Origin of the sequence: Streptomyces sp. NPDC051822 (assembly GCF_044452745.1) — a bacterium.
In the GTDB taxonomy this organism is placed as follows: domain Bacteria; phylum Actinomycetota; class Actinomycetes; order Streptomycetales; family Streptomycetaceae; genus Streptomyces.
The window spans coordinates 926786-982719 of the sequence record NZ_JBITBZ010000003.1; the positions used below are offsets into that span (position 1 = coordinate 926786).

The window sequence follows — 55934 nt, forward strand, 5'->3', positions numbered from 1 at the left end:
GCGAAGCTGACGCCCCTGAGTACTGGCACCGTCTGCACGAGATGGCTCGACTTGTCTCGGATTCCCCACACGTAGCTGCCAAATGAGATGACCTCAAAGGGCTGTCCCGTAAATGATCTCGGGGTCGCCTCGGCCATGGTTGATCACGGTGAAGCCCGTTGGTCTATCCGGCGAGAGCGAGGTTGTGCATCCGGGCGATGCCGAGCGTCGCGTGGTGGACACCGTCTCCCTCGAGGCGGCAGTCGCGGAGGATCTTCCAGGTCTTCATACGGGCAAAGACGTGCTCGACCCGGGCCCGGACCTGCTTGTGGGACTTGTTGTGCTCCTCTTTCCAGGCCGGGAGTTCGGTCTGGCCGCGCTGCCGTCGGTGGGGGATGACGAGTCCGGTGCCGGGGTAGCCACCGTCGGCGACCGTGAGGGTCTTGCCGACGGCGGCCTTGGCGCCGGATTCCTCCCATGCCTTGCAGTCGTTGCGGTTCCCGGCGAGCGGCCGGCCGACCACGACGACCAGGCGGGTGTCGGCGTCGATGACGACCTGGTGGTTGGTGGAGTACCGGTAGTTCTTCGACCGTGCCGCGATGGTGTGATCCCGGGCGGGCACCAGGGTGCCGTCCACGATGAGCACGGTGTCCTTCGCGAACCGCTTGCGGGGCCGGAGGGCGAGCATCGGCCCGAGGTGGTCGATGATCCGGTCAGCCGCCGACTTCGACACCCCGAACAACGGGGCGAGCTGCCGCATGGTCAGGTTCGTACGCCAGTAGGCCGCGACCAGCAGAGCCCAGTCCTCCATCGGAAGACTCCACGGCCGGCCCCTGCGGTCCGCGTCCGCACCTGCGCGCCGCAGCACCGTCACCAGCTTCCCGAACTGCCGCGGGCTCAGCCCCGAGAACGGGGCTATCCAAGACGGCTCCGACGCCGTGATCACACCAGCCACAGCAAGATCATCTCTCACGCGCCCCCATCAGTAGACCCGTGGTTGAATCCCGCCGCTTCTGGTTGAGTACGGCGCATGATTGAAGCGGTGTTGTGGGGACTGCTCGGCGGAGGCGGGGTAGCACTCGTGTTCCAGGCCAAGCTGCGACGCTCCAAAGCCCGGTCAGCGGCTGAAGACCCGGACGTCATCACGATGGCAGTCAAGGGACTGGCGGGAAAGCAGCGCTGGCGACACGGCAGGGTGCGAACGACGACGGGGCATCTGACGTGGCAGCCCTGGTTGCGAGTCGGCTCGGTGCTCCCACTTCCCGCAGACCTGAACCCTGTCGGGCAGCGACGTCCACGAGTCGCCGAGATGTGGACCATGAATCCGCAGGTCGTCATCATCGAGTGCCAGTCCTCGGCCGGCGGCCTATCGCTTGGCGTGATGCCGTGGAACGTGGAGCAGGTGCAGGGACTCTTGCATCGCCACCGAGCCCGGTAGCTCGCCCCGGGTCGTACGGGAAACGGTCGGCCGTCGCGACCGACGCGACTCGGTGATCAACAATGCGGTCGGGTCGTCCGTCTGGGGCGATGGTCACGTAGTGGGATACGCCTTCCTCGGTCGTCATGCGAATCCGGTCGGGAGCCGTCCACGCGGTCTCGCTGAGTGCGTTGTCTTCGGAGTCGCCGTTGAAGCAGCCGGCGGTCCAACGGCGTTCCAGTGGTGGGTTTCCCTGGTGGACATAGACGCACCAAACCGGGTCAAGGGAGCCGCTGCGTGCCATCACAACCAGGTGGCGGTCACTGCGGCGGGGGGCCGACTCGGTCTTCACCGCCTCGTCCGAGCCACCGAGCATTGCCGAGGCCCAGCCTCCGATGAGCAGTGTCGGGACGCCGATGACGAGCAGCATGGCGGCCAGGGGCACGCGCAGCGAAGTCTTCGCCAGCCCCAGGAGGACCGCCCCAGTCAGTGCGGCCAGGGTGAGCCATCCCAGCAGAAGGGCGTACTCGCCGAGCCGGAGAAGCAGGACCAGCGCGCCCTCGTCTCCCGACTCGAGTCCGGCTACGGCCGCAGCGCCGAGGACGACTGCCACCGTCAGCAGCAGGTAGGCCGACGGTCTGCGATATCGCGTGAAGTTCATGATCCCCCGAACGGTGTGGATCACGCAGCCTATGGGGGAAGGCGGGGCAGCGGCCAGGGAGCGCCTCCGCCCGTCGGCCGTGCTCGTGGCCGGTGGCGGGATCACCGCCACGTCCTGAGGGCACTGTGCTCAACTTCCGCACCTGCCCGCCCTGGAGGGACCTGACCGGGCGCCCCAGAACCGGGCGGAGGGGGACTGGCTGGTCCCGATCGACTCCATCAGCACACGGCCGCCGAAGGGGATTTGGAGCGCTCGCCTCGCCTGTGGCGGCGCAGGGTAAATCAGTGGGGTGATGCGGGGGTATCTGCCACGATCACCGGATGGGTGCATTGGACGCGGTGGCGGGCAGGGTTGCCGGAGGTGCCACCGTGGCGTTCCGGCCCAGCGGATCCTCGATGATCCCGCTGATACGCAGTCGGCAGCAAGTGGTCGTTGCTCCCGTCGACCCGGCGAAGTTGGAGGTCGGCGACATCGTCCTCGCCCGTGTCGCCGGGACGGTGTACTTGCATCTGGTGTCGTCCGTGGACCCCGCGAGGAGGCGGGTGCAGATCAGCAACAACCGTGGCCGTGTCAATGGTTGGACCAGCCACGATCGTGTCTTCGGAATCTGTGTGGCCGTCGATGGCGTCACCCGGTCGGGGAGCGAAGGCAAGAAGCTCGCGGTCGACTCCGACGACTCCGCCTGAACCGACGCTCCAGCGGCACCCTGGCGGCCGCCAGACCATGCCTTCGTCGGTACCAGCCGAGGACGGCGAGCCCGAACCGGTCGATCACTGCGGGCCGGTCGCGGCGGCCACGGTCATCGCGCCGGGTGGCCTGGCGGTACAGGGGGCCATCATGGGCGCGGACCCGTCGGAAGAAGATGCAGGGGCAGGGGAGTCATGATCGCGTTTCACGCATCCGCGCTGGACGGCGTCGCCGGCAACCGGGCGTTGCCGGAGGAGCTGTTGCTTAGGCTGCTCGGCTCCGACGGTGGCGGTTTCGGGCCGCCCCGCCATGCCCTCCAGCGGGCCGGGCTTCCCGATTCGGCCATCTCCGTGATCCTGGCCCATCCGATCCTGGGTGCTCGGGCGGAGTTCGCGATGAGCGCCGGGGCCTTGCCCGCGCAGCGGGGCCGGCTCGTGGACGACCCTTCCCCCAGGGTGCGGACGGCTCTCGCGTACGGGCCCGAGGTGTACGACCCGCGTACGGAGGTCGCGCCGCTGTCCGACGCCGTATGCGCCCGTCTGCTGGACGACACCGAGCCTTCCGTACGGGCGGCCCTGCTGGAATCGCCCCATCTGGCACCGTCATTCGCGGTCTCACTCGCCGCACACCACGATCCGGCGGCGCGCCGGAGAGCGGTACACGCAGGGGAGATCCTGCCGCCGGGCGACCGGTCGGCGCTGCTCGCCGACCCCGACCCGGAGGTACGGCGGGAAGCGGCACTGCGGGAGTGCCGGCGCGACGCACGTCTCACCGCCGAACTCCTCCGGGATCCGCGGTCCGCCGCCGAGGCGCAGCGCCGCGGGCTCCTCCACCGCGCCGACGCCGAGCGGTGCGTCGCCGAGCGGACGCACCTGGCTGCCCTTGCCGCGAACCCGTCGCTGCCCGCCGACCTCGTGGAGCAGCTCGCCGTCGACCGTGACGAGGACGTACGGCTCGCGGTGTCCCTCAGGCCGGAGCTGGACGAGACACGGCGCATGGCGATCGCCTTCAAGGCGGGGGCCTTCTCGCGGAGAGACGTGGAGTGGGTCCGGGACGGTCTCGCCGACCCCCAGGTGCTGCGCCTGGCCGTGACCTCCGCCCACCCGCTGCTCCGGCGGGCCGCCGCTCAGAGCCCCCACCTGCCGCCCGACCTCCTGAGCCTGCTCGCGCGCACCGAGGACCCCCTGGTGGACGAGTTCCTGGGCAGGCGCCACCCCGACACCCCGGAGGAGGTCCTGATGCGGGTGTTCGCCCGGTTCGGGGCGACGTTCTCCGCCTGGATCGCGGAGACGCACCCCCGCTTTCCCCGTGAGGGGCTCGCCGCGCTCTACGCGGACCATCCGGACGGGAACTACCGTCGGCTGGCCGTCCGGGACCCGGCCGCCACACCCGAGCTGATCGAACGGCTCAGCCATGACCCCGCCGTGTGGACACGCCAGGCGGCGGCCCGTGACCCGCGCCTTCCCCTCGCCCGCCTCCGCGAGGCGCTGTACATCCCCGAACTGGCCTCCGGCGCAGGCGCCAACCCCGCCCTGCCCGTGGACGAGATGGCCGCCGTCCTGGACCGGGCCGGCGTTCCCGCCTGACCCGAAGCGGGCGGGCGGGTGCTTCTCGCCGTTCTATGTCCAATCTGCGTTGTTCCTAGAATGGCCAGGTGAAGGACATCGACGTGATCGCGGTACTACAGGATCCGGTACGCCGCCGCCTGTACGAGTACGTGGCGGCGCAGGGGCGTGAAGTCGGCCGCAACGAGGCCGCCGAGGCGGCCGGAGTGGCGCGCACGCTCGCCGCGCACCACCTGGACCGGCTGACCGAGGCGGGGCTGCTGGAGAGCGGCAGTCGCCGGCTGACCGGGCGTTCGGGGCCGGGGGCCGGCCGCCCCGCCAAGGTGTACACGCGAGCGCGTGTCGAGCGTTCGGTGTCGCTGCCCGCCCGCGACTACCGCACCGCCGCCGAGCTGTTGGCCGAGGCCGCCGAGCAGGCCGGCCTCGATGCAGGGCTCTGCGCGGCCGCGCGCCGCCGCGGTGAGGCCCTGCGCGGTTCCGGGGCGCCCTGCGGCGGCCTCGAAGAAGCCATGGAGGTGCTGGCCGCCCGAGGTTACGAACCGCACCTGGAGGGTGGCCCGGGTGGTGGCTATGGGGATACAGCTGGGGCGGCCGGGGCCGCCGAGGTGGTCGGGCCGGGAGGGGAGGGCGGCGCCGCGGGGCAGGCGGGTGCGCCCGTCGTCCGTATGCGCAACTGTCCCTTCCATGCCGTCGCCGAACGCTTCCCGCCCCTCGTCTGCGGCATGAACCTCGCCCTCCTCGAAGGGCTGCTCGGCGTGGACGGTCCCGTCCGCGCCCGCATGGACGCACGCCCGGGGGAGTGCTGCGTCGTGATCGAATCTTCTAAAAACAATGCTGTTTGACATAGAAAAGCGGCTCGTGCTGGGATGAGGTCATGACCCCACCCGCGCACGCCGCCCACCTGGCCCAGCTCAACGTCGCCACGCTCCGCCATCCCCTCGACGACCCGCGCATCGCGCCCTTCGTCGAGCTGCTCGATCCGGTCAACGCCGCGGCCGACGGCTCGCCCGGTTTCGTGTGGCGGCTCGTGGAGGACGGGGCGGCCGACGCCACCGGCCTGCGCCCCGCCGGCGAGGACGTCATCGTCAACCTGTCGGTGTGGGAGAGCCAGGAGGCGCTGTGGGACTTCGCCTACCGCAGTGGCCACTTGGAGGCCATGAGGCGGCGCCGCGAGTGGTTCGAACGGCACGTCGAGGCGCACCTCGTGCTCTGGTGGATCCCCGCGGGCCACGTGCCGACCGTCGCCGAGGCCATGGACCGGCTGGCCGATCTGCGCACCCACGGTCCGTCCCCCCGGGCCTTCACCTTCTCCTCCTCCCACACTGCGGCCGAGGCGGCCGGACATCCTGAGGCCATGGCGCGGAACGGGGGCTGAGTGGCCGGACCTCACCGGAGGCTGTCACGCTCCGTGAGTGATCGATGTGCGGATCGTGCGCACAGGTGCCACGGTAGGTGATGTCCAACCCCCTCCGTACTCACGAGGAGTGAGCTGCTGTGGCCAAGAAGACTTCGCCGAAGGACAGGGCCGGCCGACAGGCCGCCAGGACGGCGCCGAAGGGCAAGAAGCGTTCGGGCGTCGAGGAAACCCGTCCGGGTCACGTGTCCGAGCACCAGGCGGAACAGCGCGAAGCCAGGACGACCTTCAGCGAAGGCTGATCGACGCCCGCACTTCACCTCGGAGGCGCACCCGGCACTGTCGGCGGGTGCGCCTCTCGCCGTGTGCCCGGAAGTCCGTCGGGCGGGGAGCCGGGCCGGTCGCACCTTGCCGTGCCTCAAGCTGAGCCGCCCACGGAGCCGACCGTGCCGAGCCGCCGCCGAGCCGCGCTCTCCCGGTCGGCCCCGCGGGCGTTGTCACGGGGCGCCGGGACCGCCCTCCGGGGTGGAGGTGCCGGACGGGCCGCCCTCGGGTTCCCTGCCCGGCCGGCCGGGCGGTGCGCCTCGTACGCGGCTGAGGGCGGTGCGCAGGGTGGCCGCCGTCCCGTCGGGGATACGGTCCGACACGGCGACCCGGGCGAACGCCGCGGACATCGGGCTCAGGTCGACGCTGACCACCCCGCCCTGCCGGGGCCGGAGCGCGACGAAGTCCCTCGCTCCCGCCGCCTTCCGCACACCGAGGCACAGCACGTCCGGGATCCAGACGCCCCGGCCCGGTGTGCCGCGCAGGGCGCGCCACCAGGAGGGGTCGGCCTCCACCGACTCCACGGCTTCCAGGGGAAGGTGTACGTTGCGCCGGCGCGCCAAGATCTTCTCCCACCACGACAGCCGGACGACCAACTCCTCCGCCCTGACCGTCAGACGCGCCATGGCTCATGCACTTCCTCGCCCGGCATACCCATGCACCTCCTCGCCCGGCATACCGCCCCGGTCGGCGCGGCTGACGCCCGCACCGCGCGGCACGCTGCCATCGGCGAGTACCCCTTGTCCTGATCCTCACGCCCCGGCCGGAGGCCGCCGTCCTCCACAGGCTCACGCGCCGAACGGGGCTGACCGCGGGTGTCCGGATCCGGCGGCGGAGGTGCGGGTCACGCGCGCGCGTGGGTGAGTAGATGGATCTCAGGGCCTGCCGCGGGAGGTGAAGCGTCGTGGACCCACTTCCTCCCGACGAGGGGCAGCCCAGGTTCAGCGCGCAGGAGGTGCAGCGCTTCTCGGAGGCGTTCGCCGGCGCCGTGTCCGGTGTGCCGGCGAGCCAGGTGCCGGAAGTGCTGTGCCGGGCATGCGTCGATCTCCTCGACATCACAGGGGCCTCCATCTCCCTCGTGGGGGACGGGGACGCGCGCGCGTTGTGGTGGTCCTCCGACGAGCGGGCCGGGCGGCTGGCCGAGGCGCAGTACACACTCGGCGACGGACCGTGCAGGACCGCCATGGCACTGGCCGCTCCCGTCCTCGCAGCCGACCTGACCCGTGGTCAGGACGCCCGCCGGTGGCCCGTCTTCGCGCAGCAGGCGGTCGCCCTCGGAGTCCGGGCCCTGTTCTCGCTGCCCCTGGGCGGCAGCGGACTCGCCATCGGAAGCCTGGACCTCTACCGCGACAGCCCCGGTCCGCTGTCGGAGCGGGACCAGTCCTTCGCCTTCCCGGCCGCCGACGCGATCACCACCGCAGTGCTCGCCCTGCACGCCCAGGAGGACGAGGAGCGCGGACACACCGCCGGCTGGCTGGCCGCGGCGGAGTCCGATCACGAGGAAGTCCATCACGCGACCGGAATGATCATGGTGCACCTCGGTGTGGGGCCCGACGACGCACTGGCCCGCCTGAGAGCCCACGCCTTCAGCCACGGACAGAGCGTGACCGAGGCGGCTCGCGACGTCATCGGCGGGAGGATCAGGTTCCATGAGTAGGCCCGCCCGGGCGCAGGAACACAGCAGGGAAACGGTGACCGGCATGAGCCGCGAGCAGCAGATCACAGAGGCGTTCGTCAGCCTCAGCGACATCACGGCCGACGACGTCGACCCCTTTGTCCTGCTCCGCCGGCTGACCGTCCACAGCGTCCAGCTCACCGGCATGGACGCCGCCGGGGTCATGCTCGTCAACGCGCGCGGTCGGCTCCGCCCGGTCGCGCGGACCACCGACAGCGTCGAGGTGACCGAGATGTTCCAGGGGCAGATCGAGCAGGGCCCTTGCGTCGACGCGTACTTCACGGGTGACCCCGTCCACGCCGACGACCTCATCGCCCAGGGCGACCGCTGGCCCGATTTCACCCCTCTGGCCGTCGCCGCCGGGTTCCGGGCCGCCCACGCGCTTCCCCTGCGCGTCCGGCACCAGCAGGTCGGAGCCCTCAACCTGCTCGCCCACGAGCCCACGGGCCTCCCTCCCGGTGAGGCGCGCCTCCTGCAGGCGCTGGCGGACACCGCCACCGCCGCCGTCGTCACCTGGCGAGCCGACCCGCTGAGGCCCTCCGACATCGTCACCCGCACTCAGTCGGCCCTCTCCGGCAAGGCCCTTCTGGACACCGCGGCGGGGATGATCGCCGCCACCGCCGGCATCGCCCCCGGGGATGCGGCCGGGCATCTGATCGGCTACGCGGAGACCCGGGGCGAGCGCCCCACGGACGTGGCCGCGCAGATCGTACGGAACGCCCTCGTGCCCCGGGCGGTCCTGCCGCCGGAGAACTGACACCCCCCTGGCGCGGCACGGCGCCGGTGCGGCCGCGCCCCGGCCCGCGCCTGGTCAGCCCGTCGGCCGGTCGGCCCGTCGGTCGGCGGGTCGACCGCCGGGTCCGCCGCTCGGTCGCAGAGCGTGGCGCCCTCGGCACCGCGCGTCGGATAGCAGGGCCGCTATCGTGGGAATACCTTCCCTACGCAAGCCGCCGTCTGTGGCCCGGGCATGAAGGGACTCCGATGCCGACACCCGGAAACCTGCCTCAGTACCCCTCCGTGGCCGTCGAACGCCCGCGCACTCCGCTGTTCGCGCCGTCGGTCTCCGCACTCGCGGTGGGGATGCTGATGGCCGCCACCCCGTGCTCGGCCCGCGACGCGAAACGGATCCTCGCCACCGCGGCGGACCTCGCCGACGTCTCCGTCCAGGACCTGGCGGCAGCCGTGGTCGCGGGAGCGGAGGGGACGCCCCCGCCCGTGATCGTCGAGCGCGCCCTGCGCCGCGCGATCGAGGTCGCCCGTGCGCCCACCGCTCAGGGGCCACGCCCGATCGGGCTCGCACCGAGCCGTGAGCGGACCGAGGAGGTCCTGACCCGCCTGCGCGGCTGCCAGGCCCGCCTTGCCGCCGCGCCCGGCGACCCCGCGGCCATGCGGGCCATGGACGACGCGGCCTACACCCTGTGCGTCCTGATGGGCTTTCCCGCCGTCCACGAGGCCGTCCTCGCGGCGGAGCGCCGTCTCGCCGCCCCGGTGGCCTGACCGCGGAGTCTCTGGCGCCCGACGTCCCTCGATCGACCGGCTCGGAGTGGCTCTTCCGGGCCCGGAGTGTGGAACCGTGGAGGTGATGGACCAGCCTGGTTCCGTCGCTTTGAGGCTTCGGTGACCCGCCGCCCCGCTCTGGGCGGGCCCGGGTGCGAGTTCGTGTACGAGGATTGTGCCTTCGCGGCTTTGAACGCCGGATTCACACACGGCCGCCCGGTCGTGTCCGGACAGATCGGCCACCGGCCGGTGTCGTCCAGGGCTGCCGCCCCGGTATGGGGACGCCCGATGAAGCCGCACCTAGTCCACGTCGAGCTGTACGACACCGTCGCGGTGATGGCCCCGTGCGTGGAAGGCCGCCGGTACGACGGCGGCGAGGTCCGCGCCGCACTCTCGGGGACGCTCGCGGGCCTTCCGCCGAGCGTCGACGCCCTCGTACTGGATCTCGATCACGCGCCCGGCTGCCCGGCGGGGCACGGGCTTGCCGCCGCGCTCCACGACTGGGGAGCCACCCGTGCGGTCTGGATCGTGGCGGTGGCCGGCGGCAGGGCGGAGATCGTCTCGGTGCCGCCGGAGCCTGGTCCCCAGGAGCCTGGTCCCCACGAGCCCGCTACTCCCGGGCTCGTTCCTCCCGCGCGTGAAACTCCGGGGCCCGTTCCTCCCGGCTCTGCTCCTCCTGGCTCGATTCCTTACGGGCCTGGTCCTCCCGGTCCCGTTCCTTCCGGGCTTCTCGCGGTCCGCCACGACATACGGGGGAGGGTGGCGGCGCAGCGGGCCCTCGGCATCAGCCGCGCCCGTCAGGGGACGCCGCCCCGGTGCCCGGGTACGTGAATCCCGCCGGGCACCCCTCTCGCCACTGTCACCGCTGTCACTTCTGCACCGCCGCCGGGCCCGTCGCATGGCCCGGAGAAGCGGGGGCATCCGCGCGGAGAGGCCCGCGGCGGTGCCGTCGGCCGTACAGGATCGGAGGAGTCCCGTGGTTCTGGTGGCAGCGGATGTGATCGGTGCTCCGTGCTGGCTGAGCCTGGCGGCGCGCTCGCGTGAGTCGGCGGAACGTTTCTACGGCGCGGTGCTCGGCTGGACGTTTCGGCAGGGCCGGTTCGGCCGCGCCTATTCGGTCGCGGAGATCGGGGGCGTACCGGTGGCGGGCATCGGGGCGGTGGCCGGAGAGTTCGCCGTGCCGGTGGCGTGGACGCCGTACTTCGCCGTCGACGAGGCCGACGCGGCGGTCGCGCGGGTGCGCGAGCGCGGAGGCACCGTCGGCGTGGGCCCGGTGGCGTTTCCGGCAGGGGGCAGGGCCGCGCTGATGTCCGACCGGGAGGGTGCCGTCTTCGGGGTCTGGGACGGGGACGTCCTGGCCGAATGGAGCGTCGGTGCGGAGCAGTCGCCCGCCTGGCTGGAACTCCATACGGCCAACGCGTTCGACGCGGCGCTCTTCTACGGCGAGGTGCTGGGGTGGGGGCAGGGCGAGAGCGACGGCTGCTGCGACACCTCGTACGAGGAGGACCAGGTCGTGCTGCGGCGGCGCGGGCGCCCGGTCGCCCGGCTGAACAGCGGTCCGATCGAGGAGGCGGCGCCGAAGCCGCAGCTCAGGCCGCGCTGGCTGGTGCACTTCAAGGTTCCCGACCTCGGGACGGCGGTCGCACGCGGCCTGGAGAACGGCGGAAGCACCGTCACCGACCAGGACTGGGGCGGCGGCAGCCGTCAGGTGACGCTCCGCGACCCCGACGGGGGCCTCTTCACCCTCGACCCCGCGCCGGACGCGGGCTGAGGGGTGCGCGGCGGGTGGCGCCGACCGTTGCGCGGAGCGCCCTTTACTGAACGATGGCTGAACTGAACCCGTTTACTAGACAACGTTGTCATAGTCGGTGCAGAGTGCCTCTCAGCCACCGGTCCCGCAGGCCCGAGCCGCTGGCCGGTGGTTCTCGTCGCTGTGGAGGAAAGGCTGAGCAGGATGGTGTACGGAGCACTCGACATCGGAGGTACGAAGATCGCCGGCGCCCTCGTCGACCCCGAGGGGCGCCTGCTGGTCAGACACCAGCGGCCCACCCCGTCCCACGGCTCCGCCGAGGAACTCATGGGGGCCGTCACCGGGGTCCTCGACGACCTGGCCGTCCATCCCGCGTGGGCCTCCCTCGCCTGTCTGGGCATCGGCAGCGCCGGTCCCGTCGACACCGTCGCCGGGACGGTCAGCCCGGTGAACATCCCGGCCTGGCGCTCCTTCCCCCTGGTCGACCGGGTACGCCGGCATCCGGCGGTTCCCCGAGGGACGCGGCCGGTCCTCGTCGGCGACGCGGTGGCGATGACCGCCGCCGAACACTGGCTGGGTGCCGCCCGTGGCGCCACCAACGCGCTGTGCATGGTGGTCTCCACGGGCGTCGGCGGCGGGCTCGTCCTGGGCGGTGCCACCCACCCCGGCACCTCGGGCAACGCCGGCCACATCGGTCACATCACCGTCGACCAGAACGGCCCCCTGTGCCCCTGTGGGGGCCGGGGTTGCGTCGAACGCTTCGCCAGCGGCACGGCGATCGCGGCCCACGCCCTGGAGTCCGGCTGGGTACCGCCCCTCGACGGAGCCGCCACCGCCGCGGAGGTCGCGGCCTCGGCCCGGGCGGGCGACCCCCGGGCCCTCGCCGCCTTCGACCGGGCAGGGCGGGCCCTCGCCGCCGCCATCGCGGCGACGGCCGCGCTCGTCGAACTCGACCTGGTGGTCATCGGCGGCGGCGTCGCGCAGTCCGGTGAGGTCCTCTTCGGTCCCCTCCGACACCACCTGACCTCGTACGCGGTCCTCGACTTCACCCGTGACGTGCCGGTGGTACCCGCGGGTCTCACGCTCGACGCGGGGCTCGTCGGTGCCGCCGCGGCGGGGGCGGCGGCGCTGTCCGGAACGGGCCGGTCCGTGAGCTGATCGACCTCCCTCGCCCTCCCTTCCCCTGCCGCCCCTCAGGACTCCGCCCCTCACGACTCCTCGTGGCCCTCCTCAGGAAGTACTCGTACTCGTGGATCTCCTCCTCAACACCGTCCAGCCCTACGACTGGGGCTCCACCACCGCCCTGCCCCGCCTCATGGGAACCGAGCCCACCGGCGAACCACAGGCCGAACTGTGGATGGGAGCCCACCCCTCCGCGCCCTCCCGCATCGACCGCGGGGACGGTCACGGGGACGGTCACGGAGATGGGGACAAGGACGGGGACGGGGGCGGTCGTGGGGGACGCGGCCCGGTGCCGCTCGACGACGTCATCGCCGGCGACCCGGCGACGGAACTCGGCGCGGCGACCCTGCGCCGGTTCGGGCCACGGCTGCCCTTCCTGCTCAAGCTCCTCGCCGCCGACGCACCCCTCTCCGTCCAGGTCCACCCCGACCTCGCCCAGGCCCGAGCCGGATTCGCACGGGAGGAGGCGCTCGGCGTTCCGCTGGACGCCCCGCACCGCACCTACCGGGACGACCAGCACAAGCCGGAGATGATCGTCGCCCTCACCCCCTTCCAGGGGCTGTGCGGATTCCGGGTACCCCGGGACTGCGCCGACCTGTTGGACGCGCTCGGCGTCCCCGCGCTGCGGCCCTGCGCCGACACCCTGCGCGGTCTCCCCGAGGCCCAGGCCCTCGCCGAGGTCTTCACCGCCTTCCTCAGTCCCCCCGCCGGCCTCGTCGACGACGTCACCGATGCCGTCGTGGCCGCGGCCGGACGGGCGGGCCCGTACCGTGGCGACCTCGCGGCCTACGCGGGGGTCGCCCGGGCCCATCCCGGCGACCCGGGGCTGCTCGCCTCACTGATGCTGCGCCATGTCGAACTGGCGCCTGGCGAGGCGCTGTTCATGGGGGCCGGGATCCCGCACGCGTACCTCTCGGGACTCGGGGTGGAGATCATGGCGAGCTCGGACAACGTCCTGCGGTGCGGGCTGACGTCCAAGCACGTCGACTCCGCCGAGCTGGTGAAGGTGGTCCGCTTCACGGCGATGCCCACCCGCGTCCTCCACCCTCGGGCGGAGGGCGTCGAGGAGACGTATCCGGCACCCGTCGACGACTTCCGGCTGTCGCGGTACCGGCCGCGCGCGGGCGACCCGACGTTCCGGCTCGCCGCCGGCGCCCCGCAGATCCTTCTGTGCACGGAGGGGGAGCTGCGCCTGAGTTCGGCGGGCGCCACCGTGCGCATCGGCCCCGGGGAGTCCGTGTACGTCCCGGCTGTGGCCGAGGTGTCCGTCGCCGGAACCGGAACGCTCTTCCGGGCGACCGTGGGCCTGGACGCCGTCACCCGGGGAGAACCGGCGGGAGCCGGTGGGAGCCATTGAGAAGCGGTGAAGGCCGGTGACAGGCGCGAGGCCGTACCTCCCCGTGGAGGTACGGCCTCGCGGCGCTGCGCGCCCGGCTATGCCCGGCTACGCCCGGCCCGTTCATGCCCGGCGCGGCGGTCCCGTGGAGCCCCGTGGTGTCAGGGCCGGTGTCGGCACCTGGAGGGCTCCCTTGTGCGTGCCCGCGATCACCCCGAACAGCGCCCGCGCGACCTCCTCGCCGAAGTGGTGCACGTCGTGGCTCATGGCCGACAGCGGAGGATGGGTGATCCGGCAGAGCTGGGAGTCGTCCCAGGCCAGCAGCGACACGTCGTCCGGTACCGCGAGCCCCATCTCGGCCGCCACGGCCGCCCCCGCCACGGCCATGATGTCGTTGTCGTACACGATCGCCGTCGGCCGCTCCGGGCCGAGGAGCAGGCTCCGGGTCGCGCGTGCGCCCTCCTCACCGACGAAGCCGGTCGACACCTGGCGGCGCCCGTCGAGGCCGAGTTCGGCCATCGTCGCCTCGAACGCGGCGGCGCGGATGCCGCTGTGGCCGAGACCGGACGGCCCGCCCACCCGCGCGATGCGCCGGTGACCGAGCGCCGCCAGGTACCGCACCGCGTCCGAGGCCGCCGTGGCGTCGTCCGTCCAGACCGAGGGGAGCCCGCCGGTGAGCGACGGGTGCCCCACGGCGACGGCGGGCAGCCCGAGGGCCCGCAGCGGCGCGATCCGGGGGTCCTCGCGGTGGAAGTCCACCAGGATCGCGCCGCCGATCGTCCGGCTCCGCCACCACTCCTCGTAGAGCGCGATCTCCTCGTCGAGGTCCCGCACGAGGCGCAGCAGCAGCGAGCAGGAACGGCCCGCCAGGACGTCCTCGATCCCCGAGATGAACTCCATGTAGAAGGGTTCGAGGCCGAGGAGGCGTGCGGGCCGGCAGATCGCCAGGCCCACGATGCCGACGCGACGGCCGGCCAGGCTCCGCGCGGTCTGGTGCGGGGTCCAGCCCAGCTGCCTGGCCACCTCGAAGATCCGTTCCCGGGTCGCGGCGGACACTCCCGGACGGTTGTTGAACGCCATGGAGACGGCGCCCTTGGAGACGCCGGCCCGGGCGGCGACGTCGTTGATGGTGACGCGGGGAGCGGGGACGTTCACTCCGCTCCCACGCTGAACAGGGCTTCGCGTACGACGGCCACGTCGACGTCCGTCCAGCCCGTGACGGCGATGCGCGCCTCCTCGCCGGGGAGCAGGGTCATCAGACCCCGGTCCGCGCTCGCCGCCGGGTCGAGCCGGTCCGGCTGGAGGAGGAGGTCCCGTACCAGCGTCCGGGCCGTGACCACCACGTCGACGGAACCGCCGCCCGCGCCAGTCTCGATCCGCACGTCGTACCGCGCCGCCGGAAGCGCGAAATCCTTGTCGGGGACGGGGAAGTGCACCGCGCGCAGCCCGTCGGCGTCGGCGACGAGGAACTCGTCCGACGTGCCGGGGGCGGGCAGCAGAGCGGCCGGGAGCACCAGCCGTACGACCGTCCGCGCGGCGGCCTCCAGCGCGAAGACCTCCTCACGCAGGACGGTGCCGTCCGCGCGGAACCGGCGGAGCGTGACCGACGTGCGCCAGGGCGAGCCGGACTGGTTGTCGAGGGCGAGGACGGGGTCCTCGCCGTCGGGTACGAGGCTGAGCAGCCGGTCCGCGTAGACCCTTCGCAGCTCGTGGTGGAGCGGCTTGAGGCGCCCGTCGCCGTCGATGGCGGCCCAGGAGCTGACCGGCCAGCAGTCGTTGAGCTGCCACACCACGGTGCCCGCGCACACCGGCCAGTTGGACCGCCAGTGCTCGATGCCCGCGGCGACGGCGCGCGCCTGGACGACCTGGGCCAGGTAGTGCCAGCGGTCGAAGTCCTTCTCGGGCAGGCCGAAGTGGCGCTCGATGCCCCGGTTCAGCTTGCCGTTGCCGTCCTCGGCCTTCTGGTGGTGCAGCATGCCGGGGGAGTCGGGGGCGAGTTCCTCGCCGGGCAGCGCGCGGCGCAGCGTCGCGAGCGCCGGCGGGGCCTGCCAGCCGAACTCGGCGCAGAACCGGGGGACGTCCGCCCGGTACTCGGCGTAGTCCTGCCGGTTCCACACCTCCCACGAGTGGTGGGTGCCGTGCCGGGGGTCGTTGGGGTGGTGGTCCCAGGAGCCCGACCACGGGCTGCCCGCGGTGTACGGCCGGGTCGGGTCCAGCTCGGCGACGATCCGCGGCAGCACGCCGAGGTAGTACCCCTCGCCCCAGGAGTCGCCGGCCAGCGGCTGCTCCCAGTCCCAGTCGCGGAAGCCCCAGAGGTTCTCGTTGTTGCCGTTCCACAGGACGAGGCTGGCGTGCGGCATCAGGCGGACAACGTTGTCACGCGCCTCTGCCTCGACCTCGCCGCGCAGCGGCTGTTCCTCCGGGTATGCGGCGCAGGCGAAGAGGAAGTCCTGCCAGACCATGAGGCCGAGTTCGTCGCAGACGTCGTAGAAGGCGTCGTCCTCGTAGATGCCGCCGCCCCAGATCCGCACCAGGTCGATGTTGGCCGCGGCCGCCTGGGTGAGGCGGGTCCGGTAGCGCTCGGGCGTGACCCGGGAGGGCAGGACGTCGTCCGGGATCCAGTTGACCCCCCGGGCGAACACGCGCACGCCGTTGACGACGAAGGTGAACCCCGTGCCGTACTCGTCGGCGGAGCGGTCGATCTCGACGGTGCGGAAGCCGATCCGTCGCTGCCAGGTGTCGAGCGGGCTGCCGTCCTCGTCGAGGAGGGTCACGTCGAGCCCGTACAGCGGCTGTTCGCCGTAGCCGCGCGGCCACCACAACTCCGGCTCAGGCACGTCGAGTCGGAGCACGGCCTCGTCACCCTCGAAGGAGACGTCGGCGGTGGCGAGAACCTCTCCGCTCGTGACTTCCGCGCTCGTGACCTCTCCGCGCTTGGCCTCTCCGCTCGTGACGTCTTCGGTGACGGGGGCCGTTGTGGCGCTTCCGGCCGTGGCCCGGAGGGTCAGCGGGCGGCCGGCGCCGTTCCCGGTGCGCTCGACGCGGACCGCGAGCTCGACCCGGCCGGTCGTCCCGTCCACGGTGACGAGGGGACGGACCTGGCCGAGCCGGGCGGTCGACCAGTGCTCCAGGCGGACCGGGCGCCACATGCCCGCCGTCACGACGGTGGGGCCCCAGTCCCAGCCGAACGAGCAGGCCATCTTGCGGATGTACTGGAAGGGCTCCGGGTAGACGTTCGGCCGCTCCCCGGTGAGGGCGCGGACCCGGTCCGCCTCCTCGTACGCGGAGGTGAACCGGACCTCCAGGGCGCCGGTGCGCCCCGTGACGTCGAAGCGGTACCCGCGGTGCATGTTGCGTGTACGGCCGACGGACTCGCCGGCGAGGACGATCTCCGCGGCGGTGTCGAGGCCGTCGAAGACCAGGTCGGTGCGCTCGTGCGCGCTCCGGTGGGCGAGTTCCGTGACGTACGACCACGCCCGCCGGCCCACCCAGGCGACCTCGGTCTCGTTCCGGCCGATGAACGGATCGGGTATGACCCCGGCGGCCAGCAGATCGGTGTGGACACAGCCGGGGACGGTGGCCGGAAGCAGTGCGCCCTCGTGGTGCAGGTTCCAGCCCTCGGTCAGCTGGGTGACGTCCTTCATGGTGTGCGGCTCCATTCGCCTGGCGGCAGGGCGGGTGCGGTGCGTGTACGAGGCCACAAACTAGCCGCACCGTCACGCCCTGTCCATGAACCGGTGAAGTAGCGCGCATCCTCACGGAGAGTGGCTGCGCCTGTGCTCCTGTGGGCTCGATCGTGACTTTTGAGGGCTCGTGGTAACGATTGGGTATCACGCAGGAAATCGGCACTTTACCGGTTCACGTACGGCTGACATAGTGCCGACATCCCACCGAAGACCTGAGCCGTAACCCTGAAGGAGTTGGGCAATGGGGAAGAAGTCGATGGCGCTCACGGGCGTGCTTCTGACTGCCGCGATGCTGACCGTGGCGGGATGTGGAGGGGGAGGCGGCGCCGACGGAGAGACGGCCGCCTCCCCCGCCGACCCGAACGAGGTGTCGGGCGAGATCAAGGTGCTCACGCAGCGAACCGACCTCGTCCAGAAGGGCGTGATGGCGAAGTACGCCGCCGAGTTCAACAAGGTCTACCCCAAGGTGAAGGTGTCCTTCGACGGCATCACCGACTACGAGGGCGAGGTGAAGATCCGGATGAACGCCAAGTCGTACGGCGACGTCCTCTTCATCCCCGGAGCGGTGGCCAAGAACGACTACCCGAAGTTCTTCGCCCCCCTGGGCACGACGGCCGAACTGTCGTCGAAGTACCGCTTCAGCGACAAGACCGAGGTGGACGGAAAGGTCTACGGCGTCGCCCAGTTCGGCACGGCGAACGGCTTCGTCTACAACAAGGCGCTGTGGCGCAAGGCCGGCATCACCGCGTGGCCGAAGACCCCGCAGGAGTTCCTCGCCGGCCTGAAGGCGATCAAGGAGAAGACCTCCGCGACGCCGTACTACACGAACTTCAAGGACGGCTGGCCGCTGGTCCAGTGGACCGCCAACAACGGCTCCGTGGGGTGCGACGCGCAGGCGGGCAACGCGCTCGCCGGTCCGGTCTCGCCGTGGAAGGCCGGCGGCGAACTCCACACCATCGACTCGCTGCTCCACGACATCGTGAAGCAGGGGCTCTCGGAGAAGGACCCCACGACCACCAACTGGGAGACCTCCAAGGCTCTGCTCGCCGAGGGCCGGATCGCGACGATGATGCTGGGCTCCTGGTCGATCACCCAGATGCAGGGCGCGGCGAAGGAGGCGGGCGTCTCTCCCGACGACATCGGCTTCATGCCGTTCCCCGTCCAGAAGGACGGGAAGTTCTGCGCGGCCGTGGTCTCCGACTACCAGCAGGCGGTCAGCGCGTACTCGGAGAACAAGTCCGCGGCGCGCGCCTGGATCGACTGGTTCACCGAGAAGTCCGGCTACTCGGCGACGGAGGGCGTGGTGTCCGCGGTCAAGGCCGCTCCGATGCCCGCTACCCTCAAGGACTTCGTTGACAACGATGTCATATTCTTCGACCGCTCCGAGGCGAAGACGGGGGCCGTCAACGACATCGACGACGCGGCCGAGATCGGTCTGAACAAGCCGGACTACCGCCAGAAGCTGATCGACACCGCGCGGGGCGCCGAGAAGGGCAGCCTCGAGGACTTCTTCGCCGGCCTGAACAAGAGGTGGGACGAGGCGGCGAAGACCGCCGGTTCCTGACGGACCGGCGGAACGGGCCCCGGCCGTACGACACCGGCCGGGGTCCGACCCTCCCTCACGGTCGCGGGCGGGAGCGGAGAACCCGGGCCCGCGAGGGCGGACACACAGCGGGGGCCGGTACGGATCCGGGCCCCCACGGTGCCGGGCACGCGCTGGGGCCTCCGGGCCCCGCAGTCACGAGCACGAGAGCCGGGCGCCGGGCCCCTGGACCCCGCAGTCGCGGACACGAAAGGCCGACATGACCGAGACAACCGACACCGCTCCCCGGGGTGCCGCCGCGACACGGCGGTCCTCCCGGGAGGCGACACACAAGGGACGCGGGCGACGAGGCCCGCGCCGTGGCCCCGGAGGTGGACAGCCACGTTCCTGGCGGCACTCGCCGCTCAGCCGGATCACGCCCTGGCTCTTCCTGGTGGCGCCGCTCGCGCTGCTGATCACGTTCACCTACATCCCCGTGGCGAGCATGATCTCGTACAGCTTCACGGACTGGGACGGGGTGAGTCCCGACCGGGAGGTCGTCGGTCTCGACAACTACGTACAGATCTTCACCCGCCCCGAGCTCTTCCGGGTCTTCTTCGTCAGCGGCTACTACCTGGCCGCGTCCGTGGTGCAGATCGGCGTCGCCCTCTACTTCGCGGTGATCCTGAGCTTCGACCTCAGGTTCCGCAACTTCTTCAAGGGCGTCCTCTTCTTCCCTTACCTCATCAACGGGGTCGCGATCGGTTTCGTCTTCCTCTACTTCTTCCAGGACGGCGGCACCCTCGACTCGGTGCTCGCCTGGCTCGGCGTGACCACCGACCACCCGTGGCTCGGGGACCCGACCTCCGCCAACGTCTCCCTGGCGGGCGTGTCGGTCTGGCGCTTCACGGGACTCAACTTCGTCCTCTTCCTCGGGGCCATCCAGTCCATCCCCGGTGAGCTCTACGAGGCGGCCCAACTCGACGGCGCCGGCCGGTGGAAGCAGTTCCGCCACATCATCGCCCCGAGCATCAAGCCCGTCATCAGCCTCAGCGTCATCCTGGCGATCTCCGGCTCCCTGTCCGTCTTCGAGATCCCCTACATCATGACCGGCGGCGCGACCGGCACGCAGACCTTCGTCATCCAGACGGTCAAGCTCGCCTTCCAGTTCAACAAGACCGGCCTGGCCTCGGCCGCGGCCGTGGTGCTGCTCCTGATCATCCTGCTGATCACCTGGATCCAGCGCCGGCTCGTGCCCGACGACAAGGTGGACCTCGTATGACCCCCGACCGCCCCGCGACCCCGAACTCCTCGCGGACCCCGGCCGCCGAGCGGACCCCGAACTCCTCGCGGACCCCGAACTCCGCGCGGACCGTGAACTCCTCCCGGTGGCGTCCGCCCGTGGGGACCTCGCTGACGTACCTCTCGCTGCTCCTCGCCACCGCCGTGGTCCTGCTGCCGCTGACCGTCGTCTTCCTGACCTCCCTCAAGACGTCGCAGGAGGTCAAGGACGGCGGTGCGCTCTCCCTGCCGGGGAACTGGCTGAACTTCGACAACTACGTCACGGCGTTCACCGACGGCAACATGCTCATGGCCTTCGGGAACACCGCCTTCATCCTGTTCTTCTCCATCGGCGGCACCGTGATCATCGGCTCGATGACGGCCTACGCGGTCGACCGTTTCGACTTCCGGGCGAAGAAGCTCGTCATGGCGCTGTTCCTGATCGCCACCCTCGTCCCCGCCGTCACCACCCAGGTCGCCACCTTCCAGGTCATCAGCGGCTTCGGCCTGGTGGACACCCGTTGGGCGCCGATCCTGCTCTACATGGGGACGGACATCGTCTCCGTCTACATCTTCCTGCAGTTCATCCGCGGCATTCCCGTCTCCCTGGACGAGGCGGCCCGCCTCGACGGCGCCAACGCCTTCACGATCTACCGGAAGATCATCTTCCCGCTGCTCAAGCCCGCCATCGCCACCGTCGTCATCATCAAGGGGATCACCACCTACAACGACTTCTACATCCCCTTCCTCTACATGCACTCCGAGGACCTCGGCACGATCTCCACCGCGCTCTTCCGCTTCAAGGGGCCCTTCGGCGCGCACTGGGAGGCCATCTCGGCCGGAGCGATCCTCGTCATCCTGCCGACGCTGGTCGTCTTCCTGCTGCTCCAGCGCTGGATCTACAACGGCTTCTCCCAGGGAGCCACCAAGTAGCGGCCGGGCGGCCGTCGTCCGCCGCCGGCCGGGGACTCAGACGGGTCGCCGGTCCGGCGGCGGACACGTGCTGCCCCGCGGCACGAAGCGCGCGTACCCCTCGCGGATGTCCGTGACCTCCTCGCCCTCGATGAGGGCGAGGAGGGCTTCGGCGGAACTGGCCCCGTAGGCGGCGATGTCCCGGGTGACGGCCGACAGCATGGGCCGGACGACCTGGGTGAGCGGAGACTCGTCCCAGGCCACGATCGACAGGTCCGCGGGGATGGTGAGGTTCAGTTCCTGGGCCACGGACAGCGCGGCCACGGCCATGATGTCGTTGTCGAACACGATGGCCGTCGGCCGGTCCGGCGCGATCAGCAGCGCGCGGGTCGCGCGGGCGCCGGCGTCCCCCGTGTAGTCGGTGTGCACGACCGTCGCGGGCGCGATGCCCGCCTCCCGGCAGGCCAGGCCCAGCGCCGCGTCGCGGATCCGGGTGTGCGCCAGTTCCGGGGGGCCCGCCACGCGTGCGATGCGCCGGTGGCCGAGCACGGCGAGGTAGCGCACGATCTCGTGGACACTCTCACCGTCGTCGGACCAGATCGCGGGCAGCGGCCCCGACACCTCGGGCGGTCCCACGGCGACGGCGGGCAGACCGAGCGACTGGATCTCCGACGGGCGGACGTCGTCGGCCTGGAGGTCGATCAGGAAGACCCCGTCCACCCTCCGCTCGCCCCACCAGCGCCGGCAGACCTCGATCTCGCTGTCCAGGCTGGTGGCCATCTGCAGCATCAGCGCGTAGGAACGCTCGGAGAGGACGCTCTCCACCCCGCTGATGAACTCCATGAAGAACGGTTCCACGCCGAGCGTCCGCGCGGGGCGGCGCACGATGAGGCCCACCGCCTGTGCGCGCCCTCCGTTGAGAGCGCGGGCCGCGCTGTTGGGGCGCCACCCCAGCTCGTCCGCGATGCTCTTGATCGACGCGCGCGTCGTCTCGGAGACCCCCGGCTGGTCGTTGAGCGCGTACGAGACCGCCACCTTGGACACGCCGGCGCGGCGTGCGATGTCCGCCATGGTCGGCCGCTTCACGCGCCACCTCTGTCTTCCGCTCTGGTCCGATGCCGGTGTGTCGACCCTACCGCTGACGGACACGCCGAAGAGGGGACGGTTCCGGCGGTGCCCCGGGCCCACCGCACGAGGGGCGCCCTTCCGCCGGTGTGGACGGAAGGGCGCCTCGTCCCCGCAGGGGGATGTGTCAGCAGTGATCAGTGATCAGTGATCAGTGATCAGTGATCAGCGGTCATCGGTCGACAGTGGTCAGCGGTCCGCCGCGCTGCCTCGGACGACGCAGGAGCGGTTGTTCTCCCAGCCCCAGCCGTCGCCGTCGGGGTCGGAGGCGCCGCCGCCTGCGCAGTACGGGTACCCGTTGGGCGCCGTGCCGCCGCCGGTTCCGGTGTCCGCCGCGCTGCCGCGGACGACGCAGGAGCGGTTGTTCTCCCAGCCCCAGCCGTCGCCGTCCGGGTCCGAGGCGCCGCCGGCGACGCAGTACGGGTAGCCATTGGGCGCCGTGCCGCCCGTACCGCCGCCGGTGCCGCCGTAGACCGTGGCGGGCTTCGAGGTGGCCGCGATGCCGTTCGCGCCGTGGACGAGGCGGTTGCCCCACGTGGTCAGGGCGTCGGCGTCGAAGCCGTCGACCATGTCGAGGTACTCGACACCGCTTCCGTTGCCGCTCCAGGACCAGCCCAGGTAGCCGACCTTGAGGGACTGCGCGGTCGCCATGATGGCGTTCTCGTCGGGGTTGCCGTCGCTGTGCCGGTCGCCGAACTCGCCGACGACGATGGGGAGGCCGCTGTTCACGAAGTGGCCGAGGTAGCTCTGCACCTCGGCGGCGGTGTCGTACACGCCGTACATGTGGATGGAGAAGACGGTGTTGCGGTCGGGGTCGGCGGCGAAGACGGAAGCGGCGTTGTCCCGCATGGTGTGGGACCAGTCCTGGCCCCAGTTGGGAGCGTCCACCATCAGCGCGTGGCCGAAGCCCGCGCCACGGAGCCTGCCGATGGCGTTCTTGGTGGCATCCGTCCAGGCGGCGTAATTGCTGTTCCCGAAGGGCTCGTTGCCGATGTTGACGACGACGTGGTCCTCCTGGCCCTGCAGCGCGCTCTTCACGCCGATCCAGTAGTCGACGGCCTTGTCGAGCGATGCGGCGGCGCCGTCCTCGCCGTAGCCGGTGGTGTCGTGCACCTCCAGGACGCAGATGACCTTGCTCGCCTTGCACTGGGCGATCAGCGAGGACACCTCGGACGCGCTCGTCCTCGTCCAGCGGTCGCCGCTGGAGAGGACCACGCGCACCGTGTTGGCGCCCGTGGCGGCGATGTCGGCGATCGCGCCGGTCTGTTCCGGGTACCAGGTGTGCGCGTGGTTGACTCCACGCATCACGAACTCGTTCCCATTGGCCTCGTACACACGGCCCTGGGCGACGTGGATGCCCGTGGCCGCGGCTTCGGCCTCACCGGCGGGGCCGAGGACGGGCAGCAGCAGGCCGGCCAGGCCGGCCAGTGCTGCTCCGGCGGCGGTCAGCCAGGTGCTTCGTGGCTTGTTCATGCCTCTCCTCAAAGGGGGCGTTTCCATGGGGTGCCGGCCGCTGGCCGGTGGTTCATGGCGGGGATCGTGGGGATGAAGGACTTCTATGGCAACGTTGTCATCGGGGCTGCGTGGACCCGGGAGCCGAGGGGTGGGGTCGTCGTCCGCGCATGTCGCCCCAGGCGGGGCGGAAAGCTTTGCCGTTGTACGGCGGGAAGACCTCGCGAGCCGTATGACGAGGGCCGGAGGTCTCCACTATGAGGCACTCGCCGTTCCACCCCTGTCAATACTCCGGTCCACGGACATCCCCTTTCGGGGCCGTATGAATGGCCCCGAGAAGGTAAACCCCAACTGAACCGAGGGAATTCGGCGGAGACGGTTGCCCTTCCTTCCTCTCCACCCCTACGGTCGCTCTTCGACCCGCCGTGAGCGGGCACTCTTTCGATATGCGCCGACCCTGCGCGCGGCAGCGGGAATTGACCCATCGCCATGAGAGGAGGAAATACGGCGCGGCGCTCGTCAGGACGCCAGGGGCTCTCCTGCCGTTCCGGAGAGGGGCTGCGCGGGTCCCGGCGCCATCGGCGATGCGGCCCATTGTTTGTGCGCGGCCGGCTGATGGACGACGCTGAGGCGGCGGTGCACCACCTGCAGCTCCCGTCCGTCACCGTCGGTGAAACGGCCGGTGAGTTCGTAGACCCCGCGGTACGCCCGTCCCACCGGGAGGCGTTCCGGGGGGAGCCGGACCTCGTACGGGCCGCCGGTCCGGAAGCCGCCGAGGACCGTACGTGTGGTCGCGAGCACCGTGCCCTCGCGGACGCGGCTGTCCTCGAAGGCCACCCCGGCGATCTCCCGGCCGAGACGGAAGGTGAGACCGATGCTCAGGACCGCTCCCTCCGGGAGTTCGGGCGTGGCCGGGATATCAGGCGCACCCGGCGTATCCCGCGTGCCAGGTGTGTCCGGGGTGTCCGGGTCTCGCAAGGGCACGACGCGTCGGTCCGGCTCCTCCGTGTACAGCGAGATGTCGAGCAGCTCGAAGTCCTTCACGACGGGTCACCGTCCTTCGGCACGGGGCCGGCGCGCCGCGCCGGGCCGGCCCAGGAGGACGCGTGCCACGAACGCCGACGTCCCCACGGCCGCTCCGACGGCGGCCGGGTGGCGGGCGAGCGCGGTGTACGGCGAGTGCGCGGCGGCCTCGTCGTCGAACGTTCCGTGGGCGCGGTGGTCCCGGCCGCCGGCACCGTCGAGGGGAGACCAGAGGTTGTGCGGTGCGGCGGCCGAGGCCACGTCGGTCTGCTGGGCGTCGTGGCCCGTACGGGCGAGGTACCGGTCGAGGAGTCCGGGGGCGGCCCGGTGCGCCAGGACGGCCGCCGCGGTGGCGGCCCCGACCCGGTACTCCCTGCGTCGCGGGTGGCGCGCGGCCTCAAGGCCGACCCGGCCCCGGGCGAGCAGTGCCACCTGGGCACCGTTCGCTCCGAAGGCACGGGCGGTGGCCCGCCCCAGCCCGGCGCTCGCACCCGTGACGACCACGGTGCGGCCCTCGAAGGGCTTCGCGTGGCGCGGCTGCGCCTGGCGCCGGACGGTTCGCATCACGATGAGTCCCTCCAGGAACGGGACCACCTCGGGCGACCGGATGGACCGGGTCATGGCCACGCTCCCTCGCCTCGGCTCCGCCGTATGCCTGCCGCCGCACTGCCTGCCACCGCGCTTCGTCGCCGTGCGAATGCCCAGGCGACCCCGGAACATGCCCCGGCGGTACGGCCCCGTGGCCGCGAAGAGGAACGGCCCCGGCGGCCGCCAAGGGGTGGAAGCCCTCGCGGCCGGGTCGCGAAGGGGTGGAACCCTCGCGGCCGGGTAGTCGCAGGCCACCGGGGCCGGGCGAGAGGAGACGGCCATGCAGCTCCTGACCATGGGAGTCGAAGAGGAGTTCGTCCTCGTCGACCGGGGCAGCCGAGCCCCCGTGGACCGGCCCCCCCCGGTCATCGCCTCGGCCGCTCTTCATCCACTCGGGGGACCGGCAGTGGGCGTGGTTCCAGGAACAGCTGCCCCGCGCCGTCCGTGAACGGGTGGGCGTCGGCGGGCGCGCCGCCTGGCGTACGTTCACCGGCTACACGCACGGGATCGTGATGGTGGCGGCGGTCAACGCGGTGCTCGTCGGGGTCGCGCTGTGGCTCCTCGGTGTCCCGCTCGCGGTGCCGCTGGCCCTGCTGGAGTTCCTGGCCGCCTTCGTCCCGCTGATCGGTTCGCCGATCGCCCTCGCGGTCGCCGCCGTGGTGGCGCTGGCGTCGCAGGGACCGCTGGTGGCGGCGCTCGTGATCGCCCTGATCGTGGTGATCGGCCAGATCGAGGGGCACCTCCTGCACCCGCTCGTCATGAGCTGGGCCGTACGGCTGCACCCGCTCGTCGTGGCGATCTCGGTCATCGCCGGCTCGATCGCCGCAGGCATCGTGGGCGCGGTGGTGGCGGTGCCGATGGTCTCGGTGATCTGGTCGGTCCGCACGGCTCTGCGGGAGGCATGACGGATCGTCACGCACGGCGCCGGCACTGCCTGGCCGTGGCCCGGATCTCGTACGGGGTCTTGCGCGGGACTGCCGGTCTCTCTACTCTCCCGGCCAATGGTTAGGAATATTTCCTAACGATTGGCCATGGAGGGAAAGGGAGTTGTCATGCGTCGACGAAGCGCCTCGCTTCTCGGGCTCGCGGGTCTGCTGGCGTTGCCCCTGACGGTGATGCCACAGGCACAGGCGGCCGACGGCCTGGTCTCCACCGGGAAGGCGGCGACCGCCTCGTCCGTCGAGACCTCGGCCTTCGGGCCCGGCCTCGCCGTGGACGGAAACACGGCCAGCCGCTGGGCCAGCCTCGAAGGGGTCGATCCCCAGTGGATACGGATCGACCTCGGGGCCAACCACACGATCTCCCGCGTCAAACTCGACTGGGAGACCGCGTACGGCAAGACGTACCGGATCCAGACCTCGGCCGACGGTTCCACCTGGACCGACGTCTACTCCACCACCGCGGGCGACGGGGCGACCGACGACCTGACGGTCTCCGGCAGCGGCCGCTACGTGCGGATGTACGGCACCGGCCGCGGCACGCCGTACGGCTACTCCCTCTGGGAGTTCCAGGTGTACGGCGCCCCCACCGGAGGCGGCGGAGGCGGCGGAACGGCCGTCCCCTTCGGCAGCCACCTCAAGCCCTACGCCGCCGGCATCCTGAAGCCCACCGGCTCCCAGGCCGCCATCGACCAGAAGGTCGTCGACTACTACAACAAGTGGAAGACCGCCTTCGTCCGGCAGAACTGCGGCAACGGCTGGTACCAGATCATCTCGCCCGACGCCGACCACCCCTACGTCGCCGAGGCGCAGGGCTACGGCATGGTCGTCACCGCGACCATGGCGGGCGCCGACCCCGACGCGAAGCGGATCTTCGACGGCCTGGTCAAGTGGAAGATCGACCACCCGTCCTCCATCAACCCCGACCTGCTCGCCGCCGAACAGGACACCGCCTGCCGGAGCGTCAACGGCGGCGACGGAGCCACCGACGGCGACATGGACGTGGCCTACGGCCTGCTCCTCGCCGACAAGCAGTGGGGCAGCACCGGCACCTACAACTACAAGGACCTCGCGCTCAAGCACATCGCCGCCATCAAGAAGGACGAGCTCAACCCCACGACCAAGCTCCTGAAGCTGGGCGACTGGAGCAGCTCCGGCGACCAGTACTACTACATCTCCCGCACCTCGGACTGGATGGTCGACCACTTCCGCGCCTTCCGCAGGGCTTCGGGGGACACGACCTGGGACGCGGTGCGCACCGCGCACCAGACCCAGATCTCCCGGCTCCAGTCGACCTACGCCCCGGGCACCGGACTCCTCCCCGACTTCGTCGTCGACACCAACACCACCCCCAAGCCCGCTCCGGGCCAGGTTCTGGAGGACCCCAACGACGGCGCCTACTGGTGGAACGCCTGCCGCACCCCGTGGCGGATCGCCGACGACGCGGTGACCAGCGGCGACGCCACCTCGCTCGCGGCGGCGCGGAAGCTCAACAGCTGGATCAAGACGAAGACCGGCGGTGACCCGAACAAGATCGCCATCGGCTACAAGCTCAACGGCACCCAGATCGCCTCGGGCAGCGAGGCGGCCTTCTTCGCCCCGTTCGCGGTGGCCGCGATGACCGACCCGGGCAGCCAGGCCTGGCTCGACGCGCTCTGGAACAAGATGCTGGCCACCCCCGTCGACACCAGCAGCTACTTCTCCGCGAGCATCCAGCTCCAGGTCATGATCACGGCCTCGGGCAACCACTGGGTCCCGTAGCAGGCCAGTGCCCGAGGCCGGTGGCCCCGTCGCCGTCGCTTTCATCAGGAATTCATCGGTACACGGAATTCTTGTCCTCCGGTCCGTACGAACGGGGGGAGCGCCATGTCGTCGAGGGGGACGCCGGAGGACGGCACGCAACTGGGCGGGGCCGAGCGGGACGTCGCACGCCTCCGGCGCGCGGCCGCCGCCGACCCCGCCCGCCACCTTCCCGAACTCGGCTACGCCCTGCTGCGGTTCGGGTCGCTGCTCGCCGCCGACACGGACCGGAACGAGGAGTCGGTCCGTGTCTTCGGCGAGGCGGCCGGGCTGTACAGGCGGCTGGCGGAGACCGAACCGGGCCCCCATCTCGCAGGTCTGGCCGTCGCGTTGCAGCGACAGGCCCTCGGCCTTGGCCTGCTGGGGCGGCGGGAGGAGGCGCGCGCGGCGGCGCGGGAGGCGGTCGGCCTCTGGCGCGGCCTCGCGGAGCAGGGCGTGGAGGGCAGCCGCGGCGAACTCGCCGGCGCGCTGATCAACCTCGGGAACCAGCTCGCCGAGACGGGCCGCCATCACGAGGCCCTCGACCGCGTCACCGAGGCCGTCGAGATCCGCCGCTCCCTCGTCGACCCGGTCGAGGGGACGGGCCGCGGAGAACTCGCCTCCGCCCTCGGTGACCTCGGCGTCAAACTGGGCGAGATGGGCCGCCAGGACGAGGCCCTCGACGTACTGCGGGCGGCGGTCACCACGTACCGCGACATGGCGGCCGGGGGCCGCCGTACGCCGGGGAGCGCGGCGAACGGGGCGGGCGGGGTCCGGAAGTCAGGTACGCCCGAGGGGCCCGGGGACCGGTCCGTCGGCAACCTGCTGGAGCACGCCGCCGTCGCCTTCGCGGCGGCCCGTGCCCTCACCGGCCTCGGACGCACCGCCGAGGCGGACCCGTACTTCGCCGAGGCGGCGGAGCTCCGCGCCGAGGCGGGCGCGCGCGAGCCGGCGGCCGTCGCCCGCCTCGACGCCCTCCTCGCCGATCACGGCTACCGGCCCACCGAGGACGGCCGGATCCGACGCGACGACGTGAGCCACGAAGGCGGGACCCATCATGACCGCGACCGGCTCCACCGGTTCTCCGGCCGGATCGACCGGCTGAACACCCAGGCGCTCGCCCTCGCGGACGCCGGGCGTCCGGATTTCGCCCTCGCCCCCCTGGACGAGGCCCTCACCCTGAGCCGCGAAGCCGCCGCCGGCCGAACGGCGCCCGCTCTCGTCGCCCTGGCCCGTACGCTCCACAACCTCGGTCTCGTACGGGCATGGGCGGGCCGGCGCGCGGAGGCGCTCGAAGCCGCCGACGAGGCCGTGCACCTCTACCGGCGGCTGCTCGGCACCATGCCCGAGACCGTACGCCCGCTGCTCGCCGACGCCGCCGACAGCCTGGGCAGCCGGCTCGCCATACTCGGACGCCACCGCGACGCCGTCGCACCGGCCTCCGAGGCGGTGGCGCTCCACCGGCAACTCGCCGCAGCCGACCCGGCCGCGTACCGGGGGGAACTCGCCCGGGTCCTGAACAACCTCAGCATCCGGCTCTGCGACAGCGACCGCCACGCCGAGGCGCTCGCCGCCACCCAGCAGTCGCTGGAGATCCACCGGAGCCTGTACCGCGACGACCCGGGTCCGCACCTTCCCGGCCTCGTCCACGCGCTGTCCAACCTCGCCCTGCGGCTCGCCCGTGTCGAACGCCACGACGAGGTGGCCCGCCCCACGGCCGAGGCGGTCCGCCACCTCCGGGAGCTCGGACGCCTGCACCCGCGCAACGACGTCGCCGCGCTCGTCGAGTCCCTGGACTGGCTCGCCTGGTACCTGCGGAAACACGGCCACGCCAAGGTCGCCCGCGACACGGCGCGAGCGGCGGCGGACCTGCGCCGCCGTGCGCCGAAGCCGGGGCGGTGACGCGGGGAACCGGGCGTCGGCGGCGCGCGTCACTTCCGGGCATGAGCGAGAACGCCACCCCTTCCCACGACCCGGACGACGACGTCGGCGCCGCCACCGACAGTGGCAGCGGCGGAGGTCTGCTGGAGAGCGCCGTCGGCTGTGGGCTCGCCGTCCTCGGAGTCGCCGTCGCGGGGGCCTACGCGCTGCCCCGGGCGGCGTTCAGCATCGACGGCGGATTCGAGGCGCACGCCAGGGACTGGAGCGTCATCCTCGTCGACGTACCGCTGATCCTCCTCGCCGGTCTGCTCGTTCCGCCCATGACCTGGGCGGCGGCGTCGCGGCGGCTGCCCACCTGGGCGGCACTGCTCGTCTGCGTCGCCGTCGCCGCTGCGGCCTACTGGGGCATCGAGGCCGTGTGGCATCCGCGGCAGCATCCCGATCCGGGGTATCAGGGCCCGCTCTGACGGAAGTTCGGGGGCCTGTAGCGTTCCCGGCCGGAGCCCCTTCGGGGGAACGGGCGATCAGAGGGCGGATGTCCCTCTGGAGAGGACGAGGAACACATGGCACAGGAGCACACCCCGCCGACGGTCGTCTCGCATCCGGTGGGTCATGTGATCGGCGGGCGCGACGAGGTACGGGACGACGAGTGGGGCGACGTCGAGTCGGTCATCCGGCTGGACGCCGCGTCCTTCGGCCCCGAGGCCCTTGCCGGCCTCGACGCCTTCTCGCACCTCGAGGTGGTCTACCACTTCGACCGGGTACGGCCCGACGCGGTCCAGACCGGCGCCCGTCACCCGCGGGGCAACGAGGAGTGGCCGCTGGTCGGCATCTTCGCCCAGCGCGGCAAGAACCGCCCCAACCGCATCGGCGTCTCCCGCTGCCGCCTGCTGCGCACGGACGGGCTCGACGTCCATGTGCGGGGTCTGGACGCGGTCGACGACACGCCGGTACTCGACATCAAGCCGTACATGGCCGAGTTCGGCCCCCAGGGCCCGACCACCCAGCCCGCCTGGGCGGACGAGATCATGCGCCGCTACTACTGAGCCGTGAGCCGTGAGCCGTCACCGGCTGTCGAAGGGCGTAGGCCGACGGCTCAGACCACGCCCCGCACGACCCCGAGGTCCAGGAGGTCCTGTGGGCGCAGGCGCAGCTGGTCGGCCGTCGTGCCCGACTCCTCCGGCGGGCGCTTGAGGATGGACGCGGCGGCCTCCGGGGCGATCACCGAGAAGTAACTGTCGCACGTGGCCCAGAGGTTGCCGGGCGCGGCGAGGGCGAGCGCGCCGCCCGAGCCGCCCTCTCCGACGAGGAGGGACGTGACGGGGACCCGCGCGGAGGCGACGGCGCCGAACAGGTCGGCGATCGAGGGGCCCGCGCCGGCGCGCTCCGCCGCCGGGTCGTTGGCCGCCCCCGGCGTGTCGATCAGGGTCAGGACGGGGATGGCGAGGCGGTCGGCGAGCCGTACGAGCCGGGCGGCCGTACGGAAGCCGGCCGGGAGGGTCGCGGTCCCGCACTGTGCGGCGTAGGCGACGGTACGGCCGTCGGGAAGCCGCCCGAAGCCGCACCGCATTCCCGGGTCGACGCCGCCGCAGCGGTCACCGGAGATCTCCTCGCGGACGGTGAAGAGCGCGTCGAGATACGCGGCGGCCCGGGGCCGCTCGGGGTGCCGGGCGCGTGCCACGGCCTCCCTGCCGCTCTCGGCGGGCGGCGTCCCGGGGGCGCCGAGCCCGCGCGGCGGCGGCACGGGGCCCTCGGCGGGCCGGGTGAGCAGGGAGAGCCAGCGCCCGAGGGTCTCGCGGAGCTCGGCGGGCGGCACGACCGCGTCGACGTGCCCGTGCGCGAGCTGGGCCTCCGCGGTGTACGCGGCGGGGTCGGCGTCCGGCGGGCGGACCCGGGAGCCGGCGAAGCCGACCTGGGCGCCGGGCAGGGCGAGGACCACGTCGGACCCGGCGCCGAGCGTGGCCCAGCCGCCGCCCGTCGTCGGATCGCGCAGGACGGCGAGCTGCGGCAGGCCGGCCGCCCGGGTGAGGGCCGACTCGCCGGCCAGCCGCTGGAGTTGGAGGAGGGCCCGCATGCCCTCGTGCATCCGGCTGCCGCCGGTGGCGGGCAGGACGACCACGGGCAGTCGGCGTGCGCGGGCCACCGCGTGCGCGGCGGCGGCCCGCGCCCCTGTCCGCTCCCCGAGGGACCCTCCGAGGAACCGGAACTCGAACGAGATCAGGACCACCGGGACCCCGCCCACCGCGCCGGTACCGCAGACCACGGACTCGGTCTCGCCGGTGCGTGCGGAGGCCCGCGCGTGGCTCTCGGAGTAACCGGGCCAGCCGATCGGTCCGTCGTCCTTCAACGGCCCCTCGGCGGTGGGAAGTTCGGTGAATTCGCCGCCGGTCACGAGGGCGATCGCCTCGCGTGCGGTCGTCGGATCGCTCATACGGGCCTCGCAGCTCGGCGGCGGGTCGGGGGAGGGGCGCTGATGATCCCCTACCGTACCGGCGGGAGCCGTGGTCCGGGGCGTCAGGCCAGGATCCCGCTCCCGTGCGGGGCGTACAGGTCGAGGAGTCTCACCCGGGTCACATGGAGGCGATGGGCCAGGATGGCGCCCACCCAGAACATGACCGAGGCGCCGAACTCCGCGTCGGAGCGGCACATCGAGCGCACGGCCGGGGCGTCGAACTCGTACGCCCGTACCGGCGTCATCGCCTCGGCCCCCGACTGGCACAGATAGGGCGGGAACATCCACGAGAGGCCGACCAGCTCGCCGTGGCGCAGGGTCTCGATCACGGGCGACCCGCGGCCCGGCACCTTGGCGTCGAGCGTCACCGCGCCCGTCTTCACGATCCAGAACCGGTCGGCGTGCTGCTGCTCCTCGAACAGCCGGTGACCGGATTCGAAGTGCACGTCCTCGGCGAAGGCCATCAGGCGCTCGCGGTGCTCCGGCGGCAACGTGCTGACCTTGGGTGCGGCACTGCTCATGGCGGACCCTCCTCGTGCACTCGGCTCCACCCCCAGTGTCCGCCAGCCGGCTCCCGTGCGCGTCTCCTCCCGGCAGGCCGCCCACGGCCGCCCGCCGTGCGCGACCTGGTCACCTCACGGTACGGACGCTCACCCTCCGCACACCCTCTCCGGCGTGCGTCGCGCGGGTGGAGGGCGGAGCATGAACGTGAGGAGGGAGCGGCTACGGGGGCGTGAGGCAGGAGGCTGCCATGCCCGTCCAGGAAGGCGGCGACGCGCTCGTCGTACTGCGCGGGGTCGACAAGCACTTCGGAACCCTGCACGTCCTCCAGTCCATCGACCTGACCGTCCACCGGGGCGAGGTCGTCGTCGTCATCGGGCCGTCCGGCGGTGGAAAGTCGACGCTCTGCCGCGCGATCAACCGCCTGGAGACCATCGACAAGGGTGAGATCGTCGTCGACGGGCGCCCCCTGCCCGCCGAGGGACGCGAACTCGCCGCGCTGCGGGCCGACGTCGGCATGGTCTTCCAGTCCTTCAACCTCTTCGCGCACAAGACGGTGCTCGGCAACGTCACGCTGGGCCAGATCAAGGTCCGCAAGAAGGACCGCAGGGCCGCCGAGCAGCGCGCCCGCGCGCTCCTCGACCGGGTCGGCGTCGCCTCGCAGGCGGACAAGTACCCGGCGCAGCTCTCCGGCGGCCAGCAGCAGCGGGTGGCCATCGCGCGCGCCCTCGCCATGGATCCGAAGGTGATGCTCTTCGACGAGCCGACCTCCGCGCTCGACCCCGAGATGATCAACGAGGTCCTGGAGGTGATGCAGCAACTCGCCAGGGACGGGATGACGATGGTCGTCGTCACCCACGAGATGGGCTTCGCCCGTTCCGCGGCCAACCGCGTCGTCTTCATGGCCGACGGCAGGGTCGTCGAGGAGACGACCCCTGACGAGTTCTTCAACAATCCCCGCAGCGACCGTGCCAAGGACTTCCTGTCCAAGATCCTCCACCACTGAGCCACCGGGCCACGGCCGCACATCGAGCCGCCGCCGGCACCCGACCAGCAGCCCCCAGGGGTGATCCTCATGATCATGAACCCGACCAGGACCGGCAGGGCCGCCGTGGCCGTCGCCGCGGCCGTCGTCCTCTCCGTCACCTCCGCAGGATTCGCGAACGGAGCGCCCGGCGCGGCACCGCGCGACCACGGCGGCGACGAGATCACCGTCGGCATCAAGTACGACCAGCCCGGCATCGGCCTCAAGACACCCGACGGCACCTACACCGGCTTCGACGTCGACGTGGCGACCTACGTCGCCAAGGAACTCGGCCACGACCCGTCCGACATCGTGTGGAAGGAGGCCAAGAGCGCGGACCGGGAGACGCTGCTGCAGCGCGGTGACGTGGACTTCATCGCGGCCTCGTACTCGATCAACGACGAGCGGGCGGAGAAGGTCGACTTCGCCGGTCCCTACCTCCTCGCCCACCAGGACGTGCTGATCCGCGCCGACGACGACTCCATCAAGCAGCCGTCCGACCTCAACAACAAGAAGCTCTGCTCGGTCACCGGCTCGACCTCCGCGCAGAACGTGAAGGACGACATCGCCCCCGACGCCCAGCTCCAGGAGTACGGCGGCTACTCCGAGTGCCTGACCGGACTCGAGAACGGTGTCATCGACGCCGTCACCACCGACGACTCGATCCTCGCCGGATACGCCTCGCAGAGCCAGTTCAAGGACAAGTTCAAGCTCGGCGGCTTCAAGATGAGCAACGAGAACTACGGCATCGGCGTCCAGAAGGGCAGCGAGCTCAAGGACAAGATCAACACCGCCCTGGAGAAGATGGTCGCCGACGGCTCCTGGGAGAAGGCCGTGGAGAAGAACTTCGGCCCCGCCGGCTACCAGAACGAACCCGCCCCGAAGATCGGCGTCGTCGTCGAGTGAGTGGGGCGTCGTGTTCGACTTCCTGCAGGGGTACGACCTGTTCGGAGCCTTCTGGGTGACGGTGCAGCTCACCGTCTACTCCGCGATCGGCTCCCTGATCTGGGGGACGCTGCTGGCCGCCATGCGCGTCAGCCCCGTCCCCCTCATGCGGGGCTTCGGCACCGTCTACGTCAACATCGTCCGCAACATCCCCCTCACCGTCATCATCGTCTTCACCTCCCTCGGCCTCTTCCAGACCCTCGGCGTCAGCCTCGGCGCCGACCGCTTCACCGTCATCAACTTCCGGCTCGCCGTGCTCGGCCTCACCGCCTACACCAGCGCCTTCGTCTGCGAGGCGGTGCGCTCCGGCATCAACACCGTCCCCCTCGGGCAGGTCGAGGCCGCCCGGGCCATCGGGCTCAGCTTTCCCCAGGTCCTGCGGATCATCGTGCTCCCGCAGGCCTTCCGCTCCGTCGTCGGCCCACTGGCCAACGTCCTCATCGCCCTCACCAAGAACACCACCGTGGCCGCCGCCATCGGCGTGGCCGAAGCGGCCCTGCTGATGCGCGAGATGATCGAGAACGAGGCCCAACTCATCCTCATCTCGGCGATCTTCGCCTTCGGGTTCATCTGTCTGACCCTGCCCACCGGGCTGTTCCTCGGCTGGGTGGCCAAGAAGGTGGCGGTGAAACGGTGAAGACCCGACCCACCGTCCTCTACGACGTCCCCGGACCGCGCGCCCGGCGGCGCAACCTCCTGTGGACCCTGCTGTTCCTGGTCGCGCTCGCCGTCGTCGTGTGGTGGGTCGTGGCGAGCCTCGCCGACCAGAACCAGCTCGAATGGGCCAAGTGGGAGCCCTTCTTCACCGACGCCCGCGTATGGGAGACGTACATCCTGCCCGCCCTGAAGAACACCGTGATCGCCGCCGCGCTGGCCATGGTGATCGCCCTTCCCCTCGGCGCACTCCTCGGTATCTCCCGCCTCTCCGAGCACCGCTTCGTGCGCGGCGCCGCCGGCACCGTCGTCGAGTTCTTCCGGGCCATCCCCGTCCTGATCCTCATGCTGTTCGCCAACGCCGCGTACTCCGAGTTCACCGACATCAGCCCGGACACCCGCCCGCTGTACGCCGTCGTCACCGGCCTCGTCCTCTACAACGCCTCCGTGCTCGCCGAGGTGGTCCGCGCCGGCATCCTCGCCCTCCCCAGCGGCCAGACCGACGCCGCGAAGGCCATCGGCATGCGCAAGGGCCAGACGATGACGTACGTCCTCCTGCCGCAGTCGGTCACCGCCATGCTGCCCGCCCTGGTCAGCCAGCTCGTCGTCATCGTCAAGGACACCGCGCTCGGCGGCGCGATGCTCGGCTTCTCCGAACTCCTCGCCTCCGTCCGCCCGATGAGCGCCAACTACGGGGCCAACACCATCGCCTGCTTCACCGTCGTCGCCGTGATCTTCGTCCTGCTCAACTTCGCCCTCACCACCTTCGCCTCCTGGCTCGAAGGCCGGCTGCGGCGCGGCAAGAAGTCCACGGGCGCGGTCGTCGGCGCCGGCGCCGTCGAGGAACTCGCGACCCCCGGTGAGCACCTGGACACCCCCGGCACCCCGCCCGACACCCGCTGAGGCGCCGACACCGCTGAAACTGCGCCGCCCGGGTGAAGCCACCCATCCGGAGGCCGGTGCGTGCCGAAGTACCCACCATGAACCCCACCAGGACCGCACCGGACGGGGGCCGCGAGCCCACCCGTACCGACCGTCTCCTCGCCGCGCTCGGCGGCCTCGTCGCCGCGTACGTCTCGCTCGCCGTCGCGGACCTCGTCGCCTCCCGCGTACGCCCCGAGGCCGGACCGGTCCTCGCCATCGGCGACGCCGTCGTCGACCGCACCCCGGCGGCCCTCAAGGACTGGGCGATCCGCACCTTCGGCGAGAGCGACAAGGCCGTCCTCCTCCTCGGCATCCTGTCCCTCCTCGCGCTCCTCGCCCTCGGCATCGGACTGCTCGCGCTCCGCCACCGGCTGCTCGGCGCCGCGGCCGTCGCCGTCTTCGGCGGCCTCGGGGCCCTCGCCGCCGTCTCCCGCCCCGACTCGGACTCCGCCCTGGACGCCGTGCCCTCGCTCGTCGGGGCCGCCGCCGGAGCACTCCTCCTGTACGTCCTGACCGGCGTCCTGCGCGCGCCCCGGCCCGGCGCCGCCCGTCAGGACCGGCGGCGTTTCCTGATCGTCGCCGCCTCCACCGGACTCGCCGCGACCGGCGCCGCCGCCCTCGGCCGGACGGTCGCCTCACCCGCGGAGGAGAACGCCGTCGCCTCCCGGGCGGCCGTACGACTGCCCCGCCCCGCGTCCCCCGCGCCGCCCGTCCCCGCCGGAGCACAGCTGGACGTCCCGGGGATCAGCCCCTTCGTCACCCCCAACCGCGACTTCTACCGCGTCGACACCGCCCTCGTCGTCCCCAAGGTCGACGCGGACCGCTGGCGGCTGCGCCTCCACGGCAGCGGCGTGCGCGAGGAGATCACCCTCACTCTGAGGGAACTCATGGCCCGCAGGACCGTGGAGCGGGACATCACCCTCGCCTGCGTCTCCAACGAGGTCGGCGGCCCCTATGTCGGCAACGCCCGCTGGCTCGGCGTCCCCCTCGCGGACCTGCTCCGCGAGGCCGGTGTCCGACCGCCCTCCGAAGGCGGCCCCGCCGACCAGCTCGTGGCCCGCTCCGTCGACGGCATGACGATCGGCACCCCCGTCGAGGACGTCATGGACGGCCGTGACGCGCTCCTCGCCTTCGGGATGAACGGCGAACCCCTGCCCTTCACCCACGGCTTCCCCGTCCGGATGATCGTCCCCGGACTCTACGGATACGTCTCCGCCTGCAAGTGGATCGAGTCCGTCGAACTCACCACCTTCGACGCCTACGACGCCTACTGGGTCCCGCGCGGCTGGGCCGCCGAGGCCCCCGTGAAGACCCAGTCCCGCATCGACACCCCCCGCCCCTTCGGCCGCCCCGCCGCCGGCACCGTCATGGTCGCCGGAGTCGCCTGGGCCCAGCACCGGGGCATCCGCCGCGTCGAGGTACGCGTCGACGACGGCCCCTGGCAGGACGCCCGGCTCGCCGCCGAGGACAGCCGCGACACCTGGCGGCAGTGGACGTACCCGTGGGCCGCCACGCCCGGCCGGCACACCCTCACCGTCCGCGCCACCGACGGCACCGGCACCACCCAGCCGGAACGGCGCACCGACACCATGCCCGACGGGGCGCAGGGATGGCACTCGGTGGTGGTCACGGTCGAAGGTGCGTAACGAACCGGTGCCGTACGCCCGTTCGCTCCGCTCATGAGGGAGACTGCTCTCGTGCGTGGACATCTGCCGGACGAGAACCCCGGTTTCGTGGGACGCCGCACGGAACTGGAGCGCGTCTCCGCCGCCTTGGCGGAGCACCGCCTCGTCACCGTGACCGGCGTCGGGGGAGTGGGGAAGACCCGGCTCGCGCTGCGCGCCGCGCACCGCGCCGCCGACCGGTACCCGGACGGCGCCTGGTGGACCGACCTCACCCCGCTCGACGGCGACCGGCTCCTCGTCGCCCTCGTCGCCGACTCCGTCGACCTCTCCGACCACACCCCCGGCATGGCCACCACCGGCCTCTGCCGCCGGCTCGCCGACGACCGGCTGCTCCTCGTCCTCGACTCCTGCGAGCACCTCGCCGACCCCTGCGCCCGGCTCGTCACCGAACTCCTCGCCGCCGCCCCCGGACTCACGGTCCTCGCCACGAGCCGGTCCCCCCTCGGCGTCGAAGGGGAGCGGGTGATCGCCCTCGACCCGCTGCCGCCCACCGGACGGGACGCCGTGGAACTGCTCCGCCGGGCCGCAGGCGAGGACCTCCCCGCCGCCGGACCCGCCGGCGAGATCTGCGTACGCCTGGAGGGCATCCCGCTCGCCCTGGAACTGGCCGCCGCCCAGATCCGCCTCCAGGGCGTGGAAGCCGTCAGGGACCAGCTCGGCACCCGCTTCGACGCCCCGCCGGAAGCCCGCTTCGACCTGCTCGCCCACCCCGAGCGGGTATGGCCGAGCCGCCACCAGACCCTGCGCGCCGCCATCGGCTGGAGCCACGAGCTGAGCGCCCCGCTCGAACGCCTCCTCTGGGCCCGCCTCTCCGTCTTCCGCGGCCCCTTCGACCTCGCGTCGGCCACCGCCGTGTGCATCGGCGGCCCGCTGAACCGGGCCACCCTGCCGGAGGCGCTCGCCGGGCTCGTCCGCGCCTCCGTCGTCCGCCCGCTGGACGGCGCGGGGAGGCACCGGATGCTCGACACGATCCGCGCGTACGGGGCGACCTGGCTGGAGCGGACCGGGGAGACCGGCACCGTCGCCGACCGGCACGCCGCCCACTTCCGGGGTCTCGCGCGCCGGGCGGAGACCGAATGGCACGGCGCCCGCCAACTGCGCTGGTACCGGACCGTCGACGCCCACCACACCGACCTGCGCACCGCCCTGGACCGACTCCTTCGCACCGACCCCGACGCGGCCCTCGACCTCGTCGGCTCCGTCGCCTTCGCCTGGTCGTGCCGGGGCCGCCTGCGCGAGGCCCGCGACGGCCTCGAACAGGCACTGTTCCTCAGCGGCGCCCGTGGCCGCCCCAGGGCCCGCGCCCTGTGGGCGCTGGGCGTCACCCTGGTGCTCCAGGGCGAGTTCGGCCCGGCCCAGGAGGTCAGCGAACGCTGCGCCCGCGAGGCCCGGCACGCGGAGCACACCGAGGGCACCGAGCACGAGGACCGGTACGCGGTACCCGCACAGCGCGAGCCGGGCGGCCCGCCCGGGACCCGTCCCGGCCCCGGTGACCTGACCCTCGACGCCGCCGCACTCGCCGGGCTCCTCGCCCTGACCACCGGCCGCCCCATGGCCGCGTACGTCGTCGTCGGCCACGTCCTCGACGCCGTCCACGGCGGCCCCGCCGGCTCGGCGGACTCCGCCGCCCGGCTCCGCTGCCACCTCGTCCGGGTCTTCGCCCTCACCGGCCTCGGACGGCTCGCCGAGGCCAGGGACCGGGCGCTCGCCCTGCGCGCCCGGTGCGAGGAGCTCGACGAGCACTGGATCCGCACCGCCCTGGAGTACCAGCTCGCCCTCACCGGCCTCCTGGAAGGCGACCCGGCCGCCGCCGCCGGCCACGCCCGCGCCATGCTCGAAGGGACCAGGGCCCTCGGCGCGAGCCTCGGCGTCGCCCTCGGCCTCGACGTCCTCGCCACCGCCCTCGCGGCGGCCGGTGACGGGGAACGCGCCGCCGACGTCTCCGGCACCGGGGAGGCGTACTGGCGCTCCACCGGCCAGCCCCGGCGCGGCCTGCCCGGCCTGCGGGCCCTGCACGAGAAGTACACGGACACCGTCCGCGCGACGATCGGCGAACCGGCGTACGAGGAGATCTTCGTCCGCGCCCTCACCGGCCTCCCCCAGGACGGCCTCGACCGCGCCCTGCGCGGCCCCCGGCAGCACTGAGGACCGGCCGCCGGACGCCGACGTGCCCGGCGCCGGCGCGCGGCGCACCATGAGGGCATGGACGGAACCCCGGGCGGTCTGAGCGGCATCAGCGCACCAGGACGGGTGGCGGCTCCGGACGAGGGCATCACCGTGGAGGAACTCGCCCTCGCCACCCGCAACCACGGACTGCCCCTGGAAGCGCTGCGGTACGACGTCACCCCGCCCGGCCTCCACTACGTACTGACGCACTACGACATCCCCGCGACCGACGCGGACGGCTGGCGGCTCACCGTCGGCGGCCGGGTGCGCCGGCCGCTCGACCTGGACCTGGACGCCCTGCGCGCCCGCCCCGCCACGACCCGTCGCGTCACCCTGGAGTGCGCGGGCAACGGCCGCGCCCGGCTCACGCCCCGCCCGGTCAGCCAGCCCTGGCTCGTCGAGGCCGTGGGGACCGCCGAGTGGACCGGTGTCCCCCTGGCGGCGCTGCTCGCCGAGGCCGGGATCGCCGACGACGCCGTCGAGGCGGTGTTCACGGGCGCCGACCACGGCGTGGAGCGGGGCGTCGAACAGGACTACCGGCGCAGCCTGCCCCTGTCGACGGCCGCCGACCCGGCCCGGGACGTCCTCGTCGCGTACGACATGAACGGCGCGCCCCTGCCCCCGCAGCACGGCAGCCCGCTCCGGCTCGTCGTCCCCGGCTGGTACGGCATGGCCCACGTGAAGTGGCTCCGCGACATCACGCTCACCGCCACCCCGTACACCGGCTTCCAGCAGAGCGTCGCCTACCGGCTGCGGCAGGCGGCGGAGGACCCGGGGGAGCCGGTGACCCTCATCTCGCCCCGGGCCCTCATGGTGCCGCCGGGATTCCCCGACTTCATGTCCCGGACCCGTGTCGTCAGGCCAGGACCCGTGCCGCTCGCCGGACGCGCCTGGTCGGGCCACGGGCCGGTCGCCCGGGTCGAGGTGAGCGACGACGACGGGACCACCTGGACGGAGGCCGAACTGGTCCCGGACCCCGACCACCCGTGGGCCTGGACCGCCTGGCGGACCGTCTGGGCGGCGACACCCGGGCCGCACCGCCTCACCGTGCGGGCCACCGACGCGGCGGGCAACGCCCAGCCGCTGGTCGCGGAGGAGACGTGGAACCGCGGAGGCTTCGCCGGCAACCTCGTCCAGAGCGTCGAGGTCCTCTGCACCACGGACGCGTCCGCCGCCTGAGGCCGGGACGGAGGGGGCAGGGCGACGGCCCGGTGCCCCGGTGCGTAAAGTCGACCTTCGTACCCCTTGTCGGCGCGCTGTTCAGGTGCCACCGTGCCCGGCCGCCGCCGACCGACCCTGACGAGGAGACCTCCGTGACCGACCCGGCGTCCACCGCCCTCCAGCAGCAGATCGCCCGGGACCTCGAGGTGGCCGAGTTCTTCGACCCCCGGGCCGAGATCGAGCGCCGCGTGGCCTTCCTCACCGAGCGCCTCACCTCCACGGGGCTGCGCTCCCTCGTCCTCGGCATCAGCGGCGGCGTCGACTCCACCACCGCCGGCCGGCTCTGCCAGCTCGCCGTGGAACGGGCCAGGGCCGCCGGGCACGACGCCGTCTTCTACGCGATGCGCCTGCCGTACGGCGTCCAGGCGGACGAGAGCGACGCGCAGACGGCCCTCGGCTTCATCCGCGCCGACCAGGTCCTCACGGTGGACGTCAAGGCCGCGAGCGACGCCGCCCTGGCCGCCTGCCTGGCCGGTGGCGTGACCTTCCGCGACGCCCACCACCAGGACTTCGTGCAGGGCAACATCAAGGCCCGCCAGCGGATGATCGCCCAGTACGCCGTCGCCGGCGCCCACGACGGGCTCGTCGTCGGCACCGACCACGCCGCCGAGGCCGTCTCCGGCTTCTTCACCAAGTTCGGCGACGGCGCCGCCGACGTCGTCCCGCTCACCGGCCTCACCAAGCGGCGCGTCCGCGCGGTCGCCGCCGAGCTGGGCGCCCCGGCCGAGCTGGTGTGGAAGACCCCCACCGCCGACCTGGAGACGCTCGACCCGGGCAAGCCCGACGAGGACGCGCTCGGTGTCACGTACGACGACATCGACGACTTCCTGGAGGGGAAGCCGGTCGCGGAGGCCGCCTTCGCCTCGATCGTCCGCCGATACCGGCTCACCGAGCACAAGCGACAGCTGCCGATCGCGCCCTGAGCCCCCGGGAGCGCGCGGGCGGCGGGCTCCCGGGCGGCGGGCTGCGGACGGGCGGCGGATCCTGGAAGGGGTGCCTCGCGACAGGCCCCCGGAAGGGAGCACGTCATGTTCGGCGAAACCCCGGCGTTCAGCGGCTTCTCGGTCGACGACCTCGACGCCGCCCAGCGCTTCTACGGCGAGACCCTCGGCCTGAAGGCGGAGCTGGAGGGCGAGGGCGAGATGCGGATGCTCTCCCTCACCCTGGCGGGAGGGGCGCGGATCTTCGTCTACCCCAAGGACGATCACGCCCCCGCCACCTTCACGATCCTCAACTTCGAGGTCGACGACATCGACCGGGCGGTCGACGAGCTGACGGGGCGCGGCGTGACCCTGGAGCGGTACGCGGAGTTCGAGGCCGACGACAAGGGCGTCGTGCGGGTCGAGGGCGGACCGGCCATCGCCTGGTTCACGGACCCGGCCGGCAACGTCCTCTCGGTCCTCCAGGAGAGCTGACCCGCCGCCCGGCCGCTGACCCGGTGCCGGGCCCGTCCCCGAACGGACCGGCCCGCGTGCGCGACGGCCCCGTCCCCCCTCGAATGGGAGGGTGATCGCGCCGCCCGACGACTGCCTCGCCCGCAACGAGTGGATCTGCGGCGCCTACCTGTCCACCCGCCGCGAGATCCTCGGCGACGCGGTGGTCCAGCACCTCCAGCTGACCGTCGTCTCCGTCGCCCTCGCCCTGCTGCTCGCCCTGCCGCTCGCGGTCGCGGCCCGCCGCTGGCGCCTGGCGGCGGGCCCGGTCCTCGGGGTGACCACGCTCCTGTACACGATTCCGGCGCTCGCGATGTTCTCGCTGCTCCTGCCCGTGTACGGGCTGTCCGCCGCCCTGGTGGTGGCCGGGCTCGTCCTGTACTCCCTCACCCTCCTCGTCCGCAACATCCTCGCCGGGCTCCGCGCCGTCCCCGAGGAGACCCGGCAGGCCGCGCGCGGTCTCGGATACGGGCCGGTCAGACTGCTGCTCGCCGTCGAACTGCCACTCGCCCTGCCCGCCGCCATGGCCGGGCTGCGGATCGCCACCGTCTCCGCCGTCTCCCTCGTCACCATCGGCGCGATCGTCGGCCACGGCGGCCTGGGCAACCTCATCTACTCCGGCATGAACACCTACTTCAAGGCCCAGGTCCTCACCGCCTCCGTGCTCTGCGTCCTCATCGCCGTCGCCGCCGACCTGCTCCTCCTCGGCGTACAGCGCGTGCTCACCCCCTGGACCCGCGGGCAGGCCGCGTGACCACCCTCGCCGACGCCTGGTCCTGGCTCACCACCTCCGCGCACTGGTCCGGCGAGAACGGCGTCTGGCACCGGCTCGGCGAGCACGTCTTCCTCACCGTCGTCTGCCTCGCCCTCAGCTGTCTCGTGGCCCTGCCGACCGCCCTCGTCCTCGGACACCTCGGCAAGGGCGGCGCGCTCGCCGTGAACCTCGCCAACGCGGGCCGGGCCGTCCCCACCTTCGCCGTCCTCGTACTGCTCCTGCTCAGCCCGATCGGCGCGTACGGCGACTGGCCGACGATCATCGCCCTCGTCCTGTTCGCCGTGCCTCCGCTGCTGACCAACGCGTACGTGGGGATGCGGGGCGTCGACGCCGACGTCGTACGGGCCGCCAGGGGCATGGGCATGACGGGCGGCCAGACCCTGGCCCGGGTCGAACTGCCGCTCGCGATGCCGATGGTCCTCACCGGCGTACGGATCGCCGCCGTCCAGCTCGTCGCCACCGCCACCGTGGCAGCGCTCGCCGGCGGCGGCGGGCTCGGCCGGATCATCACCGCCGGGTTCAACCTCGCCTCCACGCCGCAGGTCGTCGCCGGCGCCTGTCTCGTCGCGGCGCTCGCACTTCTCGTGGAAGGCGTCTTCGAGGGCGTCCAGCGCCTCGCGCCGACCGGGGCGCGGGGGAGCGGCGGGTGAGGCGCGTGAGACCGCCGCGCGTCCCCACGGCGATCCTCTGCCTCCTCATCGGCGCCACCGGCTGCGCCGCGGGACCGTCCCTGGAGGACCGGGACACGGTCACGGCCCCGCCGGGCGACAGCCGCCGACTGACCGTCGGCTCGGCCGGGTTCACCGAGAGCGACCTGCTGGCCCAGATGTACGCCCTGCTGCTCCAGGAGGCCGGATACCGTACGAAGATCCTCTCCGTCAGCAACCGCGAGCTGTACGAACCCGCCCTCGAACGGGGCCAGATCGACGTCGTACCGGAGTACGCGGCGACCTTCGCCGACTGGCTGAACGCCAAGACCAACGGGGCGGACGCCCCGACCGTCGGCTCGCCCGACCTGGCCCGGACCATGACCGCGCTCCGCGCGCTCGCGGCCCCGCGCGGCCTCACCGTCCTCGACGCGGGCCGCGCGGTCGACCAGAACGCCTTCGCCGTGACCGCCGCCTTCGCCGCCGAACACCGTCTGAAGACCCTCAGCGACCTCGGCGCCACCGGCCTCCCCATCCGCCTCGCGGCCGGTGACGAGTGCGTCAGCCGGCCGTACTGCGCTCCCGGCCTGAGGAAGGTCTACGGCATCGACGTGACCGCCGTGGACCCCAAGGGCGTCGGCACCACCCCGGCCAAACAGGCCGTCCAGAACGGGCAGGACCAACTGGTGCTCACCACGACCACCGACGCCACGCTCGACGACTTCGGGCTCGTCCTGCTCGCCGACGACAAGCACCTGCAGAACGCCGACAACATCGTGCCCGTCGTGAACCGCGCCCGCGCCGGGAGCGAGCGCGTCACCGGTGCGCTCGACCGTCTCAACACGGTTCTCACCACCGCCGATCTGGCCCACCTCAACGAACAGGTCGACAGCTGGCGCCGCCTGCCCGAGGACGTCGCACGGAACTACCTCGTGGACAAGGGCCTCGTCCGGCAGTGAAGGGCCCCGGCACGATCCGTACGGCGCCCCCCGTATGATCCACTGTCCTCGCGGGGGCGTACCGAACAGGAGCAGCGACAGCGTGACCACCTACCGGCAGCCGGGACTCGTCCTCACCGACCACCGCTTCCCCGTCCCCCTCGACCACTCCCGCCCCGACGGCGAGCGCATCGAGGTCTTCGGCCGCGAGGTCGTCTCGGCCGGCAACGCCGGTCCGGACCGGGAGCGGCTCCCCTGGCTGGTCTACCTGGAGGGCGGACCCGGCTTCGGCGCCCGCCGCTTCATCGGCCCGCAGGCCTGGCTCGGCCGGGCCGTCAGGGAGTTCCGCGTCCTCCTCCTCGACCAGCGGGGCACCGGCCGCTCCACCCCGGCCAACCGCCAGACCCTCCCGCTGCGCGGCAAGCCGGCCGAACAGGCCGACTACCTCACCCACTTCCGCGCCGACTCCATCGTCAAGGACTGCGAGCTGATCAGGCGCCGGCTGACCGGCGGCGCCCCGTGGACGGTCCTCGGCCAGAGCTTCGGCGGCTTCTGCGCCGTCCACTACCTCTCCACCGCGCCCGCGGGCCTGGAGCGGGTCCTGATCACCGGCGGACTGCCGTCCCTGTACGCCACGGCCGACGAGGTCTACCGCGCCGCCTACCCCCGCATCCGGCGCAAGAACGAGGCCCACTTCGCCCGCTACCCGCAGGACGCCGAGCGGGCCCGCGCCATCGCCGCCCACCTCCTCGACCACGAGGTCACCCTCCCCGGCGGCGGCCCGCTCACCGCCGAGGCCTTCCAGTCCCTCGGCATCCTCCTCGGCTCCGGCGACGGCACCCACCAGCTCCACCTCCTCCTGGAAGGCGCCTTCGTCCCCACCCCCGGCGGGCCCGCGCTCGCCGACGCCTTCCTCGAACAGGTCCAGGCACACCTGTCGTACGCCGGACACCCGCTGTACGCCGTGCTCCACGAGGCCATCTACGCCCAGGGGCGGGGTCCCACCGACTGGGCCGCCGAACGCGTCCGCGCCGAGCACCCCGAGTTCGACGCCCGCACCGCGCTCGCCGAGGGCCGGCCGCTCCTGTTCACCGGCGAGACCGTCCACCCCTGGCACTTCACCACCGACCCCGCCCTGCGCCCGCTGCGCGAGACCGCGGAACTGCTCGCCGCCCGCACCGACTGGACCCCGCTCTACGACCCCGAGCGCCTCGCCGCCAACCAGGTGCCGGTCGCCGCCGCCGTCTACCACGACGACATGTACGTGGACACGGCCCACTCCCTCGACACCGCGCGCACCGTACGCGGACTGCGGACCTGGGTGACCGACGAGTTCGAACACGACGGCGTACGCGCAGGGGGACCGCGCGTCCTCGACCGGCTGCTCGCGCTCTCCCGGAACGAGATCTGACCCCTTCCGCATAGGATGCGGCGCGCCCCGGAGGACCGGGGAGCGCCGCGAGCGCGAAGGGGGTCCGGATGACGGGACGCGAGACACCGGCGTCCGGCCGGGAGCTGAAGTTCCGGGCCCTGATGGCCGAGCTGCGGCGCGGCATCCTCGACGGCACCTGGCCCCCCGGCAGCAAACTGCCCACCGAGCGCGCCCTCGCCACCGAGACGGGCCTGTCGGTGACGACCGTCCGCCGCGCCTACGAGGACCTCGTCGCCCTCCGGCTCGTCGAGCGCAGACAGGGCGCGGGCACCTTCGCCGCCCACCGCCCCGAACGGGACGCCACCGGACAGCGGATCGTCGGCGTCCTCGTCCCCGACACCACGTTCTACTACCCGCGCGTCCTCCAGGGCATCGAGAAGGAACTCGCGGCGGCCGGTGCCCGGCTCGTCCTCGCCTGCTCCCACTACGACCCCGAAGAGGAGGACGCCGCCGTCGCACGCCTCCTCTCCGCGGGCGTCCACGGGCTCCTCCTCGTCCCCAGCCTGCACACCGCGACCGACCCGGGACGGCGCGCCGAGGAACTGCTCGCCCTGCCCGTCCCCGCCGTCCTCGTCGAGCGCAGGCTCGCCGCCCACGGCCCCGGCGACCCCACCGAGCACGTCTGCACCGACCACGAGGGCGGCGCCTACGACGCCGTACGCCATCTGCGCGCCCTCGGTCACCAGCGGCTCGGGCTCGTCGCCCGTACCGACGCGCCCACCACCGCGCCCATCGAGTCCGGCTTCGCCCGCGCCCTCACCGACCTCGGGCTGCCCGACGCCCCGCCGTGCGAGCGGGACGTGATGGCCCGCTGGGACCCGGAGCGCGCCGACCGGGCCCTCGCCGCGCTGCGGGACGCCGGAGTCACCGCCGCGCTCTGCTTCGGCGACCGCGAGGCCGCGCTGATGCTCGGCGCGGCCCGCCGTGCCGGCGTACGGGTCCCGGACGACCTCGCCCTGATCAGCTACGACAACGAGTTCGCCGACGTCGCCGAGACCCCCCTGACGGCCGTCTCACCGCCCAAGTACCAGCTCGGCAGGCTCGCCGCGCAGATCCTGCTCCGGCGTCTCGCCGAGGGCGACGCCGCCCCGCTGCACCAGGTGCAGCTGCGCCCCCGCCTCGTGATCCGGGCCTCGTGCGGCGGCGGAGGCGTGACCGGAGGCGCGACCGGAGGCGTGCGAAAGTCCAAGGGGTGAGTTCCCATTGCTCATGGAGTGCTCTTGACCGATGCCGGTAGAACTCGGTGCGGACCCCGCGAGGGGACCCTGCGAGGAGAGGACCCGGACATGAGCAGCACCCACGTCGGCGCGGAGATCGCCGGCCAGCCGGACTGCTGGCGCCGTGCCGCCGAGACCGCCGACCGCCATGCGGGCCGGCTGCCCGCGGAGGGCGAGCGCGTGGCGGTGGTGGGCTGCGGCACCTCGTACTTCATGGCCCGCGCCTACGCCGCCCTGCGCGAGTCCCTCGGCGCGGGCGAGACCGACGCCTTCCCCGCCTCCGACGCCACCCCGCTCGGCCGCGGCTACGACCGGATCATGGCCCTGACCCGCTCGGGCACTACGACGGAGGTGGTGAACCTGCTCGGCCGCGCGGCGGGGAGCGTGCCCACGCTCGTCCTCACCGGCGCTCCCGACAGCCCGGCCGGGCAGCTCGCCGACGAGGTCGTCGACCTCGGATTCGCCGACGAACACTCCGTCGTGCAGACCAGGTTCGCCACCACGGCTCTCCAACTCCTGCGCGCCGGACTCGGGGTGGACCTCGGGCCGGCGATCTCCGACGCCGAACTCGTCCTGTACGAGCGGCTGCCCGCCGCCTGGGAGCGGCAGGGACAGTTCACCTTCCTCGGCACCGGCTGGACCGTGGGCCTCGCCGACGACGCGGCGCTCAAACTGCGGGAGGTGGCCCGCGCCTGGACGGAGTCGTACGCGGCGATGGAGTACCGCCACGGTCCGATCAGCATCAGCGACCGGTCCAGTCTCGTCTGGTGCCTGGGCCCGGCGCCCTCGGGGCTGCGCGACGAAGTGGAGTCCACCGGCGCCCTGTTCGCGGCCGACGCGATCGATCCGGTGGCCGCGCTCGTCCGCGCCCAGCGGCTCGCGGTCGCCCTCGCGGCCCGGCGCGGCCTCAACCCCGACCGCCCCCGGAACGTCTCGCGTTCGGTGATCCTTTCCGGAGCGTTCCGCCCGACGGCCTCCGAGGCGGCCCGTATTCTGCGGGCATGACGGAAACCGACACCACGGCCCTCGCGGAGATGCCCGGCGACTGGCAGCGCGCCCTCGCCGTCGTCGCACACCCCGACGATCTGGAGTACGGCTGCGCGGCCGCCGTGGCCGCCTGGACGGACGCGGGGAAGGAGGTCGTCTACGTCCTCGCCACCCGGGGCGAGGCGGGTATCGACACCCTGGCGCCGGACGTCTGCGGTCCGCTGCGCGAGCGCGAGCAGCGGGACAGCGCCGCCGTCGTCGGTGTGGACACGGTCGAGTTCCTCGACCACCGCGACGGGGTGATCGAGTACGGGCTCGGACTGCGGCGCGACATCACGGCCGCGATCCGCCGCCACCGCCCCGAACTCGTGGTCACCCTCAACCACCGCGACACCTGGGGCGGGGGCCCGGGGGCTCCCTGGAACACCCCGGACCACCTGGCCGTCGGCCGCGCCACGCTCGACGCGGCGGCCGACGCGGGGAACCGCTGGATCTTCACCGAGCTGACCGAGCAGGGTCTGGAGCCCTGGAGCGGTGTCCGGTGGGTGGCGGTCGCGGCCTCCAGCACCCCGACCCACGCGATCGACGCGGCCCCGGGCCTGGACCGCGCGATCCGCTCGCTGCTCTGCCATCGCGCCTACATCGAGGCCCTGACGGACGAGGACCCGGAGACGTACGTCCGTGACTTCCTCACCATGACGACCGGCGGCGCGGCCGCCCGCTTCGGCGACCGCCCGGCGGTGACCTTCGAGCTCTTCGCGCGCTGACACGGCCGGTCGCGCACGGACGGTGTCAGCCCATCGGTGCGGGCTTCAGCACCGCGAAGGGCGCGCCGAAGGGGTCCTTGAGCCAGGCGATGCGGCCGACGTCCGGGATGTCGGCCGCGGGCATCACGACGGAGCCGCCGTTGCCCTGGGCGGAGGCGGCGACCGCGTCGGCGTCCTCGACGGCGAAGTACGGGATCCAGCGCGGGCCCTCGGTAAAGTCCTGGAGTTCGGCGACGCCTCCGAAGGAGGCGTCCTCCTGGTCGCCCTCGGCGGTGGAGACGACCCGGTACGTCATGCCGGGCGCCTCCATCTCCGCCCACCGCCAGTCGAACAGGGTCCGGTAGAAGCCGAGGACGGTCTCCGGGTCGGCGACGTGCAGCTCCACCCAGACCAGGGTGTTGCCGGACGAGGTCCGCTGGAGGCCCTGCACCGCACCGGGCTGCCAGATCGCGAACCGGGCGCCGCCCGGGTCGGTGAGGGCGGCCATCCGGCCCGCGTCCATGACGTCGAAGGCACCGAGGCGGACGGTGCCGCCCGCGGCCTCGGCGGCCTTCTGGGTGGCGTCCGCGTCCGGGGTCTGGAAGTACACCGTCCAGGCGCTGTCCGCGCCCTGCTCGGTGAGCGGGCCGAGCGCGGCGACCGTGCGGCCGTCCTGCTGGAAGAAGCCGTAGCCGCCGCCCTCGGGTCCCGCCGAGCGGAACTCCCAGCCGAAGACGGCGCTGTAGAAGTCCGTCGCCGCACCGGTGTCGGGGCTGCCGAGATCGAGCCAGCTGGGAGAGCCCTTGGTGAACTGCGTACCGAGCATGGGAGGTGTCCTCTTCTTCCGTCGTCCGTGGCTGCGGCTTCCGGCCACCATGGCCGATCCTCGTCTCCCCGGTCCCGTGGCGCAGCCCCGGACGCCCGGGTTCATCCGACCGGCCGACCGGCCACCCTCGCCTCCAGGTCGGCGAAGTGCAGCTCGGCGTTGAGCGCGGCACCGGCCCGGTAGCCCCGGCTCACCGCGTTGACCACCTGTTCCTGCGGACCCGTGACGTTCCCGGCCGCCCACACGCCCGGCACGCTCGTCCGGCCCGTCTCGTCGACCGCCACGAACTCCCCGAACGGGGTCTCGCGCAGCTCCGCTCCGAGCTGCCGCAGCACCCCGTCGCGGGCGGCGAACCGCGAGGCGGCGGCGAAGAGGACCGAACGGGCCACGGTCCGCCCGTCGGCGAGCCGCACCCCGGTCAGCCGGTCGTCCTCCACCGCGAGCCCCGTCACCTCGCCCCGCTCGACGCGGACGCCCGCCGCGTCGAGGAGGGCCGCGTCGTGCTCGGAGAGTTCCCCTGCGGTGTGGAGGAACAGGGTCACGTCCTTCGACCAGTGCGCCACCATGAGCGCCTGGTGGGCGGGCATCGTCGGGTGGGCGATCACGCCGAAGGCCTCGTCGCGTACCTCCCAGCCGTGGCAGTACGGGCAGTGCAGCACGTCCCGCCCCCACCGCTCGGCGAGTCCCTCGATCGCGGGGAGCTCGTCGACGAGCCCGGTGGTGACGACGAGGCGCCGCGCGCCGACCGTGTCCCCGTCCGCCAGGGTGACGACGAAGCCGCCCTTCCCGTCCGGCTCGGCGCCCGTCACCTCACCGGCGCGCAGGTCGACCCCGTATCCGGCGATCTCGGCCCGCCCCGCCGCCAGGAAGTCCGCCGGGCTCATGCCGTCCCGGGACAGGACGCCCTGCATGTGCGCGGCGGGGGCGTTGCGCGGCTCGCCGGCGTCGACGACCAGGGTCCGGCGCAGGGACCGGCCCAGGATCAGCGCGGCGCTGAGCCCGGCCGAGCCCCCGCCGACCACCACCGCGTCATAGGCGTACGTGTGGTTCTCCAGATGTGCGTTCAGCTGTGCGTTCATGGGGCGAGCGTCGCCCGGCCCGGTCGATACGGCAAGCGAACTTGCCGTTTCTGCAACAATGGCGGCATGACCGAAGACGACCGCATCGACGCCGTGCTGGGCGAGGTCGGCCCCCGCCTCCGCCGGATCCGCCGCGACCGCGGGGTGACCCTGGCAGAGCTGTCCGCCGACACGGGCATCTCCGTGAGCACCCTCTCCCGGCTCGAGTCGGGGCAGCGCAAGCCCAGCCTCGAACTGCTCCTGCCGCTCGCCCGCGCCCATCAGGTCCCGCTCGACGAGCTGGTCGGCGCCCCGGCGACGGGCGACCCCCGGATCCGGGCCAAGCCGATCGTGCGCCACGGCCGCACGATGTTCCCGCTGACCCGGCAGCCCGGCGGCCTCCAGGCGTACAAGGTGATCCAGGAGACGTCGGCGGAGCACCCGGAGCCGCGGGTCCACGAAGGGTACGAGTGGCTGTACGTGCTCTCGGGGAGGCTCCGGCTCGTCCTCGGTGAGCACGACGTGGTCCTCGGGGCCGGCGAGGCGGCCGAGTTCGACACCCGCGTCCCGCACTGGTTCGGGCCGGCGGGCGAGGGGCCGGTGGAGTTCCTGAGCCTCTTCGGTCCGCAGGGGGAGCGGATACACGTCCGGGCCCGCCCGAAGAAGCCGGAGTAGCGCGGGGCGGAGGGCGGGGTGCGCCCGGCCGCGGGGCGCGCTCGGCCGGGGGGCGGGGCACGCCGAGGCCCCTCCTGGCTTCCGGAACCCAAGAAGTCCGGCCGAGTCGTTCCCTCAAGGGCAAGCGACCGCTTAGTATGCCACCGACCGCTCGGTACGGAGGAGGCATTCCGGATGCAGGCATGGCGTGTGTACGAGAACGGGGAACCGGGCGCGGTGATGCGCCGCGAGGAGGTGACACCGCCCACGCCCGGCGACGGCCAGGTCCTCCTGAAGGTCCGCGCCGCGAACGTCAACTTCCCCGACGCGCTGCTCTGTCGCGGCCACTACCAGGTGCGCCCCCCGCTGCCCTTCACCCCCGGCGTGGAGGTCTGCGCCGAGACCGAGGACGGCCGCAGGGTCATCACCACCGCGGCCCTCCCGCACGGCGGCTTCGCCGAGTACACCCTCGCCGACGCGGCAGGACTGCTCCCGGCCCCCGAGTCGCTCGACGACGCCGAGGCCGCCGCCCTGCACATCGGCTACCAGACCGGCTGGTTCGGGCTGCACCGTCGTGCCGCCCTCCAGGAGGGCGAGACCCTCCTCGTCCACGCGGCGGCAGGCGGAGTCGGCAGCGCGGCCGTCCAGCTCGGCAAGGCGGCCGGCGCCACCGTCATCGGGGTCGTCGGCGGACCGGAGAAGGCCGCCGTCGCCCGCGCGCTCGGCTGCGACGTGGTCGTCGACCGCCGTTCCGAGGACGTCGTCGCCGCCGTCAAGGCCGCGACCGGCGGCCGCGGCGCCGACGTGATCTACGACCCGGTGGGCGGCGAGGCCTACCAGCAGTCCGCCAAGTGCGTCGCCTTCGAGGGGCGGATCGTCGTCGTCGGCTTCGCGAGCGGCACCGTCCCCGCCCCCGCCCTCAACCACGCCCTCGTGAAGAACTACTCGGTCCTCGGCCTCCACTGGGGTCTCTACGCGGCGAAGGACCCGGCCTCGATCGGACGCTGCCACGAGACGCTCACGGACTACGCGGCCAAGGGCCTGATCAAGCCGCTCATCGGCGAGCGCGTCCCCTTCGCCGGAGCGGCGGACGCCGTCCAGCGGGTCGCCGACGGCACCACCACCGGCCGTCTCGTCGTCCTCCCGGAAGGAGCCCGCGCATGACCGGCGACGAGGAACTCCGCTCGCTCACCGGCAAGTTGCTGGCCGAGTACCCGCCCGCCACCACCGACCGCACCGACTTCCTGCGCGCCCGCTTCGACGCCGGACTCGCCTGGGTGCACTACCCGGTCGGCCTCGGCGGACTCGACGCCCCCCGCGCGCTGCAGGCCGTCGTCGACGCCGAACTCGCCGCCGCCGGCGCCCCCGACAACGACCCGCGCAAGATCGGCATCGGCCTCGGCATGGCCGCCCCCACCGTCCTCGCCCACGGCTCCGACGAGGTCAGGCGGCGCTTCCTCCGGCCGCTCTGGGTCGGCGATGAGGTCTGGTGCCAGCTCTTCAGCGAGCCCGGCGCGGGCTCCGACCTCGCCGCCCTCGCCACCAGGGCCGTCCGGGACGACGGCGGGGACTGGATCGTGGACGGGCAGAAGGTGTGGACGTCCAGCGCGCACACCGCCCGCTGGGCCATCCTCATCGCCCGCACCGACCCGGACGCCCCCAAGCACCGGGGCATCACCTACTTCGTCTGCGACATGACGGGCCCGGGCGTCGAGGTCAGGCCGCTGCGCCAGATCACCGGCGAGGCCGAGTTCAACGAGGTCTTCCTCACCGGCGTCCGCATCCCCGACGCCCACCGCCTCGGCGACGTCGGCGACGGCTGGCGGGTCGCGCAGACCACCCTCATGAACGAGCGGGTCACCATCGGCGGATCCCGCATCCCCCGCGAGGGCGGCATGATCGGGAAGGCTGCCACGACCTGGCGCGAGCGCCCCGAGCTGCGCACCCACGACCTGCACCGGCGCCTCCTCGACCACTGGGTCGACGCCGAGGTGGCCCGGCTCGCCGGGGAACGGCTCCGCCAGCAGCTCGTCGCCGGACGGCCGGGACCCGAGGGCAGCGCCATGAAGCTGGCCTTCGCCCGCCTCAACCAGGCCATCAGCGGCCTGGAGGTCGAACTCCTCGGCGACGAGGGTCTGCTGTACGGGGAGTGGGAGATGCGCCGCCCCGACCTCGTCGACTTCACCGGCCGGGACGCCGGCTACCGCTATCTGCGGTCCAAGGGCAACTCGATCGAGGGCGGCACCAGCGAGGTGCTGCTCAACATCGTCGCCGAGCGGGTCCTCGGCCTGCCGCCCGAGCCCCGCAACGACAAGGACGTCGCCTGGAAGGACCTGGCCCGATGACAGACGTGACGCAGTCGGCGGAGCCGACCGAACCGCCGCTCGACCTCCTCTACTCCGAGACCGAGGAGGATCTGCGGGCGGCGGTCCGCGCCCTGCTCGCCGACCGGGCAGGCCATCAGACCGTCCTCGGCCTGATCGAGTCGGACAGCCCGTACGTCCCCGGCCTCTGGAAGCCCCTCGCGGCCGACATCGGCGCCGCCGGGCTGCTCGTCCCCGAGAAGCTCGGCGGCCAGGGCGCGACCCACCGCGAGGCGGCCGTCGTCCTGGAGGAACTGGGCCGCGCGGTGACCCCGCTGCCGTACCTCACCAGCTCCGTGGTGGCCACGGAGACCCTGCTCGCCCTGGCCGGGGAGAGCGAGGCGGCCGCCGGGCTGCTCGCGGAGCTCGCGGGCGGACGTACGGTCGCGGTCCTCGCCGTACCGCTGTCGACGGCGCCCGGCGCGGAGCTCGCGCTCACCGGGCCGGTGGCCGGGGTGGCCGACGCCGCCATCGCCGACGTTCTCCTCGTGCCGCGCGCCGACGGCCTGTACGCCGTGCCGGCCGCGGAGGCGACGGTCGAGCCGCAGACCCCGCTGGACCTGACCCGCCCGCTGGCCCGGGTCATCACGGGGGAGGGGAGCGGCACCCGGCTCGCGGGGCCGGAGGCGACCGGCCCCGCGGTCCGCCGCGGCCTCCTCGCGGGGGCCGGGCTCCTCGCCTCCGAGCAGCTCGGCCTCGCCGAGTGGTGCCTGGAGGAGACGGTCGGATACACCCGTGAGCGCCATCAGTTCAACCGGCCGGTCGGCTCCTTCCAGTCCCTCAAGCACCGCATGGCCCAGCTCTGGCTCGACCTCGTCGGGGCCAGGGCGGCGGCCCGCGCCGCCGCCGACTCCCTGGCCACCGGCAGCGCGGACGCGCCGCTGATCGTGGCGGTCGCCCAGGCCTACTGCTCCAAGGTCGCCGTCCGGGCGGCCGAGGAGTGCGTGCAGCTGCACGGCGGGATCGGGATGACCTGGGAGCACCCCGCCCACCTGGCGCTCAAGCGGGCCAAGGCCGACCAGATCGCGCTCGGCTCGGCGGGCCGGCACCAGGACGCGATCGCAGCCCTGGTAGGCCTGGAGCCGCCTGTGTAAGGGGCCCCTGTGTCCACACCCCTTTACATACTGTTTAATTGCGAGCTGTTCGCAATAACAGTTGATCTCCAAGAGGGGTGTGGACACGATGACCGCCCGATTCCTCCGCGGCACGGCCGCCGCGACGCTCGCGGGGGCCCTCGCCCTCACCGCGGCGGCCTGCACGAACCCCGGCTCCACCGCCGGGGGCTCCGGCGGACCCAAGGACTCCGCGGTCGTCGGCATCGCCTACGAGCCCGAGACCCTCAGCCCCCTCCTCGGCTACGGCAAGGACGGCAACTCCAAGATCTTCGACGGGCTGCTCGCCTTCGGCGCCGACATGAAGCTGAAGCCCGCCCTCGCGAGCAGGCTGCCCCACATCAGCGACGGCGGCCTCACCTACACGTACACCCTCCGGGACGGGGTCACCTTCAGCGACGGCGCCCCCTTCACGGCGAAGGACGTCGTCTTCACGTACCGGACGATCCTCGACCCGAAGACGAACAACGCCTCCCGCACCGAACTCGACGCCCTCAAGAGCGTCGAGGCGGTCGGCGACGACACCGTCGTCTTCCGGCTCAAGTACCCCTACGCCCCCT

54 protein-coding genes and 1 pseudogene (2 of these 55 running past the window's edge) are annotated in these 55934 nt (G+C 72.6%); 41 read left to right on the forward strand and 14 right to left on the reverse strand.

Features of this window, described 5'->3' with window-relative positions; all coding sequences use genetic code 11:
* Positions 1–86, forward strand: the 3' portion of a protein-coding gene (locus ACIA8N_RS14675) for a hypothetical protein (protein ID WP_365782739.1). It extends 238 nt beyond the left edge of the window; the window shows 86 of its 324 coding nt (coding positions 239–324); the start codon falls outside the window, past its left edge; its stop codon occupies positions 84–86.
* 77 nt (positions 87–163) lie between these two features.
* Here ACIA8N_RS14675 and ACIA8N_RS14680 read toward each other — a convergent pair whose 3' ends face one another.
* Entirely contained in the window at positions 164–934 is a 771-nt protein-coding gene (locus ACIA8N_RS14680) for a transposase (protein WP_365782741.1), read from the reverse strand.
* A 382-nt stretch (positions 935–1316) separates the two neighbouring features.
* Positions 1317–2081, reverse strand: a complete 765-nt coding sequence (locus tag ACIA8N_RS14685) for a hypothetical protein (protein WP_365782743.1) — start codon at positions 2079–2081, stop codon at positions 1317–1319.
* Positions 2082–2377: 296 nt separating this feature from the next.
* Here ACIA8N_RS14685 and ACIA8N_RS14690 point away from each other — a divergent pair, with 296 nt between their 5' ends.
* The 5 genes from ACIA8N_RS14690 (at position 2378) to ACIA8N_RS14710 (ending at position 5965) form a co-directional block, all read left to right on the forward strand.
* Positions 2378–2743, forward strand: a complete 366-nt coding sequence (locus ACIA8N_RS14690; protein ID WP_365782745.1) for a S24 family peptidase — start codon at positions 2378–2380, stop codon at positions 2741–2743.
* Between the two features lie 195 nt (positions 2744–2938).
* Positions 2939–4330 (forward strand): Mucin-2, encoded by a 1392-nt coding sequence (locus tag ACIA8N_RS14695; RefSeq protein WP_365782747.1) that lies wholly within the window; start codon positions 2939–2941, stop codon positions 4328–4330.
* Between the two features lie 68 nt (positions 4331–4398).
* Entirely contained in the window at positions 4399–5151 is a 753-nt protein-coding gene (locus tag ACIA8N_RS14700) for a helix-turn-helix domain-containing protein (protein WP_365782749.1), read from the forward strand.
* A 32-nt stretch (positions 5152–5183) separates the two neighbouring features.
* A complete protein-coding gene (locus ACIA8N_RS14705; RefSeq protein ID WP_365782751.1) occupies positions 5184–5684 on the forward strand; it encodes a DUF3291 domain-containing protein in 501 nt (166 codons plus the stop codon).
* A 119-nt stretch (positions 5685–5803) separates the two neighbouring features.
* Positions 5804–5965, forward strand: a complete 162-nt coding sequence (locus ACIA8N_RS14710) for a hypothetical protein (RefSeq protein ID WP_365782753.1) — start codon at positions 5804–5806, stop codon at positions 5963–5965.
* Between the two features lie 195 nt (positions 5966–6160).
* Here ACIA8N_RS14710 and ACIA8N_RS14715 read toward each other — a convergent pair whose 3' ends face one another.
* Complete coding sequence (locus tag ACIA8N_RS14715) at positions 6161–6613, reverse strand: hypothetical protein (protein ID WP_365782755.1); 453 nt, start codon at positions 6611–6613, stop codon at positions 6161–6163.
* Positions 6614–6891: 278 nt separating this feature from the next.
* Here ACIA8N_RS14715 and ACIA8N_RS14720 point away from each other — a divergent pair, with 278 nt between their 5' ends.
* From ACIA8N_RS14720 to ACIA8N_RS14730, 3 genes are all read left to right on the forward strand, one after another.
* Positions 6892–7644: a GAF and ANTAR domain-containing protein gene (locus tag ACIA8N_RS14720; protein ID WP_365782757.1), complete on the forward strand. Its 753-nt coding sequence runs from the start codon at positions 6892–6894 to the stop codon at positions 7642–7644.
* Positions 7637–8419, forward strand: a complete 783-nt coding sequence (locus ACIA8N_RS14725; RefSeq protein WP_365782759.1) for a GAF and ANTAR domain-containing protein — start codon at positions 7637–7639, stop codon at positions 8417–8419. The genes ACIA8N_RS14720 and ACIA8N_RS14725 overlap by 8 nt, the downstream gene beginning before the upstream one ends.
* Before the next feature lie 224 nt (positions 8420–8643).
* Positions 8644–9159, forward strand: a complete 516-nt coding sequence (locus ACIA8N_RS14730) for a DUF5133 domain-containing protein (protein ID WP_365782761.1) — start codon at positions 8644–8646, stop codon at positions 9157–9159.
* Positions 9160–9459: 300 nt separating this feature from the next.
* On the opposite strand, the gene ACIA8N_RS14735 is transcribed toward ACIA8N_RS14730, so the two are convergent.
* Positions 9460–9612 (reverse strand): hypothetical protein, encoded by a 153-nt coding sequence (locus ACIA8N_RS14735; RefSeq protein ID WP_365782763.1) that lies wholly within the window; start codon positions 9610–9612, stop codon positions 9460–9462.
* A 532-nt stretch (positions 9613–10144) separates the two neighbouring features.
* Between ACIA8N_RS14735 and ACIA8N_RS14740 the strand changes: the two genes are divergently transcribed.
* The 3 genes from ACIA8N_RS14740 to manA all read left to right on the forward strand — a co-directional run bounded on the left by ACIA8N_RS14740 (position 10145) and on the right by manA (position 13448).
* Positions 10145–10930: a VOC family protein gene (locus ACIA8N_RS14740; protein ID WP_365782765.1), complete on the forward strand. Its 786-nt coding sequence runs from the start codon at positions 10145–10147 to the stop codon at positions 10928–10930.
* A gap of 183 nt (positions 10931–11113) precedes the next feature.
* Positions 11114–12067: an ROK family protein gene (locus ACIA8N_RS14745; RefSeq protein WP_365782767.1), complete on the forward strand. Its 954-nt coding sequence runs from the start codon at positions 11114–11116 to the stop codon at positions 12065–12067.
* Positions 12068–12158: 91 nt separating this feature from the next.
* Complete coding sequence (manA, locus tag ACIA8N_RS14750) at positions 12159–13448, forward strand: mannose-6-phosphate isomerase, class I (RefSeq protein ID WP_365782769.1); 1290 nt, start codon at positions 12159–12161, stop codon at positions 13446–13448.
* A 102-nt stretch (positions 13449–13550) separates the two neighbouring features.
* On the opposite strand, the gene ACIA8N_RS14755 is transcribed toward manA, so the two are convergent.
* Together ACIA8N_RS14755 and ACIA8N_RS14760 are read right to left on the reverse strand one after the other, a co-directional pair.
* A complete protein-coding gene (locus ACIA8N_RS14755) occupies positions 13551–14582 on the reverse strand; it encodes a LacI family DNA-binding transcriptional regulator (protein WP_365782771.1) in 1032 nt (343 codons plus the stop codon).
* Positions 14579–17071: a glycosyl hydrolase 2 galactose-binding domain-containing protein gene (locus tag ACIA8N_RS14760; protein WP_365782773.1), complete on the reverse strand. Its 2493-nt coding sequence runs from the start codon at positions 17069–17071 to the stop codon at positions 14579–14581. The genes ACIA8N_RS14755 and ACIA8N_RS14760 overlap by 4 nt, the downstream gene beginning before the upstream one ends.
* Before the next feature lie 283 nt (positions 17072–17354).
* On the opposite strand from ACIA8N_RS14760, the gene ACIA8N_RS14765 reads away from it, so the two are divergent.
* The 3 genes from ACIA8N_RS14765 to ACIA8N_RS14775 all read left to right on the forward strand — a co-directional run bounded on the left by ACIA8N_RS14765 (position 17355) and on the right by ACIA8N_RS14775 (position 20849).
* Positions 17355–18677: an ABC transporter substrate-binding protein gene (locus ACIA8N_RS14765; protein ID WP_365782775.1), complete on the forward strand. Its 1323-nt coding sequence runs from the start codon at positions 17355–17357 to the stop codon at positions 18675–18677.
* 238 nt (positions 18678–18915) lie between these two features.
* Complete coding sequence (locus ACIA8N_RS14770) at positions 18916–19917, forward strand: sugar ABC transporter permease (protein WP_365782777.1); 1002 nt, start codon at positions 18916–18918, stop codon at positions 19915–19917.
* Positions 19914–20849 carry a carbohydrate ABC transporter permease gene (locus ACIA8N_RS14775; RefSeq protein WP_365782779.1) on the forward strand — a complete coding sequence of 312 codons (936 nt, stop codon included), beginning with the start codon at positions 19914–19916 and terminating at the stop codon, positions 20847–20849. The genes ACIA8N_RS14770 and ACIA8N_RS14775 overlap by 4 nt, the downstream gene beginning before the upstream one ends.
* A 36-nt stretch (positions 20850–20885) precedes the next feature.
* Here the strand turns inward: ACIA8N_RS14775 and ACIA8N_RS14780 are convergent, their stop codons facing one another.
* The 4 genes from ACIA8N_RS14780 to ACIA8N_RS14795 all read right to left on the reverse strand — a co-directional run bounded on the left by ACIA8N_RS14780 (position 20886) and on the right by ACIA8N_RS14795 (position 25049).
* Positions 20886–21914, reverse strand: a complete 1029-nt coding sequence (locus ACIA8N_RS14780) for a LacI family DNA-binding transcriptional regulator (protein WP_365782781.1) — start codon at positions 21912–21914, stop codon at positions 20886–20888.
* Between the two features lie 228 nt (positions 21915–22142).
* Positions 22143–23426 (reverse strand): cellulase family glycosylhydrolase, encoded by a 1284-nt coding sequence (locus ACIA8N_RS14785; protein WP_365782783.1) that lies wholly within the window; start codon positions 23424–23426, stop codon positions 22143–22145.
* A gap of 498 nt (positions 23427–23924) precedes the next feature.
* Positions 23925–24449 carry a hypothetical protein gene (locus ACIA8N_RS14790; protein ID WP_365782785.1) on the reverse strand — a complete coding sequence of 175 codons (525 nt, stop codon included), beginning with the start codon at positions 24447–24449 and terminating at the stop codon, positions 23925–23927.
* A gap of 6 nt (positions 24450–24455) precedes the next feature.
* Positions 24456–25049: an SDR family NAD(P)-dependent oxidoreductase gene (locus tag ACIA8N_RS14795; RefSeq protein ID WP_365782787.1), complete on the reverse strand. Its 594-nt coding sequence runs from the start codon at positions 25047–25049 to the stop codon at positions 24456–24458.
* 350 nt (positions 25050–25399) lie between these two features.
* On the opposite strand from ACIA8N_RS14795, the pseudogene ACIA8N_RS14800 reads away from it, so the two are divergent.
* From ACIA8N_RS14800 to ACIA8N_RS14820, 5 genes and pseudogenes are all read left to right on the forward strand, one after another.
* Positions 25400–25921, forward strand: a pseudogene (locus ACIA8N_RS14800) (AI-2E family transporter); the annotation flags it as partial.
* Between the two features lie 147 nt (positions 25922–26068).
* Positions 26069–27715, forward strand: a complete 1647-nt coding sequence (locus ACIA8N_RS14805) for a glycosyl hydrolase family 8 (protein ID WP_365782789.1) — start codon at positions 26069–26071, stop codon at positions 27713–27715.
* A gap of 105 nt (positions 27716–27820) precedes the next feature.
* Entirely contained in the window at positions 27821–29635 is a 1815-nt protein-coding gene (locus ACIA8N_RS14810; protein ID WP_365782791.1) for a tetratricopeptide repeat protein, read from the forward strand.
* Positions 29636–29676: 41 nt separating this feature from the next.
* On the forward strand, positions 29677–30081 hold the full coding sequence (locus ACIA8N_RS14815; RefSeq protein ID WP_365782793.1) for a hypothetical protein: 405 nt from the start codon (positions 29677–29679) through the stop codon (positions 30079–30081).
* A 96-nt stretch (positions 30082–30177) separates the two neighbouring features.
* Positions 30178–30660 (forward strand): SAM-dependent methyltransferase, encoded by a 483-nt coding sequence (locus tag ACIA8N_RS14820; protein WP_365782794.1) that lies wholly within the window; start codon positions 30178–30180, stop codon positions 30658–30660.
* Between the two features lie 50 nt (positions 30661–30710).
* Here ACIA8N_RS14820 and ACIA8N_RS14825 read toward each other — a convergent pair whose 3' ends face one another.
* Both ACIA8N_RS14825 and ACIA8N_RS14830 read right to left on the reverse strand, forming a co-directional pair.
* Positions 30711–32045 carry a carboxyl transferase domain-containing protein gene (locus ACIA8N_RS14825; RefSeq protein ID WP_365782796.1) on the reverse strand — a complete coding sequence of 445 codons (1335 nt, stop codon included), beginning with the start codon at positions 32043–32045 and terminating at the stop codon, positions 30711–30713.
* Positions 32046–32128: 83 nt separating this feature from the next.
* Positions 32129–32587, reverse strand: a complete 459-nt coding sequence (locus ACIA8N_RS14830) for a cyclic nucleotide-binding domain-containing protein (protein ID WP_365782798.1) — start codon at positions 32585–32587, stop codon at positions 32129–32131.
* A gap of 230 nt (positions 32588–32817) precedes the next feature.
* Here ACIA8N_RS14830 and ACIA8N_RS14835 point away from each other — a divergent pair, with 230 nt between their 5' ends.
* From ACIA8N_RS14835 to ACIA8N_RS14910, 16 genes are all read left to right on the forward strand, one after another.
* Positions 32818–33573 (forward strand): amino acid ABC transporter ATP-binding protein, encoded by a 756-nt coding sequence (locus ACIA8N_RS14835; RefSeq protein WP_365782800.1) that lies wholly within the window; start codon positions 32818–32820, stop codon positions 33571–33573.
* A 75-nt stretch (positions 33574–33648) separates the two neighbouring features.
* A complete protein-coding gene (locus tag ACIA8N_RS14840; protein ID WP_365782802.1) occupies positions 33649–34497 on the forward strand; it encodes a glutamate ABC transporter substrate-binding protein in 849 nt (282 codons plus the stop codon).
* Positions 34498–34507: 10 nt separating this feature from the next.
* Complete coding sequence (locus ACIA8N_RS14845; RefSeq protein ID WP_359215091.1) at positions 34508–35173, forward strand: amino acid ABC transporter permease; 666 nt, start codon at positions 34508–34510, stop codon at positions 35171–35173.
* On the forward strand, positions 35170–36093 hold the full coding sequence (locus ACIA8N_RS14850; protein ID WP_365782804.1) for an amino acid ABC transporter permease: 924 nt from the start codon (positions 35170–35172) through the stop codon (positions 36091–36093). Before ACIA8N_RS14845 ends, ACIA8N_RS14850 begins: the two co-directional genes overlap by 4 nt.
* Positions 36094–36170: 77 nt before the next feature.
* Positions 36171–37760 (forward strand): molybdopterin-dependent oxidoreductase, encoded by a 1590-nt coding sequence (locus tag ACIA8N_RS14855; protein WP_365782806.1) that lies wholly within the window; start codon positions 36171–36173, stop codon positions 37758–37760.
* 33 nt (positions 37761–37793) lie between these two features.
* Positions 37794–39944 carry a regulator gene (locus ACIA8N_RS14860; protein ID WP_365782808.1) on the forward strand — a complete coding sequence of 717 codons (2151 nt, stop codon included), beginning with the start codon at positions 37794–37796 and terminating at the stop codon, positions 39942–39944.
* 57 nt (positions 39945–40001) lie between these two features.
* On the forward strand, positions 40002–41144 hold the full coding sequence (locus ACIA8N_RS14865) for a sulfite oxidase (RefSeq protein ID WP_365782810.1): 1143 nt from the start codon (positions 40002–40004) through the stop codon (positions 41142–41144).
* Between the two features lie 134 nt (positions 41145–41278).
* Complete coding sequence (gene nadE / locus ACIA8N_RS14870) at positions 41279–42109, forward strand: ammonia-dependent NAD(+) synthetase (RefSeq protein ID WP_365782812.1); 831 nt, start codon at positions 41279–41281, stop codon at positions 42107–42109.
* 105 nt (positions 42110–42214) lie between these two features.
* Positions 42215–42601 (forward strand): VOC family protein, encoded by a 387-nt coding sequence (locus ACIA8N_RS14875; RefSeq protein ID WP_365782814.1) that lies wholly within the window; start codon positions 42215–42217, stop codon positions 42599–42601.
* A 91-nt stretch (positions 42602–42692) separates the two neighbouring features.
* Entirely contained in the window at positions 42693–43373 is a 681-nt protein-coding gene (locus ACIA8N_RS14880; protein WP_365782816.1) for an ABC transporter permease, read from the forward strand.
* Positions 43370–44044 carry an ABC transporter permease subunit gene (locus ACIA8N_RS14885; protein WP_365782818.1) on the forward strand — a complete coding sequence of 225 codons (675 nt, stop codon included), beginning with the start codon at positions 43370–43372 and terminating at the stop codon, positions 44042–44044. The genes ACIA8N_RS14880 and ACIA8N_RS14885 overlap by 4 nt, the downstream gene beginning before the upstream one ends.
* A 5-nt stretch (positions 44045–44049) precedes the next feature.
* Positions 44050–45000, forward strand: coding sequence for an ABC transporter substrate-binding protein (locus ACIA8N_RS14890; RefSeq protein ID WP_365782860.1), 951 nt, complete (start codon positions 44050–44052; stop codon positions 44998–45000).
* Between the two features lie 34 nt (positions 45001–45034).
* Complete coding sequence (locus tag ACIA8N_RS14895; protein ID WP_365782820.1) at positions 45035–46390, forward strand: alpha/beta fold hydrolase; 1356 nt, start codon at positions 45035–45037, stop codon at positions 46388–46390.
* Positions 46391–46458: 68 nt separating this feature from the next.
* Complete coding sequence (locus ACIA8N_RS14900; protein ID WP_365782822.1) at positions 46459–47607, forward strand: GntR family transcriptional regulator; 1149 nt, start codon at positions 46459–46461, stop codon at positions 47605–47607.
* Positions 47608–47697: 90 nt separating this feature from the next.
* On the forward strand, positions 47698–48633 hold the full coding sequence (locus tag ACIA8N_RS14905; protein WP_365782824.1) for an SIS domain-containing protein: 936 nt from the start codon (positions 47698–47700) through the stop codon (positions 48631–48633).
* Positions 48630–49382, forward strand: a complete 753-nt coding sequence (locus ACIA8N_RS14910; protein ID WP_365782826.1) for a PIG-L deacetylase family protein — start codon at positions 48630–48632, stop codon at positions 49380–49382. The genes ACIA8N_RS14905 and ACIA8N_RS14910 overlap by 4 nt, the downstream gene beginning before the upstream one ends.
* A gap of 25 nt (positions 49383–49407) precedes the next feature.
* On the opposite strand, the gene ACIA8N_RS14915 is transcribed toward ACIA8N_RS14910, so the two are convergent.
* Complete coding sequence (locus ACIA8N_RS14915; protein ID WP_365782828.1) at positions 49408–50187, reverse strand: VOC family protein; 780 nt, start codon at positions 50185–50187, stop codon at positions 49408–49410.
* Between the two features lie 101 nt (positions 50188–50288).
* Positions 50289–51266, reverse strand: a complete 978-nt coding sequence (locus tag ACIA8N_RS14920; protein ID WP_365782830.1) for an NAD(P)/FAD-dependent oxidoreductase — start codon at positions 51264–51266, stop codon at positions 50289–50291.
* Between the two features lie 66 nt (positions 51267–51332).
* Here ACIA8N_RS14920 and ACIA8N_RS14925 point away from each other — a divergent pair, with 66 nt between their 5' ends.
* The 5 genes from ACIA8N_RS14925 to ACIA8N_RS14945 form a co-directional block, all read left to right on the forward strand.
* Positions 51333–51920, forward strand: coding sequence for an XRE family transcriptional regulator (locus ACIA8N_RS14925; RefSeq protein WP_365782832.1), 588 nt, complete (start codon positions 51333–51335; stop codon positions 51918–51920).
* Between the two features lie 174 nt (positions 51921–52094).
* Positions 52095–53063, forward strand: coding sequence for an NADPH:quinone oxidoreductase family protein (locus ACIA8N_RS14930; RefSeq protein ID WP_365782834.1), 969 nt, complete (start codon positions 52095–52097; stop codon positions 53061–53063).
* Positions 53060–54244: an acyl-CoA dehydrogenase family protein gene (locus ACIA8N_RS14935; protein ID WP_365782836.1), complete on the forward strand. Its 1185-nt coding sequence runs from the start codon at positions 53060–53062 to the stop codon at positions 54242–54244. The genes ACIA8N_RS14930 and ACIA8N_RS14935 overlap by 4 nt, the downstream gene beginning before the upstream one ends.
* Positions 54241–55356 (forward strand): acyl-CoA dehydrogenase family protein, encoded by a 1116-nt coding sequence (locus ACIA8N_RS14940; RefSeq protein ID WP_365782838.1) that lies wholly within the window; start codon positions 54241–54243, stop codon positions 55354–55356. The genes ACIA8N_RS14935 and ACIA8N_RS14940 overlap by 4 nt, the downstream gene beginning before the upstream one ends.
* Before the next feature lie 88 nt (positions 55357–55444).
* A protein-coding gene (locus ACIA8N_RS14945; RefSeq protein ID WP_365782840.1) for an ABC transporter substrate-binding protein crosses the window boundary here: on the forward strand, positions 55445–55934 show its beginning. It continues 1136 nt past the right edge of the window; 490 of the gene's 1626 nt are visible here — the first part of the coding sequence; its start codon is at positions 55445–55447; the stop codon falls past the right edge of the window.

Coding starts and splice junctions, on each gene's coding strand:
- ACIA8N_RS14690 (WP_365782745.1), top strand. CDS start 2,378: ATGGGTGCATTGGACGCGGTGGCGGGCAGGGTTGCCGGAGGTGCCACC.
- ACIA8N_RS14695 (WP_365782747.1), top strand. CDS start 2,939: ATGATCGCGTTTCACGCATCCGCGCTGGACGGCGTCGCCGGCAACCGG.
- ACIA8N_RS14705 (WP_365782751.1), top strand. CDS start 5,184: ATGACCCCACCCGCGCACGCCGCCCACCTGGCCCAGCTCAACGTCGCC.
- ACIA8N_RS14715 (WP_365782755.1), bottom strand. CDS start 6,613: ATGGCGCGTCTGACGGTCAGGGCGGAGGAGTTGGTCGTCCGGCTGTCG.
- ACIA8N_RS14725 (WP_365782759.1), top strand. CDS start 7,637: ATGAGTAGGCCCGCCCGGGCGCAGGAACACAGCAGGGAAACGGTGACC.
- ACIA8N_RS14730 (WP_365782761.1), top strand. CDS start 8,644: ATGCCGACACCCGGAAACCTGCCTCAGTACCCCTCCGTGGCCGTCGAA.
- ACIA8N_RS14745 (WP_365782767.1), top strand. CDS start 11,114: ATGGTGTACGGAGCACTCGACATCGGAGGTACGAAGATCGCCGGCGCC.
- ACIA8N_RS14760 (WP_365782773.1), bottom strand. CDS start 17,071: ATGAAGGACGTCACCCAGCTGACCGAGGGCTGGAACCTGCACCACGAG.
- ACIA8N_RS14765 (WP_365782775.1), top strand. CDS start 17,355: ATGGGGAAGAAGTCGATGGCGCTCACGGGCGTGCTTCTGACTGCCGCG.
- ACIA8N_RS14770 (WP_365782777.1), top strand. CDS start 18,916: ATGACCGAGACAACCGACACCGCTCCCCGGGGTGCCGCCGCGACACGG.
- ACIA8N_RS14775 (WP_365782779.1), top strand. CDS start 19,914: ATGACCCCCGACCGCCCCGCGACCCCGAACTCCTCGCGGACCCCGGCC.
- ACIA8N_RS14785 (WP_365782783.1), bottom strand. CDS start 23,426: ATGAACAAGCCACGAAGCACCTGGCTGACCGCCGCCGGAGCAGCACTG.
- ACIA8N_RS14795 (WP_365782787.1), bottom strand. CDS start 25,049: ATGACCCGGTCCATCCGGTCGCCCGAGGTGGTCCCGTTCCTGGAGGGA.
- ACIA8N_RS14805 (WP_365782789.1), top strand. CDS start 26,069: ATGCGTCGACGAAGCGCCTCGCTTCTCGGGCTCGCGGGTCTGCTGGCG.
- ACIA8N_RS14810 (WP_365782791.1), top strand. CDS start 27,821: ATGTCGTCGAGGGGGACGCCGGAGGACGGCACGCAACTGGGCGGGGCC.
- ACIA8N_RS14815 (WP_365782793.1), top strand. CDS start 29,677: ATGAGCGAGAACGCCACCCCTTCCCACGACCCGGACGACGACGTCGGC.
- ACIA8N_RS14820 (WP_365782794.1), top strand. CDS start 30,178: ATGGCACAGGAGCACACCCCGCCGACGGTCGTCTCGCATCCGGTGGGT.
- ACIA8N_RS14825 (WP_365782796.1), bottom strand. CDS start 32,045: ATGAGCGATCCGACGACCGCACGCGAGGCGATCGCCCTCGTGACCGGC.
- ACIA8N_RS14830 (WP_365782798.1), bottom strand. CDS start 32,587: ATGAGCAGTGCCGCACCCAAGGTCAGCACGTTGCCGCCGGAGCACCGC.
- ACIA8N_RS14835 (WP_365782800.1), top strand. CDS start 32,818: ATGCCCGTCCAGGAAGGCGGCGACGCGCTCGTCGTACTGCGCGGGGTC.
- ACIA8N_RS14840 (WP_365782802.1), top strand. CDS start 33,649: ATGAACCCGACCAGGACCGGCAGGGCCGCCGTGGCCGTCGCCGCGGCC.
- ACIA8N_RS14855 (WP_365782806.1), top strand. CDS start 36,171: ATGAACCCCACCAGGACCGCACCGGACGGGGGCCGCGAGCCCACCCGT.
- ACIA8N_RS14860 (WP_365782808.1), top strand. CDS start 37,794: ATGAGGGAGACTGCTCTCGTGCGTGGACATCTGCCGGACGAGAACCCC.
- ACIA8N_RS14865 (WP_365782810.1), top strand. CDS start 40,002: ATGGACGGAACCCCGGGCGGTCTGAGCGGCATCAGCGCACCAGGACGG.
- ACIA8N_RS14875 (WP_365782814.1), top strand. CDS start 42,215: ATGTTCGGCGAAACCCCGGCGTTCAGCGGCTTCTCGGTCGACGACCTC.
- ACIA8N_RS14895 (WP_365782820.1), top strand. CDS start 45,035: ATGATCCACTGTCCTCGCGGGGGCGTACCGAACAGGAGCAGCGACAGC.
- ACIA8N_RS14900 (WP_365782822.1), top strand. CDS start 46,459: ATGACGGGACGCGAGACACCGGCGTCCGGCCGGGAGCTGAAGTTCCGG.
- ACIA8N_RS14905 (WP_365782824.1), top strand. CDS start 47,698: ATGAGCAGCACCCACGTCGGCGCGGAGATCGCCGGCCAGCCGGACTGC.
- ACIA8N_RS14910 (WP_365782826.1), top strand. CDS start 48,630: ATGACGGAAACCGACACCACGGCCCTCGCGGAGATGCCCGGCGACTGG.
- ACIA8N_RS14915 (WP_365782828.1), bottom strand. CDS start 50,187: ATGCTCGGTACGCAGTTCACCAAGGGCTCTCCCAGCTGGCTCGATCTC.
- ACIA8N_RS14920 (WP_365782830.1), bottom strand. CDS start 51,266: ATGAACGCACAGCTGAACGCACATCTGGAGAACCACACGTACGCCTAT.
- ACIA8N_RS14925 (WP_365782832.1), top strand. CDS start 51,333: ATGACCGAAGACGACCGCATCGACGCCGTGCTGGGCGAGGTCGGCCCC.
- ACIA8N_RS14930 (WP_365782834.1), top strand. CDS start 52,095: ATGCAGGCATGGCGTGTGTACGAGAACGGGGAACCGGGCGCGGTGATG.
- ACIA8N_RS14935 (WP_365782836.1), top strand. CDS start 53,060: ATGACCGGCGACGAGGAACTCCGCTCGCTCACCGGCAAGTTGCTGGCC.
- ACIA8N_RS14940 (WP_365782838.1), top strand. CDS start 54,241: ATGACAGACGTGACGCAGTCGGCGGAGCCGACCGAACCGCCGCTCGAC.